Below are 57671 nucleotides of genomic sequence, written 5' to 3'. Positions count from 1 at the left end.
GGTGTCCATACTGGGTTACCACACCAACCTGCGATTTTACATGCGTAGATATGGCCAATATTGGTTACCTCATCTCCCACTTGATAGCTCACGCCATCTTGGTACTGAGCAACGTCACCGCAACTACCACTCACATCAGTAACCGTAATCGTCAGATTTTTTTGTGTTACATGCCGTTCATCATCTTGCGCTTCAACACGTAATGCAGCGCTTCCGGCCGTTTGAGGGGTCCAGTCACAAGAGAACACTTGCTCTGTTTTGGCATCGATACTGCAAACTTCGGTGTCATTAGCAAAAAATTTAACGGTAGCCAGATCATTATCAGCATCGGTCACTTCAGCAGAGATCGTCAAACTTGTGCCTTGTGGGTGGGATGATCCCGCTTCTGGGGAAATGAACTCAACGACCGGAGGATTAGGCGCCGTCGATTCTGACTCGACAGAAACAGGCACGCTTTGCTCAGAGAGCTTATCGCCTTCCTCATTGAACGCGATAACTGAAATGGAAGCGGCTCCTATTTCTTTCGGTTGCCACACTTGCTGATACTCGGTGACACCTTGCTTCAATGGTTGTTGAGCAATTTTGTCTTGGTTAGCCCAAAACTCAAGCTTACCGGCACTCTCACCATCAATACGAGCCATAATGCTAACGTCTGTGCCCGTGTATACCACTGAATTTGGCGCTGGAGAGAGAATATCTAGCGAAAAATCGGGCGGTGGTGTGATGCCCCCTTCCATTTTCACAATAACAGAATCTTCAAAAGCACTCAGGTTTTCCAATGAACCAGCAAAAGCTATCGTCAAGGAGAGTGATTCTGAGGAATTCAGAACACTGTCAACCCAAGCACCTTCAGGGAATTTGAGCGCCACTGAATGGAGAATACCGCCCGCTTGAGCGGTATGAGATAGATTCCACGTAGGATGAGATAGCGCCGATGATTGCCAACCTATATCGTTAATCGCAACGGGTAATACAAATTCGATTACCGCATCGCGCATATCCGCTGACTCTGCTCCTGTATTTTTAATCGCTAAGGTGTAAGTGCTCCACCACTGCCCCTCTGACTCAGCTACCGCATCCGCCCTAAACTCAACAGCAATAGCCTGAGATATTGGGTTTAGCAATAGACCCGAAAAAAGCATGGTTAGGCCTAAGACCCGGTAATAGTTTTTGTCGGCCATTGAGACTGACGTGTTTTTTTGATTAAACATTATTTTATACCCTCATATTAAATTTATAATATTCAGTATATTTATTAGCACCACCGTTAATAATTAACATCAACAATTTTCGCTTAAAATAATTTTTGGAATGACAATCAATGTTTATTTAAAATCCAAATAATTAAGATGAATGCATAAAATCATATTAATAACATTTTAAAATAAATTAAATCCATGATAAATTTTGAGTTTTTATTCTAATAAAACGAAATCGTGAACATTATATTACCTATATTTAAATAAGTAACATTAAGCCAAAAAATATAAAAAATGATGATCTTCATCATAAAAATAACGCCCCCAATAGGGGGCTGATTTTATTTTGAGATTGCAGAAGTAGTGCTGGGTAATATCTTAACGCTCAGTCGTTTGTCTGCTTGTAAATATTGATTAGCAACATGACGCAGATCATTCGTACTCACCTGATTGATGGCGTGACGAACCTCCTGCCAACGACTATAGCGATGCGGATAAGTTTGAGTTAGCGATGCGACATCAAGCCAAAATACATTCTTTTCTGGCAGGCTATCTAACCATTGTAGAAGCGGTTGTTTCGCTCGTTGCAACATATCAACATCGATGCCATGATCAGCTTTCACTCGAGACAATACCGCATCAAAACTCTCTTCCACTAATTTAAGTTGCGTTGTGTCTGTCACACTGAACAGCCCCAAATAACCAAATCCTGTGGGAAGAAAATCATTGCTGCTAAATGGGTAAGGTGAGTAACTCGCGCCAGCCTTTTCTCTCACTTCTTCCGTCAACAAAATACGGAGAACCTCTTCAAGCAGCATCAGTTTTGCGTAGTGTTCGGCATTCACCTTATCGGTCGTTGGCCACAGCCAAGCCAGTGCCGCGGCATTGGCTGAACCTTGATGCTCAACAATATGTGATGCAGGCACTGGTGGAAACTCAACGCGCTCAACTTGCAGCTCTTTTTCTGGATGACGCGGCAAAGCGCCCAGTGTTTTAGCAACCGATTGAATCGTTTTCTCTTCGTCAAGATCACCCACAATGGCAATTTCTAAAAGGCCTTTATCTACCGCCGAGGCAAACACTGGAACTAATTCTGAAAAATGACGCTTTAACAGTTCCTCGTCATGGCTACGAAATCGTGGGTCGTCAGGGTGCAATAATTCAGGTAACACCGTCCAAAATGCCTCTTCTGGCGTCGTGTTCTGGCTGTTACTCGCTGCCTGTACTCGTTGACGAAATTGGTTCATCCCCTCTTCTCGCCAGCCCGGGCTCGTTAAAAATGCCGTTTGCAGTGCTAACTGTTGGTCAAGCGATGCTTGATTGGTGAAATCCTGACTCGCAAAACCAAGCGTTCCCACACTAAACCCCGTCGTCACATTGACAGCAGAAAAGAGATGAATTAGCTGCTGCAACGAATGTTGCTCTAACCCACCCGCAACAAAGCCATCATTAAACAGTGCCTGAATGCCCTCTTTTCTAGGTAACGGATATTCGCCAAAACCTAATGAAAGATTGAGGTAGATGATGTTTTTCTCTAACTCGGTTGGCTTGATGTTGAGCTTAACGCCATTGGCAAATTTCAACATCCGAATCCCCGTTTCGGGATCTCGCTTGTCGTGAACGAGCGTGCCCGCCTCACCAAATTCACGGTAGGCAAATGCCTCGACCGATGATATTTGATAAGGCTCTACTGGCTGCTTTTGGCTTTGTTCATATACATCGAGTAGCGTTTGATTGATTTTCTCAACCTTGTATGGCCCAGAAAGATAAATCCACGGCTTACCTTGCCAACGTTCTGTAAGCAGGTCGTGTAATCGAGCTGCGGTGATTTGAGGTTGATAAGCTTCAAAAAGAGCAAGCTCAAACGTCGGTTCAGTTGGGACAAATTGCTGAGTGTCACTTGCCACTAGGCGTTGCGCAATCGAAAAACTATGCAAGGTATCGCTACTTGCTGCTCTTTGCTGATAATCAGCATGCATTGCCTTGATCGCTTGATCAATTTCGCTCTGATTAAAGCCATATCGAATCGCTTGTCGCACTGTCTGTTCAAGTAATGTTAGCCCATGCCGCCACTGCTCGGGCAAGGTTACCAGTGACAATTCCATCCGTGATGCGATACCGAAATCTTGTTCAATATTCACAAAAGCATTCGTTATCCCCTCTTGGTCTATCAGATGGGGAAGTAACCGTTGGTAGAGTAAGTTCGACAATATTGATTCAAGGATCATTTCATGGCGACTTTCAACGCTATCTGCTTGTCGCTCTTGTGGTGCAATCACACCAAGCGAAATTTGGGTCGGCAAACGAGCATCAAAGAAAACATCGGCTTGCAAGTGTGTCCTTACTGCAGGCAACATCAAATGGTCAGCCCGTAGCGGTACCGCATCCCGGTGAGGTACCCAGTTAGAAAAAAGTCGTTTGATCTGCTCTTCGGCCTGAGCAACATCAAGGTCTCCCACCACAATGATCGTGGTACGTTCTGGCGTATAAAAGCGTTGATAGAGTGAACGTAACTGCTCTGAGCTAGCATGTTTTACTACATCGAGATCACCAATTGGCAAACGTTTTGACAAAGGACTCCTCGGATATAAGAAGCTCAGCTGTTGACGGTAATTCTCAACATCAGCGGAATTTCTCTCTTTCCATTCCGCCACAACAACCGGTTTTTCTTGCTCCAACGCCTTTGGTTCAAGCTTAAGGCGATCCGCAATCTCTCTCATAAGCCACAAACCAGTTGCTACTTTTTGTGAGTCTCCTTGAGCAATATTGAACTCATACACGGTTTGATTGAATTGAGTCACCGCATTGGTATCGGATCCAAAACTTAATCCTAAGCGTTCAAGTTGGCGAATCATCTCCCCTTCGGCTACAGAGTCCGAACCTTTAAACGCCATGTGTTCTAAAAGATGCATCAAGCCTTGTTCTTGATCTGACTCGACTAAAGAACCACCCGCAATGCGCATACGCATAATGACAGTATGAGCAGGTGTCGTGTTATGGACTAATTGGTACCTTAAGCCGTTTTCAAGCTGACCTTCGTGAATGCGATGACTTTTAGGTAACTCCGTCGATAGCGAACTGGCCGATATGACAAGCAGCAATAATAAGCTCAATGGGTGAAAAAATAGAATATTACGCAAATTAAGATTCTCAGTATGTATGGAACGACACTCATTCGAATTGAGCGCTTATTATCACCCATTTATTGAATTTATAAATACATCAAGACAATTCCATACAAAACAGTACAATATTTTCAACATCATGCCATGGTGATCAAATGCGTACCACACCCCCTTGAATATCAGCTTGACTGGCTTATATTGCTCTACAAAAACTTTGTGCAATTACGTAGCCAAATCACAAGAAAACACAGTATTATCACCCCTTATTCCACATACTTCGTGGAGATCATAAACGGAATAATTATGGAAAATATCGTCGAAAAACTACTCTATTCAGCACGCTGGATTATGGCCCCTATCTATTTGGGGTTAAGTTTAGTGCTGCTGGCATTAGGCATTAAATTTTTCCAAGAAGTGTTTCATCTGTTACCTAACATCTTGAGCACCGATGAAGTCAGCCTGATTTTAGTGACACTTTCTTTGATTGATATTTCATTGGTTGGTGGATTGATTGTGATGGTGATGTTTTCAGGCTATGAGAATTTTGTCTCTAAAATTGATATCGCCGAAGAGGATGATAAGCTCGGCTGGCTCGGAAAATTAGACACAGGATCGTTGAAAAATAAGGTTTCGGCATCGATTGTCGCCATCTCCTCAATTCATTTGCTGAAAGTCTTCATGAACACTGAAAATATCGACAGTGAAAAAATTAAGTGGTACTTACTGCTGCACATTACCTTTGTCTTATCGGCCTTTGCGATGGGTTATTTAGATAAAATCACCAAAAAATAGCCGCAAGCCCTGTATACACAGGGCTATTCGTTAACACTATCGATCATGTGGGTTAAATATCGTTGCTATGCCAAGGCACTACCATCATTTTATTAATAAGAAAAACGACTTATCTGGCACAGTGAGCAGCTTTGTTACGATGCTAAAATACCATCAGTAAATAGACTGGGCTTATTTTGAACGGTTGACCAACAGTAACAGCAAGAAATAGCTCCCACCGAGAATCGCCACTAGCGTGCCAGCCGCAATTTGCATCGGATAAACGATCACCTGTCCGAGCCAATCCGCCCACAACATTAATGATGCACCGACTAAACTTGCCACCAACAGTTGGGTTTTACTTTGCTGCGCGCCTAGCATCATCGCCATGTGTGGCGCAATCAAACCCACAAACGACACTGGCCCCATCGTCGCCGTCACCAACGCACATAACAGCGCCACAATGGTCAATAAAATCAAACTGGTGCTTTGCGCATTAACGCCACGCGCACTGGCAAAACGACGACCAATGGAGATTAAAGTCAGCCAACGCGACAGTGCGATGGTGGCCGCGGCCAGCAACAGCACCAAAACGGCCAGCAACAGCGCTTGGTCAGGCGTAACGCGATAGGTTGAGCCTGCTAACCACTGTAAAATTCGATAACTGTCTTCTGACCCTTTAGCCAAACAAAATTGCACTAAGGATTCAAGCAGTGCGGTGATGGCTATCCCGGTTAAAATCAAACTCGACGCGGCGTATTGGTGGCGCTTACCCAGCACAACTAATGCCGCCAACACCAGCAAACTACCCAACAACGCTGTCACCCAATGAGCGGCTAACAAGCTTTGACCTAAAAAGAGATTGGCAAACACCAACGCAAACGTCGCCCCTGACGAGACCCCTAAAATATCTGGGCTGGCTAACGGGTTGTATATCAAGCGTTGCAAAATGCTACCAGCCAGGGCAAGACCAATACCGGCACACAATGCGGTGAGCATGCGCGGCCAGCGTAATGACCACTGATAGCTGCTTGGCAGCGCCAATTGCCAACTGAGTTCGTTCATTTGAAACAACGTATGCAACCCAAGTGCTGCCAGCATCATTAACAACACCCCCAATAGTGCGACACGGCTTAATGATGCGCGCGACTGAGGCAGTGAGATAGTCAATGTATCTTGCGCCTTGAGCTGACGGCGACTAAACCAGATCAATGCGGGCGCGCCAATCGCCGCGGCTGTGATACCGCTGGCGATGACTTGCGTAGTCCATAGGCTCAAGCACATTGCGAGCATATCGGTTAATAAAAGCAGTAACGCGCCAAGCAGTAAGCTCGAATAGAGCTCTTGTTTGGGCGTTCTTGCCCCCATAGCACGGGCGATGTTTGGCGTGAGTAGCCCGATAAAACTGATGACGCCCACCGCTGTAATCGAGGCTGAAACCAACCAAATCCCGAGCACCATTAAGATTAAAAATGCAGGAATGACAGGCAGACCACGAGCCGCAGCACCTTGATGACCTAAACGCAATAACGTCAGAACCCTTGGTGCAAACAGTAAAATCAATAAAGAGACCGATAACCGCGGCAGCAACCACTGCACCCAATCCCAGCCATTTTGCGCCAGATCGCCCGCGCCCCACATGAAGACGTTTTTGGCGTATTGTTCATTGAGTAGAATCAGTGCCGTCGCAATCGCGCCAAGTAGCAGGTTCACCACCATGCCTGCCACAATCAACGGCAAGCCCGTCATGTTACGCACGCCCGCAATCACCACGATCAACGCAAATGCGAGCAAAGCACCACTCATTGCCGCCAACGCGCTGTAACTGGCAACTAGGCTTGGAAAACCAATGTTGAGAATAATCAGCGCCAGCCAAGCTCCAGATGAGGTGCCCAGCGTCAATGGTGAAGTGAGGTTATTCTGCGTCAGTTGTTGCATCACACTGCCGACCAAACCTAACATCGCGCCCACCAGCAACGTCATCACCAAACGGGGCAATTGACCATATAGGAAATTGAACTCCGCAAAAGAGCTCGCTTCACGTTGCGCCCACAACAGTTGCCATTGCGTGACTAGATCAACGCCATTGCCAATTTGCACACTGAGCATTGCCACAAGCAGCAGCGCACTACTCAGTGCGAGAAACAGTTTTCCGTTCATGACTTAGGCGCAACCTCAAGCAAACTGCGTGTCAGCGCTTCTGCAATGTATTGTAGTGACATCGCGCCGCCGTAGTTCCAGACACTCTCAACCGAGTTCACTCGCGCTTGACGCACAAACGGCATCGCTTGCCAAAGCATTGATTTTTCTAGCTGTGCTTGCTGGGCAAATGGCAAGAAATAGAGCACATAACCTTGCTCAACATACTGCAAATCCGTTAACCGATGTTGCACAATCCCCCACTCTTTGGCGGGCTGAGGCAGCGCTTCATGCAAGCCCAATTGCTTTAACACATAATGAGTGGTGGAGTTTTCACCGTAAAGGAACACCGAGGTTGGATTAGCAAAACGCATCGCCACCACCGCGGGTGTTTGATGAGAAAATGCGATGCCAATTTGTGCTTTTAACTGCGCAAAACGTTCCGTCATTGTGGTCAGTTTTTGCTCGACGAGCGCTTGCTTGTCAAAGAGCTGCGCTAATTGGCGAAAATGGTCAATCGCGACTGCGCCACTGTCATCACTGGCTTGAAAATTAGAGAAATAGAGCACCGGAGCAATGCGCTCTAACGGTGTGATTAAATCTTGCTGCGGCGCAGCAGCGAGAATGAGATCTGGTTTTAGTGCAGCAATTTTTTCCAAATTGGGTTCAACGCGCGTGCCGATATCTTCTACCCCTTGCGGCACTTGCGGTTTGACAACCCAATCTTGATAACTGGCAAGCTCTGGCGCGCCAACGGGTGTGATACCCAGTTCAATCACTTGCTCAAGTAAATCCCAATTGAGCACCACCACACGTTGTGGCCGCTGCTGTAGAGTTTGCTCTCCGCGGCTGTCGTGTACGGTCAATGGCGCGCTAAAAGCGACACTCGAAAAAACAGAGAGTAAGCCAGCAACCAGCCAGCGCTTTACAAGGTTTAAGCACATACAATCGCGACCTTATACGTGTGAGAATCTGAATTGGACATTGGGTGATCCAGGAGTTGGATCGACGTTTGATAAAGCGCCGATAAACGTGCTTCATCGGCCAATAAAGAGGCATCGCCTTCAAAAGCAACCTTGCCCTGCTTGAGCGCGACAATGTGGGTCGCGTAACGTAGCGCAAGGTTCAGATCATGCAAAATGACGATAATTCCGCAGCTTTGTGTTTGGTTTAATTGCGCAAGCAGAGCCATTAACTGATATTGGTGCTGCACATCTAACGCCGAGGTTGGCTCATCTAAAATCAGCACTGGAGACTGCTGCGCCAACAGCATCGCCACCCAAGCGCGTTGCCTTTCACCGCCAGACAATTCATCTGCCAAGGTATAGGCAAATTCAGTGACGCCGGTTTGGGCGATCGCTTGATCGATGATCACTTCATCCTGATTTTGCCAGCGACCAAAAGGACCACGCCACGGAAAACGCCCAAGGCGCACTAACTCTCGTACCGTTAACCCCGCTGAAGTTGGCAATTTTTGTGGTAAAAACGCCACCGCTTTAGCCAGCGCTCTGGCGCTGAGCTCGGCAATCGGCTGCTGGTTAAGTAACACGTCGCCACGGTCAGGTGCTTGCTGACCAGAAATCAAACTCACCAGCGTGGATTTACCAGAGCCATTATGGCCGAGTACCACAGTTAACTCTGTGGTGGGAATATTCAGTGATTCAATCGATAAAATGCTTCGTCCACCGCGTACCACTTGAACATTTGATAAGGTAAACATCACTCTCCCCCAAAAATCGAACCACCTAAAACACACATCCCCGCCGGCGCGGGAATGTTCAAAAACCGTCAAACTCACCTTCAGCGAAGGTGAGTTCATGCTGACTTACCAGCGGTAATTCACGCTTGCCACCATACGGCGTGATTCGCCGTAATAGCAGGTTCCGAAATCACAACCAGCAAGGGACTCGTCATCCAAAATATTATTGAGGTTAACCTGCACATCCCACTGTGTATTGATGGCGTAGCTTGCCATTGCATCCCACAGCATATAAGCAGGCACCTTTTTATCGAGCGAGGCATCCACAGACGTTCCGGTATAACGCACGCCAGAGCCCAACGTCAGCCCCTCAATTCCAAGGCCTGCAAAATCATAGCTCGCCCAACCTGTCGCTAAGTGGCGCGGAATCATCGACTTGCGCTTCTGGCTCGTTCCTTCACCCGTATGAGCATCGAGATAGGTGTAGCTGGCATTCAGCATCAGATTCTCTGTCACAGCCATGCGAGCTTCCACTTCGAACCCTTGCGTATTGGTTTTTGTGCCCGATTGACTGGTGGTTAACGCGCCATTGCTGCCGACGGTAGAGGCGGTTGCGTTTTTCTGATCGATATCAAACCACGCCAGATTGACATAGCCATCGAGCCAGCTTGGCATGTATTTCACACCCACCTCGGTTTGGTTGCTCTCAACGGGTTTGTAGAGTTTGTTGGTGGTGAAATCTAAGCTGCTGATCACATAGAAAGATTCTGAGTAGCTCACATAAGGTGACAAACCGTTATCGGCTAAATAGATCAAACCGCTGTTTAATGACAGTTGGCCATCATCAAGCTCATCTTTATTCAAACCTTTGCTTTCAACATCAATTTTGTCGTAGCGGCCACCTAAATTCAGCACCCATTTCTGTTGCCACTTCGTTTGATATTGCGCGTACACACCCAGTTGCTGTTTGACAATCTCATTGTCATACAAGCTGCTTGAGAGATCAGGCACATTGCCGTAGGTCGGATTAAGGCTGTTGATCACGTCCACCTGTGAACCAGTGCCATTACCCAGCCATTTATTTTGGTGATACTGAATGTCAAACCCGGTCAGTAAGCGGTGCTCAAATTGGCTACTTTGCCACTGTGCTTGGGCGTTGTTATCTAAGGTTACGCTGTGTGCATCACCATCATTGATCAAGGTATAACGTGCCAATGTGTATGGGTCGCTGTCTTGCCAAGCATTTTGATAGGCCGAAGAGCTTCGTAGGTACAGATCAACATAGGCGTAGTTGAAGTTTTGCTTGAGGCTCCAAGTGTCGTTCAGTTGATGAGAGAGTTGGTAGCCGAACGACAGTTGTGTTTTATCGAAATCATCGTGATCCGGCTCGCCAAAGTTGCGGTTAGGCGCAATCGTCTCACCATTGGGCAGCGCCACTAATGTGCCATCGCTTGGGAAGAAACCGTTTTGTGGCACGCCGTTATCTTTCAAGAAAGTGGCCATCAGCGTTAGCGTGGTTTGATCTGATAAATCGATAGCGTAGCTTGGCGCAACATAAACGCGCTGGCTCTCAATGCCATCCAGTTCACCCTCTTTTTGATTAACCATCGCCACGAGGCGGTAGCGCTGGCTGCCATCTTGGTTGGCCCAATCGGCAATATCGACACCCAACTGCTGGTAATTTTTATTCCCCACCGACAGAGATACGGAATGCTGCGCGCCATCAGTCGGCTTTTTCTGCACCACGTTGGCAATACCGCCCGGCATGGACTCACCATACAGCACCGAAGACGGGCCTTTCACCAATTCAACTCGCTCTAAACCAAAGGGTTCAACCGTCCAAGCAAAGAAACCTTCTTTATAAAGACGGTTACCATCGAGATAGACACTCGGTTCAAAACCACGCACAAACATCCATTCGGCGTCGTTATCCGCGCCATAAGGTGAGGTGTATCCCGGCGTATAGCGCAATGCTTCATCCAGTTTTTGTACGTTATGCTGGTCGAGTTCATCACGTTCAATGACAGTGACCGACTTTGCAGTTTCTTGTGTCGGGGTATCAACTTTCAATGCCGATGCCGTTACCACGATCGTGTCTAAAACTGGTGGCGGTGTTTGCTCAGCTTGTGCCGTAGCCGAAACCATGAACAGACAAGGTAATGCGCTGATTTTTAATATGTTGTGAATTGCTGTCCCCAGCAAGCTTGGGCGAATGAGATCCATTAAAGGATACCTCCTGCTTTAATTAGTTTGAGAAACGTTTTTATTATCATTATTATTGCCCGTCATTTTACTGATAAATTCAATATTTAACAGATAAAAATAAGAATGAATCTCACTCGCACATCACCATAAGTTGATCACCTATGTTTCAATGGTTTGAAAATCTCACGACGGCGTTTCCTAAAGAAGAGCCGCAACAACCGCCTAACTCCTTATTAGCCTTCTGCCGTCATTACACGCGGGGTTTTGAAGTACCGTTATTGGTCATGTCACTGCTCAGTGCTTGTGTGGCGATTGCCGAAGTCACCCTCATTCGCTATATGGGTGAATTGGTTGATATGCTTGGCAGCCAACAACGTGCCACATTCTGGGCTGATCAAAGTGAACGCTTGTGGGTAATGGCCGCGCTGGTGGTGGTCATTATGCCGCTGCTGGCTTTCTTCCACTCCATGATCATGCACCAAACGCTACTGGGTAATTACCCGATGTCGATACGTTGGATGATCCACCGCTACTTACTCAAACAGAGCGTCAGTTTTTTCCAACGCGATTTCGCGGGGCGAATTGCCACCAAAGTGATGCAAAGCTCCCTCGCCGTGCGAGAAACAGTGATGAAACTGGTCGATGTACTGGTTTACATCGCGGTCTACTTCGTCTCGATGATTTGGATGATGGGCGAATCTGACCGCATCTTGATGATCCCGATTCTGATTTGGCTCGTGGCCTACATCATCATTCAATTGTATTTCATTCCCAAGATGAAAAAAGTAGCGACCGATCAAGCCGATGCTCGCTCAACTATGACGGGCAGCATAGTCGACAGTTACACCAACATTGCCACCGTGAAACTGTTTTCCCATTCACAGCGAGAAATGCAGTACGCCAAAAGCAGCATGAAACGGTTTTTGAACACCGTGTACCAACAGATGCGCATGGTGACGTGCCTGTTGTGGAGTGTTGACGCCATCAACTATTTACTGCTGTTTTCTATCGCCGCTTTATCAATCAATTTGTGGCTCGATGCCTCAGTGACTGTCGGTGTCATTGCGATTGCGATTAGCATTGCGCTGCGCGTACAAGGCATGTCGAAATGGATCATGTGGGAAGTGAGTGCACTATTTGAAAATATCGGTACTGTGGTGGATGGAATGAATACCTTGTCGCAACCAGTAACCATAACGGATGTAGCCAATGCGCCGCCACTGCAAGTAACGCAAGGGCAAATCAGCTTCCATAACGTTCACTTTCACTATGGACAAGAGAACACTGTGTTCGAAGCTCTTAACTTTGAGTTAAAAGCGGGCGAAAAAGTGGGGTTAGTGGGTCGTTCGGGCGCGGGTAAATCCACACTGGTTAACTTACTGCTGCGATTTTACGATTTGAATGGCGGCAAAATCTGCATTGATGGGCAAGATATTTCGCAGGTTAGCCAAGATTCATTGCGCCAACACATTGGTATGATCACGCAAGATACTTCTCTGTTGCACCGCTCAATCCGCGACAACATTCTCTATGGCAACCCAGATGCCGGGGAAGAGGCGCTGATAGAAGCAAGCCGTCAAGCGCATGCTCATGATTTTATCGCGCAGTTGCAGGATGAGAATGGCAACCTCGGCTACGATGTTCAAGTGGGAGAACGCGGTGTCAAACTCTCTGGCGGCCAACGCCAACGCATTGCGATTGCCAGAGTGCTATTAAAAAATGCACCGATTCTGATCATGGATGAAGCCACCTCGGCCCTAGATTCAGAAGTGGAAGCGGCTATTCAAGAAAATTTTGAAACGCTGATGGAAAACAAAACCGTGATCGCCATTGCGCACCGTTTATCAACCATTGCTGCCATGGATCGCTTAATTGTGCTGGATGAAGGACGAATCATTGAACAAGGCTCACACCAAGAGTTGCTGCAACAACAAGGCGTTTATGCTCAGCTATGGGCGCATCAAACGGGTGGTTTTATAGGCGAACTTGCGTAGTGGATGCTCTTTAGGCCAAATAAAAGGCCTTTAGATACATCCAACAGAGAAAGAAGATGTGCTAAAGGCCGCGCTATTTCACCCAATACCCTCACTTTCGAGTTTAGGTATTTTGCATACCATACATAGGGGGGGTGAGTTAGCTTAAATCGACATCTTTGCAGCCAAAAAAGTAGGTCGCGAGAAAACCAACAGTGTAGGAAATTAAAAGACCGCCAACAAATACCATCATCCCAGCAAAAATTCCTTGCTCGGAAGTCATCAATGGAATGGCGACAATGCCTGACGGGCCAAACACCGTATTTAATCCTACTGGCAAACCAAGGTAAGAAACTAAGCCGACAAAGAAACCGCCCGCCGCCCCACCAATGCAAGCGGTGACAAACGGTTTAACCCGCGGCAAGGTCACGCCATAAATCAGTGGTTCGCCAATCCCCAAAATACCGGGAATGATCGCCCCTTTCACTTGCGTGCGCAGCAACGCATCTTTATTCGCTTTGAAATAGAGTGCCAGTGACGCACCCACTTGGCCGCCGCCCGCCATCGCCAAAATAGGAAACAGAGAGTTAAACCCTTGTACATCCATCAGCGCAAAATAGACTGGCACAAACCCTTGGTGAATACCAAACACCACCGAAATTAAGAACAAACCCGACAGTAACGCCGCGCCCAACGGGTTATCATTGAGGTTCAAAAACAACCATGACATGCCTTTAAACAGCTCACCACCAATCGGCATGATCACCAAGAAAGTCACCGCGCCCATGATGAGTAACGTCACCACAGAGGTTAAGATCATATCCAAATCATCAGGCATGTATTGGCGCACTTTACGTTCTACTTGCGCGCCCAAAATAGAGGCTAAAAGTACCCCGATGATGTTGCCGCGCGGGTCAATGGCGAAGCCAAAGAATTCACTCATACCCGAGTAGATACCCGTTGTCGCCTCTGGGTTATACCCCAGCACAAACAGCGAAGCTAAAATGGCACCATTAACACCCGAGCCACCGAAAGCTTGCTGCGCGTTATAACCAATTAAAATACTCAAGAAAGCAAATAGCCCTTTACCAAACACTTTCATATAAGTAATGAGATCGAGCATAAACTGGCTAGGCGATTGATCGATAACGAACATTTGTTCCAGCAAAGTGGCAAAACCAAGCAACAAACCCGCAGCAATGAAACCGGGGATCAGCGGCGTAAAAATGGTCGCAAATTTGCTTAAAAAACGTTGTACGCCGCTGGTCTGTTTACTCTTCATCTGCTTTTTCTGCTCAGCAGCAATCGCGGATAGATCGGCAGTTACGGCCATATCCGTCTCAGTACCGTCACCGTTGGCGATCATCTCATTCATCATATCGGCCGCCGTTTGCGCTTTGCCTGGGCCTAAAATGATCTGCAGTTGTTGGTCACTCTCCACCACGCCCATTACGCCGGGAAGGGTTTTCAGCAGAGCCTGATCGGCCAATGCCGTATTATTTAATGTTAAACGTAAGCGCGTCATGCAGTTGCCACACTTACCGATATTGCCACTACCACCGACTGCACTAAGCAGCTTGGCGATCATATTTGAGGTTATTTTTGCCATTGGGACATCCTTGGATAGATCCAGTCGGGTTATTGATCATTCAGTGCCGCGCGAATAAAACCATTATGCTTGGCCAGTTTTTGCGTCGCTTGCTCGGCGCTTAGCCCCGCAAGAATCATTACAATGGCGGTTTTACAGTGACGATGGCAGGCGCTCAGTGCTTGTTCTGCTTCCTCTTTACTGCAACCAGTCGCTTCGACCACAATGTTATTTTGGCGCTGAATCAACTTAGCGTTGGTCGCCTCGACATCGACCATGAGGTTGCCAAACACTTTACCGCAACGAATCATCGCGCCGCTGGTTAACATGTTAAGCACCAGTTTTTGCGCCGTGCCCGCTTTCATACGTGAAGAGCCCGTGACCACTTCCGCGCCCACCACAGGCACAATGGCAATGTCAGCCGCGTGCTGCATCGCGCAATCTGGGTTGCACACTACTGCCACAACCGTTGCACCCAGTGATTTAGCGTAAGCCATGCCGCCTAGCGCATAGGGTGTGCGACCACTGGCGGCGATACCCACCACCACATCGTTGCGGGTCAAATTAATATTTTTCAGATCGCTTTGCCCAAGCTCAACATTGTCTTCGGCATTTTCAACCGCTTTAAGAATTGCTGGGTGTCCGCCCGCAATAAGCCCAACCACTTGTTTAGGATCAGAGCCGTAGGTGGGTGGGCACTCGCTAGCATCTAAAATCCCCAAGCGACCGGAGGTTCCCGCTCCCATGTAGATCAAACGTCCACCCGCTTGAAATGCCAAGGTAATGGCATCCACCGCTTGCGCTATCTGCGGTAAGGTTTTTTCAACCGCCAACGCGACCAGTTGATCTTCATGGTTAATGACTTGCAGCATCTCTAAGGTGGAAAGGGTGTCAATGTCAGCACTGGCAGGGTTGCGGCTTTCGGTAACCAACTGGGTTAGGTCTAGGTTCATCGTCTATTTCTCGGTTTGAATTCGGAACTGAGGGCGATTCTATGGAATAAAATATTCCATTTTAGTGACAAAAATCACAACAAAGGTTATTCTTTGACCAGCCATTACATGGAATAATGGCCTACAATGCACCGAAATCTTTTAAAGATAATAGAAAAACTCCAGCCAATACAAGACACTATACTAAAGTGTTGTTATTTAAAATTTGGAATAATTTATTCAAAATAATACAAGGATCGCGCATGTCTGTGATGCATAAAATCGTCAGCCGCCGCACTCAACTCTCTCGCAGTGAATTACAAATCGCCGATTGGATCATCGCTCATCCAGAAAAAGCCGCGCTCGCCACCAGCCAAGCACTGGCCGAACACGCAAAAGTCAGCCAATCGAGCATTATCAAATTTACCCAGAAAATTGGCTTTAGGGGCTACAGTGAGTTTAAGTTAGCGCTGGCCGAAGAGCTTGGCCGTAAATTGGCGTTTCAGACCACGCCACTGCACAGCAATATTCTGGCTGACGACCCACTGGCGGTGATCGCACAAAAATTGGTGCAAGCGAAAACAGAGGCGATGTTTCACACCACCAACGCGCTTTCATTTCCCCACTTCAACCAAGCGGTACAGTGGATAAACCTCGCCAGCCGCGTGCAAATTATCGGCATCGGCGGCTCGGCGCTCACCGCAAAAGATTTGGCTTTTAAGCTCCTGAAATTAGGCATCACAGCGCTCACAGAACAAGATAGCCACGTACAAATCGCCACCGCACGCACGCTAGGTGCGCAAGATGTTCAAATTGTGATTTCATTTTCAGGAGAGAGAAAAGAGATTTTGATTGCCGCCGAAGCGGCCAAGCAGCAAGGAGCAAGCGTTATCGCGCTCACCTCTCCGAAGAAAAATCGATTACGTGAATTAGCCGATCTCTCTTTTGATACGATTGCCGATGAAAGTGAACATCGCAGCTCATCCATCGCCTCTCGCACCGCGCAGAACGTTCTAACCGACCTGTTGTTTATTACTCTTGTACAGCAAAGAGACGAGTCGGCGCGTCAATTGATCCAAGACATTTCATCTGATATTCGTCAAATCTTTTAACGGAACTAATCGCTCTCTTCAATGCAGTGCATGCGATGAAAAACGCGATGAATGATCGGTGCAAATAGGGTAGCCAATGAAACGAAAAAGACCGTTTCGATAAATAAGCTGTAAAAGGCTAAAAAGAGATGCAAGCTCGGCGCAAGATACAGATTGATTATCGGGTAGGGAAGCTCGAGACCACTGACCATCGAAAGCGCATTCAACCACGCTTGCGCCGCTGGGAGATCAGCTAGGTAGACAAAACCCACCACTCCGGGAATGAGGCCAGTCAACAGCAGTAACGCAGCGATCGCCGCATAGCGTAAGCAGCGCCATGTAAAACGCTCAACGGAGATAACTTCTTGATGAATCGACTCAAATTTCACGCCAGCCTCCTTGATGTTTGCCTCATCATAAGCAATGGCGGCTTAATAATGAAGGACCAAAAGGCGGATATGCAGAGTTGATCTACACGCTTAGAAACCTCGCGCTAATAATTGCGCGAGAAACGCCAGCTCTTCTTGGCTCTCTTTGATGGCAAGTGCTTCAAGCCAAACCGACTCGCTGTAATGCTCGGCTTTGAGAAAAAGTAAGCAACCTTCAAAATCAATCAACCATGAGTGAATGTCCGCATCCCACTGTTTTTCTATCACTGTAGCCGAAAGCTGCTTGACCAAACGCTCGCCTAGTGCAGGAAAAGTATCGACGTCAAAACGCGGTGTACTCAGGACGAGTCGCCCTTCATCTTGTAAATTGTGTGCTAAACCGAACTCAGCCATGGTGGGTTAAGTGCTCCTGAATCAAGTCTAAGAATGGGTCGGCGTATTTTTCAAGCTTGCGTTGCCCAACGCCGTTAACGGCCAACATTTCTCCGTACGAAGTGGGCAATATTTCCGCCATATCAATTAAGGTCGCATCGCTAAAGACCACGTAAGGCGGCAGGCCATCTTCATCAGCAATCGATTTACGCAATTTACGCAATTTGGCAAACAGTGGTTTGTCGTAGTTTTTGTTGGATAACTTATCTGATTTCGCCGCACGAGCGGCAGTATCTAAGCGTGGAATAGCTAACTCTAATGGCATTTCTCCACGCAGCAGCGGCCGCGCCTCTTCCGTCAACTGCAAGGTCGAATTGCGAGTAATGTTTTGCTGCAACAACCCTTTATGGATCAACTGACGGAAAATACTCACCCAATAATCATGGCTATGATCGCGACCAATGCCGTAAGTCGTGAGCTTGTCGTGGCCATTTTCACGAATACGGATATTTTGCATACCGCGCATCACTTCCACCACATAACCAATACCGAAACTTTGGTTGACGCGATAAACGCACGATAATGCTTTTTGCGCCTCTTGCGTGGCATCGAAATGCTTGGGGGGATCAAGGCAGATATCGCAGTTGCCGCAAGGTTTGTCTCGATATTCACCAAAATAATTGAGCAACACTTGGCGGCGACAAGTTTGTGCTTCAGCAAAAGCGCTCATCGCGCCCAACTTATGGCTTTCCACCTGCTTTTGTGGCCCTTCCGGCTTCTCATCTAACATCCGACGCAGCCAACTGATGTCGGCCGGGTCATAGAGCATCATAGCTTCGGCTGGCAAACCGTCTCGCCCGGCGCGCCCCGTCTCTTGATAGTAAGATTCAATATTGCGCGGAATATCAAAATGCACCACAAAACGCACGTTGGGTTTATTAATCCCCATTCCAAATGCGACGGTAGCAACCACTATCTGAATGTCATCACGCTGAAATGCTTCTTGCACATAAGCGCGCTCATCGGCGTCCATACCCGCATGGTAACTGGCCGCTCGTAAATGGTTGTTGCACAGTTTCTCTGTCAGCATTTCTACTTTTTTGCGACTGCCACAATAAATGATGCCGCAATGTCCTCTTTGCGTATCAAGATAGCGGATCACCTGTGAAACCGGTTTGTGCTTTTCGACCAAGGTATAGCGGATATTAGGACGATCAAAGCTGCCCAGATAGACGTGCGGTTCTTGCAACTGCAAACGGTGCAAAATATCCACGCGCGTGGCGTCATCGGCCGTTGCCGTCAGTGCCATAAAAGGCACGTGTGAAAAATGCTGTTTAAGTTGGCCTAACGCCGCATACTCAGGGCGAAAATCGTGCCCCCATTGAGAAATACAGTGTGCTTCATCCACGGCAATCATCGCCAATGGCAACTGCTGCAAGCGTTCGATGAAATCGGGCATCAAAACGCGCTCAGGCGACGCGTAAATCAGCTTCAGTTGCCCCGCGTTCATTCGGTTATACACCGACATCAGCATCTCACGTGACATACTTGAATTAATACACTCAGCCGCGACACCGTTGGCTTTGAGCTGATCCACTTGGTCTTTCATCAACGAAATGAGCGGCGAGATGACTAAAGTGATGCCCTCTTTGACTAACGCAGGGATCTGATAACAGAGCGATTTCCCCCCACCCGTTGGCATGATAACTAAGCTATCTTGCCCCGCTAACGAAGCGTCAATCACCTCTTGCTGGCCGACACGAAACGACTGATAACCGAACACAGTCTGTAAAATACTGTGCTGTGTCTCAGGTTGAGGATCGGTTTGTTGAGCCATTAACGTTGCGGTCATGAAATTTCCAAGGGTGAACAAAAGGGGTAGAGCAACCGCTATACCGCAAAGCGTCTTATTGTAGTGGGGTTCGATGGTGAATAAAACCGCAAAATGTAGCGGTAAAGCGAATCACTTGATTCTCGGCCATTATTCGCCACTCAAACTCCCGAGTAGGCGGTCGATTAACAAAGCTGCAACTTACTTGAGGAACAGTATATACTGTCGAATCGTTTCGCTGGCTCAGCACTTCACTCCTTTGAGAATTCATCATGACCGCAGAAGAACAACAACGCTCCAGACAAGGCGTTTTACTCGCTATTGGTGCTTACACTATGTGGGGCATCGCACCGATCTATTTTAAAGCAATCAATAATGTTCCTGCACTTGAGATCCTCACTCACCGCGTAGTGTGGTCGTTTTTCTTGTTAGCAGCACTACTTCATTTTGGCCGCAACTGGCGTAGTGTACGCAGTGTGATTACTCATAAATCAAAGATGATCTATCTAATGACCACCGCTTGTCTGGTTGCGGTGAACTGGTTAATTTTCATCTGGGCGATCAATGCTAATCATATGTTAGATGCCAGTTTAGGCTATTACATTAACCCACTGCTCAATGTGGTGCTCGGCATGCTTTTTCTTGGTGAGCGATTACGCAAACTGCAGTGGGTCGCGGTAGCGCTAGCCACCATTGGTGTGGCCATTCAGTTAATTGTGTTTGGTTCGATTCCTGTGGTCGCCATCGCTTTGGCTACCACTTTTGGCTTGTATGGCTTACTGCGTAAAAAAGTGGCGGTTGATGCCCAAACAGGTTTGTTTATCGAAACCTTGGTAATGTTGCCCGCGGCGTTGATTTATCTGTTGTTTATCGCCAGCTCGCCAACTTCAGATATGGCGCTCAATCCGCTTAACCTCAACCTACTGCTGATCGCAGCTGGCGTCATCACGACCTTGCCTTTGCTTTGTTTCACAGGAGCAGCAACGCGTTTAAAACTTTCAACGCTGGGTTTCTTCCAATACATCGGCCCAAGCTTGATGTTTTTGCTCGCTGTCTTGGTTTACGGTGAAGCCTTCTCTAGTGATAAAGCCATTACTTTTGCCTTTATTTGGGCTGCATTGTTGCTGTTCAGTTTTGATGGTTTAAAAACAGGCCGAACCGCGCGACGCGCTCAACGGGCATAAATCGATTAGATACAGTGGGTCTCATTATCCAATCCTGAGACATCGTGGCATAAATCGAACATTCCAAGCACAACTGACTGGCGAATAACAATTGTAAAACGATAAAATAACATCTTCATCACAACCCAATGGAGATGGGCATGCTCTTGACTCACACACGATTGACTCTTCCAGTCTTAATTTTTGCTGTTTCTGCGCAAGCTGCCTCTGATCAGGCAGCCGATGCTTTTGCACCTGAACAAAGTAGTGGTTTTGAACAAAAACAGCTGGTTAAAGCCAAACACTGGATGGTGACAGCCGCCAATCCTTTAGCCACCGAAGCGGGCGCTAATATTTTGCGCCAAGGGGGCAATGCGATCGATGCCATGGTAACGACACAATTGATGCTCGGGCTAGTTGAGCCTCAATCTTCAGGTATCGGCGGCGGCTCATTTTTGGTCTACTGGGATGCCAAGAAAAAAGCACTCACTACCTTCGATGGCCGAGAAACCGCGCCACTCAATGCCACACCAGCTCTCTTTTTAGATAGCGCAGGAAAACCACTGCAATTTTACGATGCTGTTGTGGGAGGCCGCTCGGTCGGCACACCCGGCACCGTCAAGCTGCTTTGGGAAACCCATCGCCAATACGGCAAGCTGGAATGGACTCGCCTGATTGAGCCGGTAGCAAAACTCGCCGAACAAGGATTTGAGGTAAGTCCGCGCCTCGCAACGTTGATCGCTGAGGATAAAGAACGCTTAAGCCGCTTCCCCGCTACCAAAGCGTATTTCTTCGATGCGCAAGGTGAACCACTCAAAACGGGCACCTTACTGAAAAACCCTGAGTATGCCGCCACGCTGAATGCTATCGCGAAACATGGAGCAAAAGCCTTCTACCAAGGTGATATAGCCAAAGACATCATCGCCACAGTGCAAAATGCGCTGGGCAATCCCGGTGTACTTGCCCAACAAGATTTTGATACTTACCAAGTCAAGCAGCGTGAGCCGATTTGTGCACCTTACCAAAGCTATCAAGTATGTGGTATGGGCCTACCCAGTTCAGGCGCACTCACTGTGGGTCAAATTTTGTCGATCACCGAGCAATATGACTTAAAAGGCTGGGGAGCCAAAGACGTGAACTCTTGGCAGGTGTTGGGAGATGCCTCTCGATTAGCGTTTGCCGATCGTGGCTTGCATATGGCGGATCAAGATTATGTTCCCGTCCCAACCCAAGGTTTATTAGATAAAAGCTATCTCGCTGAACGTGCTCAACTGATCCAACCTGGCAAAGCGCTGACCCGTGCAGAAGCCGGTAACCCACCTTGGCACCATGCACAACTACGTAGCTCAGATCAATCGATTGAATTACCGTCCACCAGCCACTTTAATATTGTCGATCGTGAAGGCAATGTCGTGTCGTACACGACCTCAATCGAAAACGCGTTTGGCTCTCGCCTCTTTGTGCGCGGCTTTTTACTCAATAATGAGCTGACCGATTTTTCCTTTGCTACCCACAGTGATGGTCGTCCAATCGCTAATCGCCTTGAGCCAGGTAAGCGCCCTCGCTCTTCAATGGCTCCGACCATAGTACTGCACAACAACCAGCCTTATCTGGCTATTGGTTCTCCGGGCGGCAGCCGCATTATTGGTTATGTAGCACAAGCGTTAATCGCTCACTTCCAGTGGGATATGGATATTCAGGCCGCAATCAACCAACCGCATGTGCTAAATCGTTTTGGTGAAATGGAATTAGAAAAAGGGACTCAAGCAGAACAATTCAAACCGGCGCTAGAAAGTATGGGAGCGAAAGTGGCGATCCGAGATCTCAATTCTGGGCTACACGCCATTCGTATTACAGAGCAAGGTCTTGAAGGAGCGGCTGATCCACGCCGTGAAGGGGCTGCCATCGGAGAATAACACTCAGTAATTTAGTTTCGGTTGGCGAGATAAACACGCGCCAACCGTTTTCTACGCTTCGTTTATGCCAAACCGCTCAAAACCGGCCAGAGTTCTGTGATCATTTTTTACAAGACAGTGGCGACATGGCTGGCTAAGCTTGCATTATTCAACCCTAAATTTTGGTCTCTATGGATAAAGTGAGCTACAGCCAAACGGCCTATCCTGCGATCGGTCTGATTGATGCAGACTATCGTCAGTTTGCGTTTGATCGCCACTACCATCTTGATATTCATATTGGCCTTATCACTCAAGGAACACAGCGCTTCTACCACCAAGGCGCTTGGCATCAGGTACAACGGGGCGGCGTAGTTCTGATGTCGCCAGATGAACTGCACGATGGGGAAGCGCACAATGACTCTGGCTACCAAGTGCAAGTGTTTGCTATTGAGCCCACTTGGCTACAGCAAACCTTAGAAGCCAAGCAGATTGAACAAGTGCTGGGTTTTGAGCAGTTAATAGTCGATGACGCGCCACTTTTTTGCTCACTGCTGCAACTTCATCACACCATGAAGCAGGATAAGCTCAGTCAACTCGCTAAAGATTGCTTACCCTACCAAGGGTTCACACCTTTACTTGAACGCTATAGCCACTTAAAACTACCGGAGGTTAAACCGCTTGGCCAGCGCAACCTCGCCACGCTGAAAGAGTGGGTACTCAGTCAACTCGACCAACCGATCCGCCTTGAACAACTCGCTCAGCTTTGCCAGCTTTCACCCACTCAGTTTCAGCGCCATTTCAAGGCGCAAACGGGCATCACACCTTATGCGTGGTTATTGCGTTTACGTTTAGAGCAAGCGATGAAATTGTTGAAAACCGGCACCTCTAGCACCGAAGTCGCCTATCAAGTCGGTTTTTATGATCAAGCCCATTTCAGTAAGGCGTTCAAAGCAACCTTTGGCCTGCCCCCCTCCGCCATCAATCGCACACTTTACTAACCAAACTGTCAGAAATTTACAAGGCAAGTGCGTTTTCTCCACGCATACTCACCGTAAAACATGAGGAGAATACATGAACGAACTTTCCATATTGGCCACATTGGCTGGCGTGCATTTTATGGCATTATTAAGCCCCGGCCCAGATGTGGCACTGGTGGTACAAAATGCCACCCGTTACGGTCGCAGAACCGGAGTTTTTATTGCGCTAGGGTTATCATGTGGCATTGTCATTCACTCATTGCTTAGCCTCACAGGGATAAGCTATTTGGTGCATCAACAACCCGCACTGTTTGCGATGGTGCAACTGGCCGGCGGGGGGTATTTATTCTATTTAGGCTTGGGCGCACTCAAATCCATCTACACCACCTGGCGATCGCCACAAGCTGTCGGAGTCAACAATGAGCGCTACAAGCTGATCGAAAATCAACGCCAAGCCTTTTCCCGCGGTTTTATCACCAATATTTTTAATCCAAAAGCTTTGGTCTTTTTTATCAGCTTAATGTCGAGTTTAGTGCCTGTGGGGATGTCCTTTTCAGGTAAAGGTATCGCCTTGCTGATTCTTTGGGGGCTCTCTTTTATGTGGTTCTCAACCTTGGCGTGGATGCTCTCCACCGCCCGCCTACAAAAACGTTTGCAATCACTCACTGTGTATATTGATGCGGTATGTGGCATCATTTTTACGCTCATCGGTGGACTTATTTTATTGCAAGCGCTGCTTAGCCTTAGCCATTGATGCAGCGATTCGCGCCCATTTTTGTGCGAGATCTCTTACAAACGAGTGAGCAAATATCGCTTTTTGAGTAGGAAAATCAACACCAAAAAACCTAAACACTTGATTTTAAATAAAATAATAACCAGCTAGAGAAACCCTTTGCGGAAAAAGCGTTTCTCTAGCATTGCCGATAAATTAGAGATGGGTAATATGAACCTTGTCGGAAGGATTCTGACACGGAACAGGAAAGCACCACGGATTGGTCATCTTCAGGATGAAGAGACGACTGCTCAGGATGAATGGTCGGCACGGAAAGCAAATTGGACATTGAATGGACGCAATAGTAGCTAGGATGGTTACTACTAAGGAAAGACAATGGACACCTCTGGACGAGGCAAGGACTGAACATCAGGATGATGTAAAGGACACCGCTCAAGGAACAAGTGAAGCGCGCTAACGTGGATGGTTAGCAGACTAGAAAGTCACCAAGGACACCGCTAGGAAGGCGAAGAACGGATTAAGCTGACGGAATTCAGCCACTATCATGGATTTGATGCATGGAGCACTTTCGTAGCTGGATTGCTGCAAGTAAGACTATAACCCCGCAGGGCGCAAGCCCTCGGGGTTTTTCTTTTGGATCGGATAAGCATATGAGTTATCCAGCTTTCATATCTTGAACGGCTAGGTTAGGTATTTGGTTTAAACAACGCCATAAACACCCCCTCCCTGCCTCCCCCTCAAAGGGGGAGGAGAACAATCCAACCATCTCAGCAAAGAAAAGTACCCTTTCTTTGTACAAGGAAGATCATAGTTTCTCTAGCTTGGCATAAGCAGTCACTAGCCATTTAATGCCTTCACCGTTAAAAGCGACTTGCACTCGACTTTGCGGGCCACTACCTTCGAAATTAATGATGGTGCCTTCACCAAAAATAGGGTGTTTCACGCGTGCGCCCAAACTAAAGCCCGTCTCGTTAAAGTTCTCTTTGACCGCTGTTTGACTAAAACGCCCAGCACTGCTTGGTCGGCTCACTTGCGCTTTCATGCGCACTTCATCAAGGCAGTTTTCTGGCAGCTCACGGATAAAGCGTGACGGCTTATGGTATTTATCCTGACCGTATAAACGGCGAATTTCAGCGTAAGTAATGTAGAGCTTTTGCATGGCGCGCGTCATTCCGACGTAACACAAACGGCGCTCCTCTTCCAATCGCCCCGCTTCTTCGGCCGACATTTGGCTGGGGAACATGCCCTCTTCAACGCCAACCATAAACACCAACGGGAACTCTAACCCTTTCGCGCTGTGCAGTGTCATTAACTGTACGGCATCATCAAACTCGTCAGCCTGCCCTTCGCCCGCTTCCAGCGCTGCGTGGGTTAAAAAGGCCGTCAACATGCTCATCTCATCCGCTTCTTCTGGCTTTTCAAATTGGCGTGTTGCGGTGACTAGCTCTTCCAAGTTTTCAATTCTGGCTTTAGACTTTTCACCCTTTTCAAGCTGATACATCTCAAACAAACCTGATGTTTTGATTACATGGTCGGTTTGACTGTGTAACGGCATCTCAGCGCTATCATCTTCAAGGGCATTGACCAGCTCAATAAACCGGCTTAATGCGCTTGCCGCACGTCCTGTGAGCACTTTTTCTTCCAACAGCACAAGGCTCGCTTGCCACAAGGTACAACCGCGATCTCGCGCCGCAAAACGAATGGTTTCCAGCGTTTTATCACCCAAGCCACGCGGTGGCGTATTTACGACTCGCTCAAAGGCCGAATCATCATTGCGGTTAGACATCAAACGCAAGTAACTTAACGCATCTTTGATCTCTTGGCGCTCGAAGAAGCGCATGCCGCCGTAGATGCGATAGGGCAAGCCTGCTTGAATCAAGGCTTCTTCCAAAACACGAGATTGGGCGTTGTTGCGATAAAGCATCGCACAATCCTCTAATGCGCCACCTTTATCTCGCCACTCTTTGATTTTATTGACGGTAAAACGCGCCTCATCAAGATCGTTGTAGGCCGAATAGATAGAAATTGGCTCGCCTTCGCTGCCATCTGTCCAGAGCTCTTTACCCATTCGCTCGGTGTTGTTCGCGATCAGTGCGTTCGAGGCTTGCAAAATGGTTTTGGTTGAACGGTAGTTTTGCTCTAAACGAATGGTATTAACGCTCGGAAATTCCTGCGTGAATTTTTCGAGGTTTTCAATTTTGGCACCACGCCAGCCATAAATGGACTGATCATCATCACCGACGATCATCACGTGGCAATCGCACCCAGCCATCATGCGCAGCCACGCGTATTGGATGTTATTGGTGTCTTGAAATTCGTCGACCAAGATGTGTTTAAAGCGCGCTTGATAATGTTCACGAATGTGCTGCTTATCACGCAACATCTCGTGGCAACGCAGCAAAATTTCGGCAAAATCAACCAAACCTGCGCGATCGCACGCCTCTTGGTACGCGGAATAAAGCTGCAAATAGGTTTGAGTCACGGGATCGCGGTACGCATCGATGTGCTTCGGACGAAGACCTTCATCTTTTTTACCGTTAATCCACCAGCACACCTGGCGCGTAGGCCACTGCTTCTCATCTAGGTTTTGTGCTTTGATTAAACGACGCAGCAAACGCAGTTGATCTTCAGAATCGAGGATCTGAAAATCCTCAGGCAGGCGAGCGTCAAGATAGTGAGCGCGTAAAATACGGTGGCAAATACCGTGGAAGGTACCATTCCACATGCCCGATGCACTGCCCATCATCAACTCTTCAATTCGGCCACGCATTTCCGCCGCCGCTTTGTTGGTAAAAGTCACCGACATGATTGAAAAAGGCGAGGCGTTTTCAACCGAGATAAGCCAAGCAATGCGATGCACCAATACTCGGGTTTTACCACTCCCCGCTCCGGCAAGCACCAGCAAGTTTTCTAAAGGCGCGGCAACCGCTTCGCGCTGTTTATCGTTGAGACCGTCGAGTAAGAGAGAAGGATCCATCATGGCTAAGCTACTGGTTATTTATACATAATTGCCCAGATTATAACCTCAAATCGCGGCAAGATGCTCGTCTCTATCACATTTTTCTGGGCATTCAAAAATGAAAAGCCCACCGCAAAGGTGGGCTAATTCGAGCTTCATCGCATTTTAAGCGCATGACTACGCGGCGATCCCCGCATGACGCAGCAACGCATCAATTTGCGGCTCGCGGCCTCTAAAGCGTTTAAATAGCTCCATCGGCTCTTCACTACCACCCATTTCAAGGATGTTGTTCAAGAAACTTTGCCCAGTCTGCGGGTTAAAAATCCCCTCTTCCTCAAAGCGAGAAAACGCATCCGCCGAAAGCACTTCTGCCCATAAGTAGCTGTAGTAACCTGCGCTGTAACCGCCAGCAAAGATGTGGCTAAAGCTGTGTGAGAAGCGGTTCCATTCAAGGCTTGGTAACACGGCCACTTTCTTTTTCACTTGGGCGAGAGTTTCCAACACTTGCGGGCCTACTTCGGGATCGTAAGTGGTGTGCAAGGTGAAATCGAACAAACCAAATTCAAGTTGACGCAAAATAAACATCGCTGACTGGAAGTTTTTCGCCGCGAGCATTTTATCGAGCATTTCTTTCGGTAGCGGTTCACCCGTTTCGTAATGACCTGAAATAAACGCTAACGCCTCTTCTTCCCAGCACCAGTTTTCAAGGAACTGACTTGGCAGTTCAACCGCATCCCACGGCACACCGTTGATGCCAGATACCGCACCCACTTCAACTTGAGTCAACATGTGGTGGATCCCGTGTCCAAACTCATGGAACAAAGTGACCACTTCATCATGAGTAAATAACGCAGGTTTATCACCGATTGGGCGATTAAAGTTACAGGTCAAATAAGCCACTGGTGTTTGTAGCTCGCCATTTTGAGTGATACGGCGGCCACGGCAATCATCCATCCACGCGCCACCACGCTTATGTTCGCGCGCATACAGGTCGAGATAGAAGCTGCCACGCAGTGATCCTTTCGCATCAAAAATATCGAAAAAACGCACCGATGGATGCCAAATATCAACCCCAGAGCGCTCTTTGACGCTCATGCCAAATACGCGGTTGAGCACTTCAAATAGGCCGCTCACCACTTTCGACTCTGGGAAATAAGGGCGCAGCTCTTCATCTGAAATATCAAACAAGTGCTGTTTCTGTTTTTCGCTGTAGTAAGCGATATCCCACAACTCTAGCGTGGTCACGCCAAACTCTTGCTGCGCAAATTGACGCAACTCTTCGACTTCACGCTCACCTTGCGGTTTCACTTTGGTGGCTAAATCATTTAAAAACCCTAACACTTGATCGGGCGTTTGCGCCATTTTGGTCGCCAGTGATTTTTCACTGTAGGTATTAAAACCGAGCATACGGGCTATTTCATGACGCAGTTTGAGCTTTTCAGCGATGATTTCGCTGTTATCCCACTTGCCCGCATTTGGCCCGCGATCCGAGGCACGCGTGACATACGCTTCATAAAGCTCTTTGCGCAGAGCTTGGTTATCACAATAAGTCATCACTGGCAGATAAGAAGGAATGTCGAGCGTTAATAAATAACCATCGAGCTCTTTGGCTTGCGCCGCCGCTTGTGCAGCTGCTAACGCCGATTCTGGCATGCCCGCTAATTGATTGGCGTCGGTAATGTGCTTGGTCCAGCCCATCGTGGCATCCAGTACGTTATTAGAGAACTTAGAACCCAACTCAGATTGACGTTTACTGATCTCGCCGTACCGTTTTTGCTCTGCCAATGGCAAGCCGATACCCGATAGCTCAAAATCACGCAGTGCATCATTGATGGTTTTTTGCTGCGCTTGAGAGAGCGAGGAAAAAGTATCGCTGGCTTTCATGCTCTTATAGGCTTCAAACAGGCCTTTATGTTGCCCAACCCAAGTGCCGTATTCAGACAGCAGCGGCAAACAGCTTTCGTACGCATCACGCAGTTCATCGCTATTGAGCACGGAATTAAGGTGGCTCACTGGCGACCAAATGCGGCTTAAGCGATCATCCACCTCTTCAATGGGTGCAATCAAGTTTTCCCACGTTGGGGTGCTATTGCCAGCAAGGCGTTTTTCAATTTCGGTGCGGCAATCTTCTATCGCTTTCTCAACCGCAGGCTTCACATGCTCTGGCTTAATGGCGGAAAACGGCGGTAAATCCGTGAAAGTGAGAAGTGGATTAGACATAAAACATTCCTTTTAAGTTAAGACGCGCCTGCACGTTGATGCATTTCTCTGCAACAGTCACTGATTGTTTCACGGCAACCGTCGATTTTGTTTATCTGAAATAGTAAATATAGGTAGGTTCAGCAATTTTCAATAGTGGCGTATAATCAGCCAATACGTTTGATTGATGAAACACACTCCATTTGGGGTGTTTTGAGAGCCTATTTTGCTAAGTTATCGCCACAGTTTTCACGCGGGCAACCACGCGGATGTATTAAAGCATATCGTACAAAGCCTTATCCTCAATGCATTACAGCAAAAAGAGAAGCCTTTTGTTTATCATGACACCCACTCTGGCGTGGGCCGTTATGACTTGACCCATGAATGGTCAGAAAAAACCGGTGAATATAAACAAGGGATTGCTCGTATTTGGCAACAAAATGTAACGCCACCAGCCATTCAAAGCTACCTTGAGGCAGTAAAAGCGCTCAATGAAAGCGAAGAGTTACGCTACTACCCCGGCTCACCGCGCGTGGCGCGTGCTCATCTACGCGCGCAGGATCGTATGGTGCTCACTGAATTGCATCCGAGCGATTACCCTTTGCTCGAGCAAGAGTTCCACCGAGATCGTCAGGTATCGATTTACAAAGAAGATGGTTTCCAACGCTTAATCGGTAGCCTGCCACCGAAAGAGCGTCGCGGCTTAGTGTTGATCGATCCCCCTTACGAATTGGCCAAAGAGTACAGCGATGTCGTAAGAGCCATTGCCCAAAGTTATAAGCGCTGGGCGACGGGTATCTACGCCATTTGGTATCCCGTAGTGAATCGCGACACCATTGATGACTTGCTTGAAGGGCTGGCAAGCCTCGGTATTCGCAAAATCTTACAAATTGAATTGGGCGTGTCGCCAGACACCCATGAACGTGGCATGACCGCTTCAGGCATGATAGTGATTAACCCACCGTGGACACTGGAAGGGCAAATGCAGGAAATTTTACCGTTTCTTCAGCAAGCGATTGCCCCGGTAACCGGTCATTTTAAAGTCGAATGGGTTGTACCAGAATAAACTGACCCAATCTATCAAAGAAGTAGAGAACCTTTTTCGCCTTGCTATGGTTGCCAACACCGTACAAAACCAAGGTCAAACAGGATGAAAAAAGAATAATGGAGAAAGTAATGACAACGCATTTTGATTATATCTGTATCGGTGGTGGCTCTGGTGGTATCGCTTCAGCGAACCGCGCGGCAATGTATGGTGCGAAAGTCGCACTGATTGAAGCCAAAGACCTTGGCGGCACTTGTGTCAACGTCGGTTGTGTTCCGAAAAAAGTGATGTGGCATGGCGCGCAAATTGCTGAAGCAATGCACCTTTATGCCAAAGATTACGGCTTCGATGTCGATGTCAAAGGATTGGATTGGTCAAAACTGATTGAGAGCCGCCAAGCGTATATTGGCCGTATTCATCAATCATACGACCGCGTATTGGGCAATAATAAAGTGGAAGTGATCCGCGGTTTTGCACGCTTCGTTGATGCAAAAACCGTAGAAGTAAACGGTGAACACTACACAGCAGACCATATCCTGATTGCCGTTGGCGGACGCCCAACGATTCCGGCGATCCCAGGGTCACAATACGGCATTGATTCCAATGGTTTCTTTGACTTGACCGAACAGCCTAAACGCGTCGCGGTTGTGGGCGCAGGTTATATTGCGGTTGAAATCGCGGGCGTACTCAACGCACTCGGCACTGAAACGCACCTTTACGTGCGCAAAGAATCACCACTGCGCAGCTTTGATCCCATGATCATCGAAACACTCACTGAAGTCATGGCGGCGGAAGGCCCAACATTACATACTCATTCAGTGCCAAAAGAAGTGATCAAAGAAGCCGATGGCAGCCTGACTCTACACCTTGAAAATGGCCAAAGCCAAAACGTTGATACGCTCATTTGGGCAATCGGCCGCCACCCAGCAACCGATGCGATAAACCTAGCAGCAACGGGTGTGGCAACTAATGCACAAGGCTATATTAAGGTTGATGAGTACCAGCAAACCAACGTCGCGGGTATCTACTGTGTCGGTGATATCATGGAAGGCGGTATCGAGCTCACACCAGTAGCCGTCAAAGCAGGCCGTCAACTTTCAGAGCGCCTGTTTAATGGCAAAACCGATGCGAAGATGGATTACAAACTAGTCCCGACCGTGGTCTTTAGCCATCCGCCAATCGGCACAATTGGCCTCACCACACAAGAAGCCCAAGCGCAATATGGCGAAGAGAATGTCAAAGTATATACCTCTAGCTTCACGGCCATGTACACTGCCGTAACCTCTCACCGTCAACCATGCAAAATGAAACTAGTATGCGCTGGCCCTGAAGAAACCGTTGTTGGCCTACACGGCATCGGTTTTGCGGTTGATGAAATGATTCAAGGCTTTGGCGTAGCCATGAAAATGGGCGCAACCAAAGCCGATTTTGATTCAGTTGTGGCAATACACCCAACGGGTAGTGAAGAGTTTGTTACCATGTAGATCGGTGTCTGGAAAATCCACCCTGTAGATTTGTAAACTCTGGAAAACATACTAGCCTCTATGTATATCAAATACATTGGAGGCTGGTATGGTTACTGTCGTAAATTCGAACAATTTTGACGTTCCCCGAATCTATCCGCCTTCAAGTAAATCAACATCTATTCATCTAACTGGGTTTCCTACCTTTTACTCCAAAGACCACGAATATCTACTACCAGTAAACCTTTGGCTCAATTATTTAGTGAACATTCGAAAAGCAGCCGATATAACAGCAAGTGTTCGTGCCCTTAAGAGATATTGGCAGTTCTTAGAATCGAATAATTATTCCTGGGACAACTTCCCTGCGAACGACTACTTAAAACCGACCTATCGATTCCGAAATGATGATCTGTTAAAAGCGGCCAGATGTGGTGAGATTGCCTTTTCTACAGCGTCTATGTACATTCTTCATGTTATCAAATTCTATGAATGGGCAGCTCATGAGAGATTCATAACCTTCACTGAAGAGAACAAACCATTTAATTATCAGATAGTCCATATAGCTAACTCTGGGATGATGAGCCACAACAACCCTAGGTTTGCAGTACGTTCAACTGACCTCAGAATCAGAAAACCAGCAAGAAACGAACAACAAAAACTCAATCCATTATCTCAACAAGAACTACTTTTTTTCGCTGACTGCCTTAGAGAATGTTCCGACGAATTTATCATTCATCAATTACTCCAAATACAGTCTGGATTGCGCGTTGAAGAAGCTTGTACATTTCCATTTTCTATTGTTGAGATGCCTAACCCTCATATTCATAGATATGAAGTAGAAATTGGTATTCACAATGGTGTACACACAAAATTCAACAAAACACGTAAAGTCGAAATACCCAACCAGCTAATGCGAAAAATGTATGATTACTCGGTTAGTGAACGTCGACTAAAGCGAGAAAAGAAAACAGATGGTGTAAATAAAACACTACTTCTGAATAATCTTGGAAACCCTCTTTGCAGCAATAACATCCAACAACATTTTCGTCGATTAAGACATCATATTCAAAATAAACATAATATTGTTTTTAGTCATCGGACTCACGATTTAAGGGCTACTTATGGTACCTATCGCTTGGATTCATTGTTGGATCACCTTCCAGTTAGTGATGCTTTAGCTTTAATTATGGGATGGATGGGGCACAAAGATGATAAAACCACATGGAAATACCTTCGATATTTAAGAAAAGAAAAAGCAAATCAAAATGCAATTGTAATGCTTGACCAAATATTGGAGGAAGCAATGTTATGACTTACACGCCTCCTAAGCTAACAATCAAACTTCGCACAGGAATCAAACAAACGTTCACTTATGACTTCACTCGTTTTTTCTACAAAGGAGTTGCTTTTAAAAAAGACTTACAGCGAGCAGAATCTGCACATCGAGATGCTGATGTTCTGAGATGGTACAGAATATTTACTGAGACAAACGAATACTCTGATCTGACAAAACAAAGCTACCTAAGAGATTTTGCGAAATACGTTCGCTTTTGTGATACGAAAAGACTTAATCCGGAAAGCTCTGCCGCAGTTGAATCATGGGAGAGACACTTAATAGAGCAAGTTCGTATATCTTCAATGAACGTCAATTCTGCGCGGAAAATGATTTCTTGTTCAAAAAAATGCTTGGAAATGCTTGGTAACCCAAGCTCAGAATGGTTCTCTCCTTATGGATTATTTCGCTCTGAACCTAATCCTACTCAAGGTTATTCAGATCGAGAGCTGTCTTCCTTAATCAAAATTATCAACTCATTTTTCAGACAGATATACAAACAAATCATGACGAACCCAAGCATACATTTGAATGCCTCAACCAATAAAAGAACTGCGACCTTTACCTACAACAACCATACACATGGAATCGCCTCACCAATAACAAAATGCTTTAGTGCCGCCTACTTCATGTTGTCCTATTACACTTGGGGCAATACAACCGTCCTCCTCAACATGACAAAGCCGAAAGAAAAAATATTTGAAGGTGGTAAGTGGTTTGAGCAAAGTGTTTTAAAGCCTAGAGCAAATAAGTATGTATCTATATCGATTGGGGATAACGGTACATTTCATGTTCCCAAAATAGCACTTGGATTTTTTGAGCAGCTATTGCAACTTAGTAGCCTTATTTCTTCGGATCCTCATTTGCTCTGGCAAACCAAAAGAGGCCATATTGCACCTTTGGAACAAGGACATATACAAACCTTCTCTAAATGGCTGTATGAGACGTTTGATCTAAAATCTGATGATGGTGAGCCACTACGGCCAATGGCTTCGAAATTTCGTGCAAGTGGAAGTTACCGCTATTTAGCAAAAACGGGAAATGCAACTGAAACAGCATTGCTCTTAGGCAACACCCCATACACGTTATCAAAGCACTATTCTTCTGGCAATCAGGTTGAGAACCAAAAACAATTGCTTGCTGCAACTCACACAATTGAAGGCGCAGCTCGATGTTCAGATATTAATGCTGCAAAAGAATTTGCAAAAAAAGAGTTGGGGGTAGAAGTTCTTCCGTACGAGGAGTTCCTTGCAAAATATGCAGATAAGCACGGCGAAAAAACGATTATAGGAACAGGCTGTAAAAATGTCTATTCCAGTCAGGCTGACAAATATCGAAGGAGGAATCACTTCAGCCCGAAAGACTTTAACGTTGACCACCTGGCTTGTTCTGACATTCATAATTGCTTCAATTGTGAAAATCAGGTCATCATTGAAAGTATTGAGGATATCTGGTGTTTACTGAGTTATCGAGAATCGATCATTGATTCAAAAGTTCACCACCTCAGTGAGCAGCATTTTAATAAAAACTATTCAGACCTTTTAAACTCGATCAATCGAATTGTCTTCACCATCCATCCCAAAGTAAAAAGATTAGCAGAAAAGAAACTGCAGAATGAAGGAAGACACCCTCTATGGCCAGAAGGAATCAACATCGATTTTTAAGGACTACCTATGACACCATTGTTTGAACTACCTAAAAACATACTCAAAGAAAACATTTCCGAATATAAAAAGGTAATAGAGTTGTATGTAAATAAAAATTTTAGAGAATTAGATAATGTAGTCGTAACTAAAAAATATGATGGAAGCCCTCAAAGCTACTTTGGCGATGAAGAATGGAACTTTTCCGCTTACTTAGATGCCAGAATAGTCCATAAAAAACATACTGTATTTTCATCATTCTCAGATGAGAACTTGGCTAGAGAGATGAAACTTATCTGTTTCTCATGGCTTTACATATCCGGTCATCATAGAAAAGGGGCAGTAATTAAACCAACAACACTTCTCGCACGCTTTTCAAAACTATCTCAAGTATATAAATTTATTGAAAAAAATGGCTTTTCTTCTATTAACGATCTTTCATCAAATATTGTTTTTCTAGAATTTCGTAACCACCTTCAATCCCAAAATTATCAGCATGCTCAAGTAGCAGCAATCTATAATACATTGACAAGTATACAAAGAGTTAGTAGATACCTTCCTATAACATTCACCATACCACCAGATCAAAATTCGACTAAGTTCTCCTTTGAATTAACAGGAAAAAATAAAGAGGAAGGATCTAATCAATTTTATGCTATGCCAACTAGAATAATGGAAAGGATATACGGCTATTGTTTTAACATCATTGATGAATACTACCCATATAGAGAAGCACTTCACGAACTATTACATGACTTAAGAGAGAACTACGTCGAAGGAAAAAGGCGAGTTGATGAAAAAGTTGAAAGTGGAATTTGGAAATGGATGAGCAAAGATTCTTATGACTACAGAGTAGAAGTCAACAAACACATGCCTTCAAAATATAAATCCATAATAGATGCTCATTTAGAAAATACGCCTCTCGGCAATAAGCTTCCTAGAGATGCACGCAACCTCCAAAGTGCAATTATTGAATTACAAACGGTCTGCTTTATCACCTGTGGGGCTCTGACAGGAATGCGTCGTTCAGAATTATATTGCCTAAACTCGAATAGCTTTAGAGAAAAAGAAATATATGGTCGAAAATATTACGTTCTTCGCTCTGAGCATCATAAATTTACCCAAGGAAGAGGAAAACCTGCTGAGTGGGTAACAACTAAACTAGCTGGAAAAGCCATTGATATTGCAGAAGCTCTTTCTAGATACATGCGAATTCAGTTGTTAGAAGATGAAGATCCCATGAGTGAGTATAACTCTTCATGCTTGTGGTTGGGACAAGGACGAAAATCACAGAAACCAGTAATCACACAAGACAATAATATGAGGAAACATTTTCGTCGCATATGTCAAAAAGCAAATGCCATAATCACTGAAGATGATCTTGAAGAGTTTCGTCTCATCAATCCCAATAGAGAGCCACAAAGGGCCGCTGAGAATTTAAAAGTTGGTAATATCTGGCCATTAACTACTCATCAACTACGCAGAACTTTTGCTGTATTTTCAAAACGTCATAACCTTTGTCACGATATTGCGATAAAAGAACAGTTCAAACACCTAGATCTACCCACAACAGAATGGTATGGAGAAGGTGGTCTTGCCAGCAAAATAAAAGCACTACAGATCGATACAGAGCTTCAATCATTCCTCAATGACGTAATCCAAGAGTCTACGACACAAAAAATTCATGAATGGTATAAAGGCTGGGGTTCAGGTCAACTGATGGGTCATATGGCCGGCTCAATCAATAAAAACCGAATATCTCTTCACAAAAAATATAAATCATGGGATGCGATTAATGGGCATGTAAAAGCTGGTCGATTAACCCTTGTAGGCACGCTACACTCTTACTGTATGGCTGGCTACGAATGCCAGATGCATAAGGTTAGTTCCCCAGCCAACTGTATGAGCTGTGAAAATCAGCTCATAGATAAAGAAAAAGCTGAAAACTGGAACAAACGCTATCAATGGGTATGCAAACAAGTTCTTGATATGGAAGCAATCGGTTCGTTAACCGCTTCCATGTATTCACATTTTATTACCCAAATCAGAGCCGCTGAAAAAGTTCTCCACAAATTTCAGATTCCATTCACAAGGTTTGAGATAGGCAACGGTAAATATGAGCAAATCCCAAATTACGAAGGTTGAACTAGAGCAAGCACTAAAAAGAATCCTATCGGGAAAAACTCACCGCGTTGATCCTGCGCGGAAGATTTCAGTTAAAGCGGTAGAAGAAGAAGCAGGGCTAGGCGATGGCTCTGCCTATTACTACAAAGATATTGTTCAAAAAATCAAAAAGGCTGTTGTTCTTAACTCACCGAAAATCAAAGCTAAAAATGTGTATGAAGATAAAATCTCTAGCTTAAGAGAGCGATTAAATAAAGAAATTAAGCTGAAAGAAAAGTACCGAGATCAAGTTGAAGATTATAAAGAGCAGCTAGTAAACATGGCGAGTCAGCATAATCAACTGGCCTTAATGATCCAACAGTATCAGTACAAGATTGCAGAATTAGAATCTATAGATAAAGTTCATAAATTAGAAAAACTGACGATTAGCGAACTAAAAACCTAAAAATCAACGTGTCGGAGAACATTAAAGTTTGATCATTTTTGAGGTTCGTTAGTACTACGAAGATTGATGAAGTGACAATAAAGATGCTTAATTTTTAGCCAGTTTAGGGGCAGTTGTGAGTTACGACCCATAGAGCATCTGACTTTTTCGGATTCTAGTATTGCAACCATACAACCACCCTACATATGACTGTTCAAATTCCCTTACCCACGACAAATAGTCTTATGTAAGGTGCAGCGACGTTGGGAGTGCCAACTATTGAGGTAACACATCCTCTTCTCAAGATCTATAGAGGTTCACCTTTATCTCTTTAAATACATCACTAATTTTCCAAGAGGAAATTATTCCTCTTGAGTCAAGCCAAGTGACCAATACCTGATTCTCGGGTGTGTCTTTTAGTCTTGGCGTATGGTATCCACTAGTTATTTCGGAATATGGCTTAGGTAGACTCGCCAATACATCACGTACCTCATCATTACTCAAACAAGTGTGATATTTATTGAAGAGTGCAATTTGTATCGATATCGGCGAAGAATGCTTGATAAGTATACTAGCTATATCTCCATCAATGTTTGGTAGATTTGTATCTGAATTGACGATGATTGAACCAACAAGTGCAGAACGCTCTGGAAGATCAACTAACGAATGTAAATCCATCAGTTCGACGACTTTTATCTTGTTTTTCTGAGAAATATCCGACTCAAGCAGCTCTTCCAAGAAATCATCTTCTAATGAAAAGTCTTCTGGCCCAGCCAGAAATGTATCGATATTATTTGCCGCAAACAATACTTGCAACTCTCTTTCGTTGAGCGCGTTTAGACTATCAGTACAAAATTCGATTTTCGCTTCCTGAATTAATATTATAAGCTTTGTTGGTTCAACCCCTTCTGGAAAATGTGTAAATGACTTGGGTAAAGCTCGCACATACTCTTTGTAGCTAATATCAGAAAGAGAATTCGCGTTAAGAAGAAAAGAACGTATAGACTTCGAATCACTATCACTCGGGACCGCTTGTTTCAGGATAGCCAATCTAACAACGTCTCGATCGAGATACTCAACCAAGCTTTGTGCTTCAAAACATTCACTTGCCATAAATAAAAGGCAATTTTCCCAGTTTGGCACAATCATAGTTAAACTGAAGAGCATAGAATGTAATCTATCGGGCACATCTTCTAACGTCGGTAATTGTTGCGTCTGTTGCTCAAGAAACTCTTGGATCGTATTGAGGTCAATCTCTTCACGGCGAACTACGTCCAAAATAGCGGATGTTTCTTCTTCAGTATTAGTTTGGATAGCCAAAAGAATATTGCGTAAGTAATTGCCAAAATTACTCTCAATTCGCTCTATCAAGACAGTACTGTTCGTCGCACGTATTGCCGTGAAGTTCCTTGTATGCAATGGGGTGATATCTTCCTCTCCCAATATCGCTTGATAAGCGAACTCTATGTTCGCTAAGGTAAGGTCAAAAAGCCCCTCTTCAAACATTGAGTTCACAATGTCAAAGTGGTCTTTGATTGCTTCGAAGTCTTTAACGTCAAAATTGAGGCAAACGAGCCGCTCTGGATCGAGCTCAGGCGAACTAATCAGAATATCGGAGAGATTCTCTGATACAAAAACGGGGAATTCTTCAAAATCTCTTGAAATGGATTTAAGTGAACGTTCAGTTAATCCCCCAATCAGCTGAACAACGTGTACAAGGCTATTTGGGCTAGAAAGTACAGTCAGTACAAAATCACTCCAGACATTAGCTAACTGTTGGAGAAATTTTGGTACATAACTCCCGCTGCTGTAATAAGCCATAAAGAAGTCTTCACAGTTGGAAAACTCTTCCATAATGTACCCTAAAAGCCTCTCTAATTGACTTTGGTAACGGTGTTGATCACTCAACAGAGTGTCAACAAGCGAGATGTTTAAAGCGTAACTTTGTCCAAAGTCCTCATCTCTCATTGCCGCAATAACTTCGTTTGGATTATCAATAGGAAAATCTGGCTCTGGCGTAATAAATGCACGTATTTTAATGAGAAATTTATTGTCATTAGGAGACAATCGACCAGAATGAAAAAGTGAGGTGTATTGGTAATAGGTATCGTCCAGATAACCTTCTAACAGCAGAAACCGAGCAAGCTCTCCATTCTGACCAAACTCCTCGAAAAACTCCTGTAGATGGTCGCCATTCAATCGTAATTGTTCATGGAATTTCGCAGTTCTAAGCCCTGCAACCTTTGGTCTTAGATCTCGTATTGCTCGTAGAGTTTTGGTTTTATTTTCCTCTGCCTTATGCTCTATCTCCTCTTTGCGTTGAAGATAAGTTTTGTGCTGGTCTACATTATCTTGGAGTGCAGAAACATCCAAGCGACTATTTGGACCATGAATGTTTCGAGAATAGATGTATCGAGCCTCGATCAGCTCTTCAAACTTTCCAAAGCCTGTCAACTGGGCAGTAGTCACTTGATTATTTTGCTCGATACCCACACTAATGGTGTGTGGTGGCAGCATCTCAATTAGAGCCATCGCATATATTTGACGCAACTCTTTTAAGTCAGCAGGAGTTTGACGTTCAGCGATATCAAGTTGCTTTTCGAGTGAAGTAATTTCAGCTCTAAATTTTTTTTCTCCGTGACTTATTAACTCATCTTGGAAATTCAATATTGTGGCGAGGGTCCCTTCGCCTCGGTGTAATTTTTCGAAATCCCGTGGATAAACATTTTTGTAGATCAAAACGGCAAGGAGTTTATTGGCGTCGAGCAAATATTCTCCATCTGTTTTCAAATTATCAACATAAATGCTGTATTCATTAAAGATGTTTTGAATCAACCGTAGATCGTTTAAATAACGTGATACCTCTCTAAGAAACTGACGATCAAGGCCTTCGTTAAGCGCAAGTCTCGCTCCTACCTTCAAGACCATGTCAATTGAGTTCGATGAGTTGATGATCGGAATAACTGGAATGATAAACTCGAAAAACTTGGTTCGCTCTGTGTTCGCAAATATGTCATCGCGTAGTGCATATAGGAATCGAATATGACGTTTTACGCCTGAATTTGCGTTAACAAGACCGTTAATTTCACGCAACGTAACGAAAATATCAGTATTGTCGAATCGGTCTAGATCCTCGATGATTACAAGATCGTAACTAGTTTCCTGGAAAAAGTAGATTATCTCGTCTAAATGACGATTCAGTATTGAGGATTCATCATCACATGCGGGCTTAATTTCGACATTTTTTAGCGAAATACCCTTGAGTGACAAACCAAAGCTCGCGACATAGAAGTGATGTAGTATCCACCAGAGGAATGCTGTAGCAAACACAAAAAAACCTAAATTGACTGAGTTTTCGAACGCAATAGGTTTGAAATAAGTACCACTGATGACTCCTTCCCGCTGCTGAAACACATACCAAAGCGCGAACATCCCCAACAAAATGTACAGTGACTTAAAGATCGACCCAACACCAGGCGACTGAATTCTCTTAAAGCGAGATAACGGGAGTTTGTTTGCATCAGCCCCGTAAAGCATCTGCTGTAAAATACTCCTCTCGATCTCCTGACGATCCACAGTTTCTGCCTTCGTTTCAGCTTCGGTAATGAAAGTCGCGAGAGAAATATGAAGAACTGGCCGTCGATACGTCTTCAAAAAGGATTGAATAATGCTGCTCTTTCCTGAGCCATAAGGGCCCGTCAGGGCTATATTTGAGATTTTAGAATTGTTCGTTGCAAATCGTAACGCTTCTGAGTAGGTGCCTGCTTTATCCGCGTCATCAGTTGGAGCCAGATCTACAAACTTCGATTGCATATCTTTAGCGTTCTCTTTTCGTTCCAGCCAAGATACTGTCTTATCAAGCCCTTTAATGAGCCAACGTACAAATGAGGTGATAATCTTATTCATATATCTGTGATTATTGGATTTTAAAAAAAATAGGGAAAATAATGACGGTAGGTATTCTTGGCTCTCAATATTTTGGAATTTAAGCACAAAAGGTATTTGAACCATCTCTATATAACATGACATTAATGATGTTTAACTGCATCCGAAGCTAACTCATCATTCATCTGTCATGCACATCCTATCTACCACGTATAACACTAGCACTGATTTTCTTTATTAAACATACATATAACAAAAATAACTATAGGTGTGACAGGTTTTATCTGGGACTGCGGTCTCTATCAAATATAAGTGATGTTTCATTACAGCTTTCTTGATCCTATAGTCACCAGACCATTAGAAAAAATAGGCCAAATGATGATTCAGTGACTTAGGCTTCAGCAGTAGCTAGCTCAGTGTTAGACAACAACTTCTAAGCCACCATGAAACCTCCCTCAATGAACCTTTCTCAACAGTCATTAATTAGCATGCCACACCATAAATTCACATAAAATGCAGGTCAAATTTTTTTAATTTTGTTCTATCACAGTGGTGACGCGCTATTTATTTTGATAGATTATCTAATTAGCATTGATTGAGGATGATTTATGGCTAAGAAAATAGAATATTTTAAAGATCCTCAGACGGGGATTATGGCTCTAAAAGAAGTAACGGTGAAGGGATTGGGTAATCACATAGTATATGATCACTCGACTCATTATTCTTATATAGAGTTTACTGATAAAGATAACATCACTTACAAAGCAACTAATGTTTATGTACCTGATATCATGCATGTTGAACTAGAAACTACAGGGGATTTTTATTTCAATTACGGTATCGATAAGCATGCGGTCAATTATTTGTTAGCCCTTAATTCTAAGGGTGAAAAGCGCGCTAGCCCACATTATTATTTTTTCTGTAGAGGGCTATTAATCCTCATGTTGATTCTTACAGTATTTGGTATTCCCTTGATTTTATTGGATTGGTTGATGTCTTATTCCAGGTACAAACAGCAGAAAGATAACCTCGCTAGGTTAGGGTTTGATGAAGAAAGTTGTGTAGTGTATGGCGAATCATAAATTAAAGAATAAGCTGCTACGCCTTTATTATCAATCATCATTTTACTCTTAAAGAAAAAAGGCATAAAAAAGAAAAGCTTGATGATTATGAGATAAATTAAACATAAAGCTCGTTGTGCGTATAAGCAACAAGTAAACATTCGGAGTAATCAAGATAATTGGAGTACATTCGTTCTTGCGTTAATCTGTTCACATAACCCCTGCCAAGTGAACTGGCAGAGGTTATGTGACAAACTTTATTGGAATCAATCACGCTATATTGTCTGCCGACAGTTGTTTTATAAAATAACAGAGTGATTATTCAAAATGATGCTTCTACACGATGATGCCGTGAGTTACAAAGCAGATGGTAATAACGTTGATTGACATCTAGAAAATTTTTAGCAGCATCATATATCAATGTAATTGAAAATACTCTGCAAGTGAATTTATTTTAATCTAACCGGAAAAGGAGAATAGATGTCGAAAGGATGTCTATGAAACACACGCAAGGAAGATTAACTTTGCTCGCATTCTCTTTTCAAGCAAAGAAACGCCAAAGAACCCATATTACAGATGCTAAAACAGAGATGACGTTAATCACCTTGAGCATACCTATTGCACTTTCCGCGTTTGTAATCTTCTTATCGAGAACCTCTATATAATCTTCTATCGCTCTGTGTGCGTCAGCACTTTTATCTCGCAAACGACCCATCAAACTTTTGTACTCAACTTTGATAGAAGATAGTGAGCTACTTTCATTGCAGAGTATCCACCAATAAATCATACATATCGCGATAGCTGCTATGCCAATTCCCACATTTACAATTCCTGCTTCAGTCGCGTTTGCTAAAGATTTACTCGACTGAATCGCCAGAGTGCGAGTCGCTGTAAGGTATAGTGCACCTGGAATCATTAAAGCCTTAATTAATGACGAAGATACAATATCATTAATCTTCACCATATATTCTCGGTAGCGTTCTTCATGTTCTTTACGAAGATCATCAAACGAAAAACCGACTACATAAGCATGGTAAGCATCATCAAATCGACTAGTAAATTTAGTGAAGTTCAGTAAAAGATATTCGAATCTTTCTTTCTCAGGAATATGCCCTAAAAGACCGACTAGACTATTCTGCAAAATATGAGTTTTACCATCTTTATGAGAATCACTATCCAAATCCTTCAAAATTCTGGTAAACCTGTCTAGTCCATCAAACTCCTGCTTAAGTACTTTTGGATTATAAATACTTCTCAGCGTTAACTTCTTACGATATAGAAACGTAATTTCAGCAATACTTCCTGAGTGGTCACAGCACCCTTTTAATGTTTTCCAAATCTCAGAGATCTCAAGGTAATGCTTGATTTCACCAGAAGGATTACATTCATCATCCATTGAATCATAAAAGCTGTTGCTGTCAGCTGACTGGTAAATAATAAAGCTTTTGGGTGGTGTTACTGGGTTAGCTTGCACTAATTTTTCAATTGAAGAAAAAACAGGAGCGACTTCACCACGGAAATTGAATTCAAAAGAAATATCCTTCCCGTATTGAGCTTCATTAACAGTTTCAAGTTTACGAACCCTAAGATTCCCATTGATCGTAACCATCTCATGAATAAAATTATCTTCGACACCTTGAGTAAGGGCTCTCAATAGAGCTTCATCCAATACAGCAGTAGCTTGAAGTTTGGACCCATCCGCACTCCATTTTGGTTGCAACTGTTGAATTAACTGGTGAAGCTCTTTGGGGCTCATTACTATTGTTCTCCGGGAAATCTTCGTTTCATTTTATGGACAATGTCTTTAGGCAAATTGCTCAATTTAATACTTTCTTCTTCTGGATCCCAAACTACAGACTGATTGATTATCGCTGAATCTTTAAATGTCACTCGGTAATCATCTGTTTTGACGATTATATCGTCGAATTTATTGATTTCAGCTTTATCCAAACCAATACATTCACTTAACTGATAAACATCCTGAGCTACCTGGACAAATAACTTCTTTTGTTCCTCATCTTCAAAAACAAATCCGGCAAGGTTAGCAATTTCAGCTTGTGCTCCACTATGAAGAATTGCTGCATTACAATAAGACTGAAGCTTATCAGTAGCCGCTTTTGTCTCTTCAGAGGTGAAACCTAAACGTTCACATACATCTTCTAATGCAACGATCAAGTTAGCACTATCAGTTTTTGAGTCACTTGGCTCTGTACAACCAATAAATTCTTGGAAGAATTTTCGAACGTCACTGCCTCGACCAATTTTAAACGAAATCGGTCTTTCAGTCCCATCTCGTTCTGCATTAATAAAGCTGCTGATATTGATTCGAGCACCTAAGTTGAGAGAATCCAAATTAATTTGATCAATCTCTTTCAAATCAAGCTCTTCATCAATGTCAACACCGTTAATTCGGTGCAAAAAAACTAGCCCAAGATAACGTTGGGCATCAGGTTCTTCCTCATCATCGCCATTAAGTTCAACCGAGTAATAGTAAGTCAATAGGAATCCGTCTTTAGCGTTTTGTGCCTGACCTCTACTCAGTTCACTTGCTAGAGCAGTACCTAGACTAGCGCCAAAGTTTCGGAAATTAGCAATATCAAAGGTTTCTTTATCAAGGTGATCGTCTAATGTTCTTGCGAAAAAAGGACGTTCGGGTTCAGTATCAAAGCGACCAACACGCATTCCTGTGGTGTTAAATAAAGATGTCAGCTTATCTTTCGTTGTTTGAGTTAAACCTTCTATGCGGTTTTCGTTCTCTCGCGTTGTTGATAATGCTTGATTGCGTTCACCTCTTCGAATAGAAGAGATAACAAGGTTATGAAGTGCACTAGCCATTACGTTCCCAATTTCTTATAAGCAAATGTGTGCATTATATTTAAAATATTTTTCAACCACTAAAACTAAACTCACACTAACGGTGAATTATTTGTGTATGTGTCACGCTATCGAACATTGTAATACATATTAAAACATCTTGCTGTTTATATACACAGCACTGTTGGCAAGGCTATTATGTTTTTCGGTAACCTAAAAGCTGGCTCAAAGAAGCCTTGGCTATGTGAGTGTTACCCAAACGGTCGCACAGATAAGCGCGTTGGTAAGAAGATTGCGACTAAAGGAGAAGCTGCTACTTTTGAACGCTTCACGATGAACTAAGTCGATGATAAACTATGGACAGGTAATAAACCGGATCTCCACAGGCTATCTCAACTCATTGAAATTTTTTTCATTTACTATGTCCCAACCCTTGTCAATTGTCGCGTCATTCATAGTAAATTTCTAAAGATGGCGGAGAAATGAATGTGAAAAACTAATAAGCTGAGTAGTTACTGGTTGGAGAACACCTATTGTAGGTTGCAGTACGGTGCTTCTCATATTAGTTTTTTATAGTAGAAAACAATAATCGAAACATATAAAGGGGCAGAGGTGATTTACGAAACAACTTGTTTAGCTATTGTACAAGACCCTCTTGAAAAATTGGATACTAGAGTTTGCGCCAGAGCCGATTGGCCTGACACAACTGTGGACAATTCCAAGTTACGATGAGCGGGATCCAGTCAAACTTTCAGATAACTTAGTCTATACCAAACACACCAATTAATTGCCAAGTAGTGGCCAGTTTTGCTAAACCACCACAATCATTACTGACCGTCTCGTGTATAAACATCAATGTCAGAACGCCATGGTGCTGAAGCCGAAATAGTTTTTTCCAATGTATACCCATTAGTTACTAAGTGTTCGGTCATTAGCGGCTTTAGGAAAATACCCATAGCTAAAGAAAGTGAAACAGCAATGATAGGCATGTATATGCCTATCGCCTTTCTCATGGACCGTGAAAGCTTCATTCTTGTCTTAAAAAATAATGAATACGTGCCTACGATAACAATACTTAGAATCCAAAATAGGATGGGGGAAATAGCAAAAAAATAGCTTAACTCTATGGTTTTACTACTAAGTTTATAAACATTAAAAATGTCTTCTAAACTCAAGTAAAGTGCAAAGGGCAAACCAATTAAACTCACTAATGCACCGTATGAATATATAAGCTTATTAGCTATTTGTGGCATTTTTCAATCCTTCAACGATAGCATCTTCAATTTTAAATGATTCCCAAATTTCATTTATTGCCCAATCAACACCAACCCACAGGACAACACCTGCTAATATCGGTAGAGCAATACCCAAACCTACAGTTAAGCTAACCACATAAGCACTAGTAGAAAGAACGGTCATAGCTTTGAAAAAATCACTGCCAACATGCCCAAACCAATCAACTAAATGATAATCATCATTAAATACTAATTCGTTTGTGTTTATTCCGGCGGAGATAATCATGCTTAACACCGCTCCTTTTTTAAAGCCATTCACAGTATCTTTTGCCAAAACACCTAATTGCTTTACCGTTGGATTAGATATTGGATATGGATGGTTTTTCTTTATATTTAAACCATTAACAACTGCATAGTGCATTTTTTTATCATTCCAAAGGCTGGATATGATGATTTTTTCCTTGCCTTTAGCATCTAAGTATTGTTTGACGGTCACCCCTAAACCACCAAGAGCTTTTGTTACTTTTGTAGCAGCAACAAGGCCAACACCGATATCAAATTTAGAATGAATCTCTTCTAACAATTTCAATGTTTCAGTGCCAATAGTTTCACCATCTATATTTTTTTGCTGCCAAATGTTTATCGCGCATTTAGCTGCATCATCGACAGTGAAAATGCAAACCTGTGTATGTCGTTTCTCTAAATAGGCTTTTAAATCTTCCTTTAGATCTTTATTCCATTCTTTCTCTGTAAGATCATAAGCAGCTTGAGCTTGTCGAGCTAATTGGTCCGCTCGTTGCGCGGCGTAACGCTCTTTATTGGCTTGTACATATTTCCAATTCTTTTCACGCTGTGCAAGGTTTTGCCTACTTTGTGCTTCTAGCCTTTCTTTCATCGTCATTTTAGGCAGTTCAGGTTCAAGCATTGGTTTCATACTTGGAATTGCAGCTCCCGATGAACTGAAATTGTTAGCTTCAGCGACATTAAGTGCGGCACTGCTTCTATCCCATTCTCTTTGGTTATAGCAGGATGCGCAATTGCAGGTTTCAGGGTCTTTCCAAAATGGACAACAATAAGAACGCTGTTTGTCAAACATAGGGATGATGTACCGTCATTATTTAGGATTGCCTATGATACCCCAAAAAAATCACAGGCAAAAACTTGCCCAGCATCTTGTTGCACAATTAAAATGTAAGTTTTAGTTCAGTAACCGACTGATATATAATACTTTTATACATCATTAATTGCAGACCAAACAAAGTAGAAACTCCACCCCCATTATTGGTCAAAAACTACACAAATGCAGCTATAACTCGCTGCTTAAAGCGCCCTAAATGTAATTCATCAAAGGGCTCATTTGAGCCATCAACTGACGTTCCATTTTTAATTGAAGAGTTCCAATCCAGAGTGGGGACGAGTATGTCACTCTGTTCAGAAGTGGCCGATTGCAGTGGGCGGATATTCGAACCGTCGATATGGAAAGCTTCATTTTGGCCCATTTTAGCAAACAGGCAGGTTTCAGGAATATCTTGCTCAATGCGTTCGGAATATTCGATAAGGCTTTGCTCTGCAAAAGTGAACAGCCAAGCTTCTTGGTTCGGCTCATCGTTCACTCTCAAAATACGGCCAAGTACTTGCCTAAAGTACAATTCGGTTTTCACTGAGCTGATATGGCAACAAACTTGTAATCTTGGGATATCTGTCCCCTCACTAATCATACCTACACTGACAATCCACTCGGTATTACCATGACGGTAAGCATTGATTTCAGACAGCGGCTCATCATGACGATAGGTAACAATCGCAGCCGATTGATGAAACTGAGTCACTAATATTTTTTGGATTTTCTTTGCATGTTGTACCGACGCCGCCACAACTAACCCTCCGGCATTGGGCGATTCCAGACGAATACTCGCCAGCTTGTTACAGCCCAAACCAAGGAGATATTCCATCGCTTCATCATTATGGATGATGCTCTGGTATGACGTTTTTGTCTGTTTCAGTAACTCTAATATAGAAGAAAACGATTGAACCTCTTTGCTACCGGTAATGGTGAGATGTTCGTTATCCACCAAAACAATCTTTGGTGAACGGCACACTCTGTCTTCAATCGCCTGTTTCAAGCTGTATTGATAATCGACAAGCAGTTGGCCATCAGGGTCACTGTATTCCGCCATCACAATCGCTAAGGAATCCGAGCGCCATGGCGTTCCAGATAGCGCTAACGTATAAGTGGCGAGCCCTTGAACTTTGGAGAGTATTTGCTGCCCCCATGCATTCGCACCTTCCATTTCAGATCCTGAACAATGATGGATTTCATCAAAAACGACAAACACTCGGTATTTAGTCAGGATCCGCCAAAATTCATCATTTAAAAATTGAATGGATTGATAGGTCAGTGATTGCCCAATGGAGCCTAAGCCTCCATTGAACGTACAATGTAATGTCTTGGAAAAGGTTCCTTTTATACTGTCAGCCACACTGAGCGTTGGGGAGAAGCACAACACCAAGTCAATTAAGTTGCCCGCCAATAAGCGTTTAGCAATTTCGGCGGCTAGGATAGTTTTACCGGCCCCCGGGGTTGCTTGACAGAAAAAATGAGACTGTTCGCCTTGATACTTTGTTAACGCTCTCATCGCACAGTCTCTTTGCCAATCTCTTAACATCGAGCGCATCCTTCTGATAACGACGTTAGTACATTGGTTAATACATTGATTTTACCCAGTAATAATGCGGAACGTTCTCTCGCTATCTTAAGCAGTGGTGTGATTTGAGTACTCAATTCAGGAAAACGTTGACTCAACGACTGATATTCTTCTATTTCACCGAGAATAATTTCCAACTCACCCTGATGTTCACCACGCTCTGTCATCAAGACCGAATATCCATCCATGGCTGAAGTTGACGGTTGGGAAATCCGAACTTTAGGCGATGAGCTCTCTCGGCAGATTATATCGAGTCCTCGAAAGAGTTCCGTTTGGAAATACTTTTTTTGCCTTCCGATCCCTTCACAACTCAGCCAACCTTTTTTCTCAAGTACTAAAATTTGACGATAAATGAACTTCCGGGCTTCTTCAGGATCGGGATCAACACCTTCAAGCAACAGCAATGCATCTCGAATTTCCACAACCGAAAAATTATCCATCTGTTTTTCAATCAACAGTTGATGCATAAACGCATTCATTTTTTGAGAACGATTCATTGACTATTCTAAAACCACAAAACTAAGGATTGCTTAGTATACATAAATCAGTAAAACTAAGAAAATCTTAGTTACATTGAGCCTAGAGATATGAATCCTAAGTGTCGTTCGACAACCCAATCCCAATACGCCTCAAAGAAGCGCGTAAAAAAGCCAAGCTCTCACAAAAAATGTTGGGAGTTCGCATAGGTATGGATGAAAGTTCAGCTAGTCCTAGGATGAATCAATACGAAAAGGGAAAACACACACCTGACGTCCACACGCTTAAGCTGATTGCTGATGAGCTTGGGGTGCCTTTGAATTACTTCTTTTGTGAAGATGATGTTTCTGCTGAATTAGCGATACTAATAAACCAACTTTCAAAAAAAGAAAGAAAAGCTCTCTTGGAATCTATCCAAAAATTAAGTCCTTCATAAGTCAAACACATAATTCCTGAAAAACTAAAAAGTATTTTTAATAGAACTCTCAAATATTAGCTTTCTAACATGCAAAAATGAAAATAACCTAGTAGCATATTCTAAATGGTTAATATTGATAGTATTGAATAATGGTATCTAAAAAAATGGAAGAAAACACATTACGCGATCATCTAAGCGGTAGTTATTCCGACTCAGAAGTAATAATAGGTTTAGTTGGTGCAGTAGGAACAGAGCTAAGTGCAATAAAACAAATAATTAAAGAACGTTTAGAAATGTTTAATTACACCTCTGAAGAAGTTAGGATATCTCAAGACATCATAAGTCTTTTTGAAGATATACCTAACAGCCAAAGTCATTTTGATAAAGCAAATGCACTCATGAGCGCTGGCAATACAATTAGAAAAAAAAGTGGCGATAACTCCATTCTAGCTTTAGCAACTGCCGCAAAAATTAATCTATTAAGAGAACAAAAATCAAAAAGTGATGATCTTGAACCACTCAAACGACATGCTTTTATTGTCAGTTCTTTAAAACACCCAGAGGAAGTACAGAAACTTCGTACAATCTATTCAAAAGGCTTCTTTTTGATTGGTATACATTCTAATGAAAAACGACGGAAAGAATTCTTAGAAAACAACAAAAGCATGTCAAATAGTGAAGCAACATTGCTGATTCAGCGTGATGCAGATGAGTCAGACAAGCATGGACAGCATACTAGGGATACTTATCATTTATCCGATTTTTTTATTGATTTTGGAGCAAACCGAGATAAAGCTCAACATGACATATGGAGGACTCTGGATTTAATGTTTGGTAAACCCTACGTCACACCGACGTTCGATGAATTTGCTATGTTTATGGCATTCTCCTCATCACTTCGCTCGGCCGACTTATCTCGTCAAGTTGGTGCAGTAATGACGAAAAATAAGAATATAATTGCAACTGGCGCGAATGACATCCCTCAATTTGGCGGAGGGTTATACTGGCCAGAATATGATTCTAGCGGTGTAAAAATTATAGATAAAGATAATGGAAGAGATTGGAAGAGAGGATTTGATTCCAATGCTCGAGAAAAGAAATTAATAATTAACAATATTATAGATTCCTTACCTGATGAAAAGGCTAAAGATACTTTAAGAGAACTTCTTCACTCATCTAAGATAAAGGATATTACTGAGTATGGTCGCGTTGTTCACGCTGAAATGGAAGCCATTCTGGCATGTGCAAGAAGTGACATCAGTACTAAAGATGCTGAGCTTTATTGTACAACCTTCCCATGTCACAACTGTGCCAAACACATCGTTGCTTCTGGTATCAAAAGAGTTGTTTATGTTGAGCCATATCCAAAAAGTAAAGCTCTAGACTTTCATTCTGACTCTATAACACTAGAATTAGATGGTGAAGAAGGTGTAAAGTTTGAGCCTTTTGTCGGCGTAGGACCTAGATCATTTTATGACCTTTTTTCTACTAACTTGGGTGCAGGCTATCCTATTAAGCGTAAAGACCCTAGTGGAAACACTGTAAGTTGGAATGAGAACAGTGCTATTTTGCGAATGCAAATGCTATCAACCTCTTACATAGAAAGAGAAACAGCTGCCGCCTCAGCAATAAGCGATTATCGGAGTAAATATAATGACTCAAAATAACACATTAGTTGTACATTTAAACAAGTCTAAGAATCGAGTAGAATCTTGGCCTCTTTGGAAACAAGAACAATCTGGTACTAATGTAAAAATGTCAGACTCCCCGACCATACGTCAACGAGAGAAAGAAATCAAAGAATCCGCCCCTTCCTACTAGCTTTCTTAATTTACACATTTGAAAAACAAAGTCTGGAAAGTTCATTTTCCAGACTTTGTTTTTCTCAAATTTTATTCGATTTTTTGACTTTTCTGGAAAAGAGCAGTCAATAATTATGCTACAAAGGTTTCCAGATTTTTTCCAGAATTATAAATAAAGAGTATATGCATACTATGTAGATCTTTTTATGGAAAACTAAACTGTAGATTTTCATAGTCTGGAAAAGTGAACTACCCTCATTAAAGGCTTATTTTTTGAGGGTATTTTTATGGTTTACGTAGTTGACTCATCACCAGTTAATGTTCCCAGAATATACCCGCAAGCATCACCAGATATTCCTCCCATTTCACTAAAGGGGTTTCCAACGGCTTTGTTGCAGAAATCGAATGAACTAAATCAGAATCTTACGATCAGATCAGGGACGTGCATTCACTTACTTTGATTTCATGCCAAAACCTCGCTATAAAACCACTAACTGGCGCAAGTACAATAACTCTTTAGTCAATCGAGGTTCACTAACGTTTTGGATTGACGAAGAGTCGATAACTGAGTGGAAACAACCTAAACAGGATAGACGTGGAAGACCGCGATTGTTTAGTGATCTAGCTATCACAATTGCCCTCATGGTAAAGCGCATCTTTTCCTTACATTTAAAGGCGCTAGAAGCGCTTTATCGAGTCTGGCGTAAACTCCATCTTGCTGTTGATACCGATACTCATGAAATTATCGCAGCTGAGCTGACACTATCAGGCGTAACCGATGCTGAAGTACTCCCCAATCGACTCAAACAAACACGCCGAGCCATCAAGGAGATCTCGGGAGATGGCGCATACGATACAAGGGAGTGCCACAGGGTGATTAGAGTTAAGAAAGCGATCCCTCTAATCCCTCCACGTGAGGGAGGCGCCTTCTGGGAAAAGGGGCATCCTCGCAATCTAGCGGTTGGCTACCAGAAGCTTTATGGCTCGAACAAGAAGTGAAAAAAGCGGTATGGCTATCATAAGCGCTCGCTATCTGAGACAGCAATGTATCGCGTGAAACAGCTACTTGGAGCCTCACTCACTCTTCGTTATTACAATGCACAAGTTGGGAAGGCTTACACTATGATCAAAGTACTCAACAAGTTGACTGGGATAGGTATGCCCAAAACTCAATATATCGTTTAAAGGCGAACGATTTAGCTAGCGTTCGCTCTTTAGCTGAATTCAGCAACAAAGCCTATTTTACCTACTATCTGCTTTTTTCCCCATAGAACACCTGACATCGATATTTCGGTACGAAGACTATGGGACATTTACAGTTCGCTTAAGTTATTCGATGGCTTTACGTCGGTTCAACATGAATCAGCACCTCGGCATTCGGCAGCACTGCCATGATGGCTGCTTCGATTTCATCGCACTTCTGGTGTGCACGCTCAACGCACATCTGTTTCGGGACGGTAAGATGGAAATCAATGTGGCGGCTGCGCCCAGCATAGCGGGTACGCAGTCGATAGAAATCTATGCCAGGTCCGCACACGCTGCGTATGGTTTCAATAGTCAAAGTCAGCTCTTGTTCAGAAATACTGTGATCAAGCAAAGGCCGAAACGCATTACGCAACATGTCAAAGCCTTCACGGGTGATGAATAGTGCAACACCAATAGCAACAATTGAATCAATAAAGTACCAGTTATAACCAAAGTAACTAGCGATCAGCATAAGCCCCAGCCCCGCCGCCACACCCACAGAAGTAACAACGTCGACTTTCAGATGCAACGCATCTGCCTCCAAAGCGACAGACTCTTCTTCTCGTGCTACCCGGTACAAGTGTTGTGATACCAAAACGTTGATCAACGCGGAAATCAGCATTACTACAACCCCTAATCCTATTGCACTGACAGGTTGCGGATCAAGCAACCTTTCTACCGCCTCGAAAACTATCCATCCCGCCGCTCCCAGAATTAGCAAGGCTTCTAAAACTCCTGAAATATTCTCAATTTTGCTATGTCCGTAAGGGTGATTAGCATCCGGAGGTAAATCCGATCGTCTTACAGCAAACAAGGCAATCAGCGCAGCAATCAAATCCATAGCTGAGTGTATCGCTTCAGAAATAATACTCACCGAACCACCGAAGATACCGGCAACAACTTTCATCACAATAAGTCCACAGTTTGAACAGACAGAAAGAAGTGCTGCACCAGTTTTACGATTCATGACATAACTCCACAAAAGTGAACTTTCTCACTTTTACGAATCTTATCACGAACTATTCGCTCCTTATGTCTATAATTTTTGTCAAATTTACGGCTTTGTTGCTAAAGAGCGAACGCTAGCTAAATCGTTCGCCTTTAAACGATATATTGAGTTTTGGGCATACCTATCCCAGTCAACTTATTGAGTACTTTGATCATAGCGTAAGTCTTCCCAACTTGTGCATTGTAATAACGAAGAGTGAGTGAGGCTCCAAGTAGCTGTTTCACGCGATACATTGCTGTCTCAGATAGCGAGCGCTTATGATAGCCATACCGCTTTTTCCACTTCTTGTTCGAGCCATAAAGCTTCTGGTAGCCAACCGCTAGATTGCGTGGATGCCCCTTTTCCCAGAAGGCGCCTAGTGAAAAGCTTTTAGAGCAAACCTCGACATCCTTAGCTCGGCGACTTATGCAGGTATAATGGGGACAAACCAATGGGACATTCGCCAATCTAAAAACAGAGTCGATAAAGCCTTCTAGCGTCTTTAAATGTAAGGAAAAGATGCGTTTTACCATGAGGGCAGTTGTAATAGCTAGATCACTAAACAATCGCGGTCTTTCACGTCTATCTTGTTTAGGTTGTTTCCACTCAGTTATCGCCTCTTCGTCAATCCAAAACGTGAATGAAGCTCGATTGACTAAGGAGTTATTATACTTGCGCCAGTTAGTGGTTTTATAGCGAGGTTTTGGCATGAAATCAAAGTAAGTAAGTGAATGCACGTCTCTGATCTGATCGTAAAATTCTGATTTAGTTCATTCGATTTCTGCAACAAAGTCATGAGAAACTAAACATTCTTTATCGTAAAATAGCAGCGAGTCATAAACCGCCTCGCTGCTGTTTAAATTACGAATAGATATATCGCAATGAAATATAAAAATAAAATGTAATATTCCTCAATCTACTCTTTCTGAATTGGGGCTTCTAAGTTATAAGATTCGTATATCCTAGTAATCTCTCCGGAACGACGCATTTCAGCTAAAATACTCTCTAGCTGATCGATATACTGATAGTTCGCCGATCGTTTAGGCACACTAAAAAAACGACCATTTAGGTAAATGTTTTTATAACTTATTTTCTTTAATTTAGGGTCATTTTCAAAAAGATTAAGCCCATGCTGTTCAGAGGTGATAGCAAGATCGATGCGACTAGCCTCTAGCATATTAATAATTTGTTCTACGCTAGTGACAAAACTGATTTTTAATTTGTCTGTATTTTGGTTAAATTGGTCACTATAAAAACTGCCATTGAGTGCACCAATAACAAAACCTCGGCTGACAATTTCATCAAAACTATTTGCATCAATATCCGAGTTCGTCCGAGTAAAATAAAACACCTCTCTTTCACCATACCCCATTAATAATGGGTGAAGAAACTGTTCTCTCTCTTCATCCATAGAGTGCAGAGGAATAAGATCAACTCCACCCTGTGGAGCGACACCAATGGTTCTTGCCCAAGGAACTTTTGTCCAATGGACTTTATGCCCCAACTTAAGAATAACCTGATTAATCACATCGCCACCAGGGCCTTTACACTCACCATTTTCAAAATAAAGATAGGGCTTTCTATCTCGGCAATGCCCCTCCCACGTAACATTCGCTAAAAGTGGGGCTGACATAAATAGGCTTAAGCAACCAATGATGAATATCCGTATAAACTTTATCATATCGCTTCCTTTAATTAATCAATTAATCCTAATGTTAAATACTTTTAGGAATAACTTCAGTATAGTCACTAAGTGGCAATTTTGCTTATATCTCATGAATAACGGCTCATCAATATCATCTAAGAATATACTCAATAGCAAAAATCATCCTGTCATAAAGATAACCTCAGAATATGCTCTTAAAGATGATTAAAATCCCACCAAAGTAATTTTCCCTTGGGCTAACGCCCCCATTTGGCAGGAAAAATCGACCCGTTTATCCGCTTCTTTGGCAAATAGGGTTTCGAGCTTTTCAAACGATTGAGGGATAAAACTGATATTTTTTAACTTCAAGCTTTTGCGGGTTTGATTATCAAGAAACGCTAATGCGGAAGCACTTAATACTTTCTGGCAAGTATCGAGAATATCTTTACTGACCATTTTGCTGTGTACCGCTTGTCGTAGTTGCTCTTTGGTAATGCTGGGGTTGCCTTTAGCAAAGACACAAACGGCGTAGATATCAAGCAGTGCCACCGCGCGCGGCTTTTGCGTTTCGCCATCTTCATAGACTGCCATCAAACAAGGAATTTTACTCTCATCAAACAATTGGCGACGAATATTATTCAGCACGATATCAGCACCTACCGCTCTTTTTAGCAGCTTCTCTAACTGCGAAAGCTTTGGTAAAGCCAACTCATCTTGCAGCTCAACCATTTCATCTAATTCAATGCAGCTCTCTTCCGCTCCTTGCACTAAAGGAAGCAACTTTTGGTGTAGTTCACCATCGTCAAACGGTTTCGATAACACAAACGACGCTCCAGCTTCAAGCGCCTGTTTGATTTGTTGCTCATCGGCCACCGTGGTGAGCATCGCCACTTTTATCCCGAGCTTACGTTTGGTTATCGCTTGTGTCAGCTCCAGCCCCGTCATGCCGGGCATGTGCCAATCTGTTAAGACAATATCCGGTTGCCAACTGCCAATCAGCTTGAGTGCGGCCTTACCATTGTCTGCCTTTTGAATGGACAAACGTCGGTAGCCAAACGCCTCTAAGGCTCGTCTGACTATTTCAAGTGTCGCTTTACTGTCATCAACAATGAGAATCTTCACAGCATATTTTTCTATGACCTAACTTGTTCAAAGTATAGGCACATTTTTTTACAACAACTAAACTTACCTGAAAATACAACAACAAAAGTGGGTTTATGTGATGCCAATACAAGAGTTCCTCACCGAAAAGGTTTTATCGCTCTTAGCGATCGATCTCGGGCTTATTATCTTGTTGGCTTGGTTTTTTATCCTACTGCTGATCCTGCGTGAATTTAGGAAATTTGCGCATGGTTTTACTCGTAATAAAAGTGATAGCGATGAAGACACGCTTCATTTATGCCAACAAGCAGTTGAAAATGCGTTGAACTACACCGCAGAGCATAGCTCGACTCTGAATGATTTAATCATCATTCAAAAAGCGCTCGAGCAACAGGTTTCTCTCATCAAAAATTCCTCTTCTCAGGGTATTAGTGCAGAAGATCAGGCTTCAATTGATGAGCTCAATGAGAAATTGAGTAAATCGCATAAGTTGATCCGCAAACTGAAAGGCGATCTCGATAAAAGTGTGAAAGGGCTACGAGTGACTCGTAAAAAACTCTTTGCTCAAACTGATACCGTTGACAGTTTGAAAGAAGAAAAAGCCACCATCGAAAAAGAGTTTGAACAGTTAGAAGCGGAATACATCAAGATCAGTAAAGCGGGTGATTTCTACGAAATGGCAAAAAATTATCAAGCCGAGAAAAAAGAACTACTAGAGACCATTGAGAAATACAAAGAGCAAGCCAAACAAGGTGGCACTTCTGTCGATGTCGAAACGATGAAAAAACAGTTGTATCACATCAGTAAAGAGAAAGATTTTATCGAACAACGCTATCTACAATTACTCGAAGAAGGAAAGAAAGAGTAGCGCTGCCGCCATTTCTGACGGCAAACTGGACCCTGTAAATAATTCTGTGTAACTGTCAGGGTTACATGTATTGAGTGAGTCGGTCTTCGAACATAATCATAAAGCGGTTTAGAGCTTGTCGCCAGTTTCTGATCGGCATCGTCCATTTCTTGGAA

42 protein-coding genes and 2 pseudogenes (1 of these 44 running past the window's edge) are annotated in these 57671 nt (G+C 43.9%); 20 read left to right on the top strand and 24 right to left on the bottom strand.

Annotation, left to right across the window (positions count from 1 at the left end):
* Positions 1-1211, bottom strand: the start of a protein-coding gene (locus AACV32_RS16175) for an Ig-like domain-containing protein (RefSeq protein ID WP_170895482.1). 1678 nt of this gene lie to the left of the window's left edge; 1211 of the gene's 2889 nt are visible here — the first part of the coding sequence; the start codon lies at positions 1209-1211; its stop codon lies beyond the left edge, outside the window.
* 329 nt (positions 1212-1540) lie between these two features.
* Entirely contained in the window at positions 1541-4339 is a 2799-nt protein-coding gene (locus AACV32_RS16170; protein ID WP_170895483.1) for a M16 family metallopeptidase, read from the bottom strand.
* Between the two features lie 288 nt (positions 4340-4627).
* On the opposite strand from AACV32_RS16170, the gene AACV32_RS16165 reads away from it, so the two are divergent.
* On the top strand, positions 4628-5116 hold the full coding sequence (locus tag AACV32_RS16165; protein WP_017045929.1) for a TIGR00645 family protein: 489 nt from the start codon (positions 4628-4630) through the stop codon (positions 5114-5116).
* Positions 5117-5287: 171 nt separating this feature from the next.
* On the opposite strand, the gene fhuB is transcribed toward AACV32_RS16165, so the two are convergent.
* The 4 genes from fhuB to AACV32_RS16145 all read right to left on the bottom strand — a co-directional run bounded on the left by fhuB (position 5288) and on the right by AACV32_RS16145 (position 11156).
* Positions 5288-7255 carry a Fe(3+)-hydroxamate ABC transporter permease FhuB gene (gene fhuB / locus AACV32_RS16160; protein WP_017050615.1) on the bottom strand — a complete coding sequence of 656 codons (1968 nt, stop codon included), beginning with the start codon at positions 7253-7255 and terminating at the stop codon, positions 5288-5290.
* A complete protein-coding gene (locus AACV32_RS16155) occupies positions 7252-8178 on the bottom strand; it encodes an iron-siderophore ABC transporter substrate-binding protein (protein WP_170895484.1) in 927 nt (308 codons plus the stop codon). Before AACV32_RS16155 ends, fhuB begins: the two co-directional genes overlap by 4 nt.
* On the bottom strand, positions 8169-8954 hold the full coding sequence (locus tag AACV32_RS16150; RefSeq protein ID WP_170895485.1) for an ABC transporter ATP-binding protein: 786 nt from the start codon (positions 8952-8954) through the stop codon (positions 8169-8171). The genes AACV32_RS16155 and AACV32_RS16150 overlap by 10 nt, the downstream gene beginning before the upstream one ends.
* Positions 8955-9059: 105 nt before the next feature.
* A complete protein-coding gene (locus AACV32_RS16145; RefSeq protein WP_170895486.1) occupies positions 9060-11156 on the bottom strand; it encodes a TonB-dependent siderophore receptor in 2097 nt (698 codons plus the stop codon).
* A gap of 143 nt (positions 11157-11299) precedes the next feature.
* On the opposite strand from AACV32_RS16145, the gene AACV32_RS16140 reads away from it, so the two are divergent.
* Entirely contained in the window at positions 11300-13132 is a 1833-nt protein-coding gene (locus tag AACV32_RS16140) for an ABC transporter ATP-binding protein (RefSeq protein WP_017050611.1), read from the top strand.
* 139 nt (positions 13133-13271) lie between these two features.
* On the opposite strand, the gene murP is transcribed toward AACV32_RS16140, so the two are convergent.
* Both murP and murQ read right to left on the bottom strand, forming a co-directional pair.
* Positions 13272-14720 (bottom strand): PTS N-acetylmuramic acid transporter subunit IIBC, encoded by a 1449-nt coding sequence (murP, locus tag AACV32_RS16135; RefSeq protein WP_017045935.1) that lies wholly within the window; start codon positions 14718-14720, stop codon positions 13272-13274.
* Between the two features lie 29 nt (positions 14721-14749).
* Positions 14750-15652: an N-acetylmuramic acid 6-phosphate etherase gene (gene murQ / locus AACV32_RS16130; protein ID WP_047688473.1), complete on the bottom strand. Its 903-nt coding sequence runs from the start codon at positions 15650-15652 to the stop codon at positions 14750-14752.
* A 242-nt stretch (positions 15653-15894) separates the two neighbouring features.
* Between murQ and AACV32_RS16125 the strand changes: the two genes are divergently transcribed.
* Positions 15895-16743 (top strand): MurR/RpiR family transcriptional regulator, encoded by an 849-nt coding sequence (locus AACV32_RS16125; RefSeq protein ID WP_170895487.1) that lies wholly within the window; start codon positions 15895-15897, stop codon positions 16741-16743.
* Between the two features lie 5 nt (positions 16744-16748).
* Here the strand turns inward: AACV32_RS16125 and AACV32_RS16120 are convergent, their stop codons facing one another.
* The 3 genes from AACV32_RS16120 to recQ all read right to left on the bottom strand — a co-directional run bounded on the left by AACV32_RS16120 (position 16749) and on the right by recQ (position 19335).
* Entirely contained in the window at positions 16749-17111 is a 363-nt protein-coding gene (locus AACV32_RS16120) for a hypothetical protein (protein WP_019282795.1), read from the bottom strand.
* Positions 17112-17201: 90 nt separating this feature from the next.
* Positions 17202-17504 carry a DUF3630 family protein gene (locus AACV32_RS16115; RefSeq protein WP_013855693.1) on the bottom strand — a complete coding sequence of 101 codons (303 nt, stop codon included), beginning with the start codon at positions 17502-17504 and terminating at the stop codon, positions 17202-17204.
* On the bottom strand, positions 17497-19335 hold the full coding sequence (recQ, locus tag AACV32_RS16110; protein ID WP_029388346.1) for an ATP-dependent DNA helicase RecQ: 1839 nt from the start codon (positions 19333-19335) through the stop codon (positions 17497-17499). The genes AACV32_RS16115 and recQ overlap by 8 nt, the downstream gene beginning before the upstream one ends.
* Positions 19336-19586: 251 nt before the next feature.
* On the opposite strand from recQ, the gene rarD reads away from it, so the two are divergent.
* The 4 genes from rarD to AACV32_RS16090 all read left to right on the top strand — a co-directional run bounded on the left by rarD (position 19587) and on the right by AACV32_RS16090 (position 24103).
* A complete protein-coding gene (rarD, locus tag AACV32_RS16105) occupies positions 19587-20498 on the top strand; it encodes an EamA family transporter RarD (RefSeq protein WP_017043036.1) in 912 nt (303 codons plus the stop codon).
* 140 nt (positions 20499-20638) lie between these two features.
* A complete protein-coding gene (gene ggt / locus AACV32_RS16100; RefSeq protein WP_170895488.1) occupies positions 20639-22393 on the top strand; it encodes a gamma-glutamyltransferase in 1755 nt (584 codons plus the stop codon).
* Between the two features lie 170 nt (positions 22394-22563).
* Complete coding sequence (locus AACV32_RS16095) at positions 22564-23370, top strand: AraC family transcriptional regulator (protein WP_170895489.1); 807 nt, start codon at positions 22564-22566, stop codon at positions 23368-23370.
* A 73-nt stretch (positions 23371-23443) separates the two neighbouring features.
* Positions 23444-24103: a LysE family translocator gene (locus tag AACV32_RS16090; RefSeq protein WP_069212055.1), complete on the top strand. Its 660-nt coding sequence runs from the start codon at positions 23444-23446 to the stop codon at positions 24101-24103.
* A gap of 784 nt (positions 24104-24887) precedes the next feature.
* On the opposite strand, the gene uvrD is transcribed toward AACV32_RS16090, so the two are convergent.
* Together uvrD and prlC are read right to left on the bottom strand one after the other, a co-directional pair.
* A complete protein-coding gene (gene uvrD / locus AACV32_RS16085) occupies positions 24888-27062 on the bottom strand; it encodes a DNA helicase II (protein ID WP_094147206.1) in 2175 nt (724 codons plus the stop codon).
* Between the two features lie 156 nt (positions 27063-27218).
* Positions 27219-29261 (bottom strand): oligopeptidase A, encoded by a 2043-nt coding sequence (gene prlC / locus AACV32_RS16080; RefSeq protein WP_094125857.1) that lies wholly within the window; start codon positions 29259-29261, stop codon positions 27219-27221.
* A 205-nt stretch (positions 29262-29466) separates the two neighbouring features.
* Here prlC and AACV32_RS16075 point away from each other — a divergent pair, with 205 nt between their 5' ends.
* From AACV32_RS16075 to AACV32_RS16050, 6 genes are all read left to right on the top strand, one after another.
* A complete protein-coding gene (locus tag AACV32_RS16075; protein WP_013855685.1) occupies positions 29467-30306 on the top strand; it encodes a 23S rRNA (adenine(2030)-N(6))-methyltransferase RlmJ in 840 nt (279 codons plus the stop codon).
* Positions 30307-30416: 110 nt separating this feature from the next.
* A complete protein-coding gene (gorA, locus tag AACV32_RS16070) occupies positions 30417-31769 on the top strand; it encodes a glutathione-disulfide reductase (protein WP_170895490.1) in 1353 nt (450 codons plus the stop codon).
* An 88-nt stretch (positions 31770-31857) separates the two neighbouring features.
* Complete coding sequence (locus tag AACV32_RS16065) at positions 31858-33060, top strand: site-specific integrase (RefSeq protein ID WP_029189983.1); 1203 nt, start codon at positions 31858-31860, stop codon at positions 33058-33060.
* A complete protein-coding gene (locus AACV32_RS16060) occupies positions 33057-34745 on the top strand; it encodes a hypothetical protein (protein ID WP_029189982.1) in 1689 nt (562 codons plus the stop codon). The genes AACV32_RS16065 and AACV32_RS16060 overlap by 4 nt, the downstream gene beginning before the upstream one ends.
* A 9-nt stretch (positions 34746-34754) precedes the next feature.
* Positions 34755-36869: a hypothetical protein gene (locus AACV32_RS16055; RefSeq protein ID WP_019281271.1), complete on the top strand. Its 2115-nt coding sequence runs from the start codon at positions 34755-34757 to the stop codon at positions 36867-36869.
* Positions 36841-37293, top strand: a complete 453-nt coding sequence (locus tag AACV32_RS16050) for a hypothetical protein (protein WP_013855678.1) — start codon at positions 36841-36843, stop codon at positions 37291-37293. Before AACV32_RS16055 ends, AACV32_RS16050 begins: the two co-directional genes overlap by 29 nt.
* 279 nt (positions 37294-37572) lie before the next feature.
* Here the strand turns inward: AACV32_RS16050 and AACV32_RS16045 are convergent, their stop codons facing one another.
* Positions 37573-41178 (bottom strand): YobI family P-loop NTPase, encoded by a 3606-nt coding sequence (locus tag AACV32_RS16045; RefSeq protein ID WP_013855677.1) that lies wholly within the window; start codon positions 41176-41178, stop codon positions 37573-37575.
* Between the two features lie 587 nt (positions 41179-41765).
* Here AACV32_RS16045 and AACV32_RS16040 point away from each other — a divergent pair.
* Positions 41766-42239: a hypothetical protein gene (locus tag AACV32_RS16040; protein WP_013855676.1), complete on the top strand. Its 474-nt coding sequence runs from the start codon at positions 41766-41768 to the stop codon at positions 42237-42239.
* A gap of 520 nt (positions 42240-42759) precedes the next feature.
* On the opposite strand, the gene AACV32_RS16035 is transcribed toward AACV32_RS16040, so the two are convergent.
* Together AACV32_RS16035 and AACV32_RS16030 are read right to left on the bottom strand one after the other, a co-directional pair.
* Positions 42760-43974, bottom strand: a complete 1215-nt coding sequence (locus AACV32_RS16035) for a hypothetical protein (protein ID WP_041947038.1) — start codon at positions 43972-43974, stop codon at positions 42760-42762.
* Positions 43975-43976: 2 nt separating this feature from the next.
* The gene (locus AACV32_RS16030) at positions 43977-45053 is read right to left on the bottom strand and encodes a nucleoid-associated protein (RefSeq protein WP_013855673.1); all 1077 of its coding nucleotides are present in this window, start codon (positions 45051-45053) and stop codon (positions 43977-43979) included.
* Between the two features lie 177 nt (positions 45054-45230).
* Between AACV32_RS16030 and AACV32_RS16025 the strand changes: the two are divergent.
* Together AACV32_RS16025 and AACV32_RS16020 are read left to right on the top strand one after the other, a co-directional pair.
* A pseudogene (locus AACV32_RS16025) lies at positions 45231-45509 on the top strand (site-specific integrase); the annotation flags it as partial.
* 178 nt (positions 45510-45687) lie between these two features.
* Complete coding sequence (locus tag AACV32_RS16020; RefSeq protein ID WP_256359489.1) at positions 45688-45819, top strand: hypothetical protein; 132 nt, start codon at positions 45688-45690, stop codon at positions 45817-45819.
* 40 nt (positions 45820-45859) lie between these two features.
* Here AACV32_RS16020 and AACV32_RS16015 read toward each other — a convergent pair whose 3' ends face one another.
* The 4 genes from AACV32_RS16015 to AACV32_RS16000 form a co-directional block, all read right to left on the bottom strand.
* Positions 45860-46285, bottom strand: a complete 426-nt coding sequence (locus tag AACV32_RS16015; RefSeq protein ID WP_013855671.1) for a hypothetical protein — start codon at positions 46283-46285, stop codon at positions 45860-45862.
* Entirely contained in the window at positions 46269-47363 is a 1095-nt protein-coding gene (locus tag AACV32_RS16010) for a hypothetical protein (protein ID WP_013855670.1), read from the bottom strand. The genes AACV32_RS16015 and AACV32_RS16010 overlap by 17 nt, the downstream gene beginning before the upstream one ends.
* A gap of 196 nt (positions 47364-47559) precedes the next feature.
* Positions 47560-48942 carry a DEAD/DEAH box helicase gene (locus tag AACV32_RS16005; protein WP_013855669.1) on the bottom strand — a complete coding sequence of 461 codons (1383 nt, stop codon included), beginning with the start codon at positions 48940-48942 and terminating at the stop codon, positions 47560-47562.
* Complete coding sequence (locus AACV32_RS16000) at positions 48927-49469, bottom strand: hypothetical protein (RefSeq protein WP_013855668.1); 543 nt, start codon at positions 49467-49469, stop codon at positions 48927-48929. Before AACV32_RS16000 ends, AACV32_RS16005 begins: the two co-directional genes overlap by 16 nt.
* Positions 49470-49570: 101 nt before the next feature.
* Here AACV32_RS16000 and AACV32_RS15995 point away from each other — a divergent pair, with 101 nt between their 5' ends.
* The 3 genes and pseudogenes from AACV32_RS15995 to AACV32_RS15985 all read left to right on the top strand — a co-directional run bounded on the left by AACV32_RS15995 (position 49571) and on the right by AACV32_RS15985 (position 52854).
* Positions 49571-49885 (top strand): helix-turn-helix domain-containing protein, encoded by a 315-nt coding sequence (locus AACV32_RS15995; RefSeq protein ID WP_013855667.1) that lies wholly within the window; start codon positions 49571-49573, stop codon positions 49883-49885.
* A gap of 146 nt (positions 49886-50031) precedes the next feature.
* Positions 50032-51534, top strand: coding sequence for an anti-phage dCTP deaminase (locus tag AACV32_RS15990; protein WP_228376493.1), 1503 nt, complete (start codon positions 50032-50034; stop codon positions 51532-51534).
* Positions 51535-52134: 600 nt separating this feature from the next.
* Positions 52135-52854 (top strand): annotated as a pseudogene (locus AACV32_RS15985) (IS5 family transposase).
* Between the two features lie 157 nt (positions 52855-53011).
* Here the strand turns inward: AACV32_RS15985 and AACV32_RS15980 are convergent.
* The 4 genes from AACV32_RS15980 to AACV32_RS15965 all read right to left on the bottom strand — a co-directional run bounded on the left by AACV32_RS15980 (position 53012) and on the right by AACV32_RS15965 (position 56669).
* Positions 53012-53881, bottom strand: a complete 870-nt coding sequence (locus AACV32_RS15980; RefSeq protein ID WP_017049539.1) for a cation diffusion facilitator family transporter — start codon at positions 53879-53881, stop codon at positions 53012-53014.
* Positions 53882-54015: 134 nt separating this feature from the next.
* Positions 54016-54612: a transposase gene (locus tag AACV32_RS15975; RefSeq protein WP_170895491.1), complete on the bottom strand. Its 597-nt coding sequence runs from the start codon at positions 54610-54612 to the stop codon at positions 54016-54018.
* 206 nt (positions 54613-54818) lie between these two features.
* Positions 54819-55583: a substrate-binding periplasmic protein gene (locus AACV32_RS15970; protein WP_017049808.1), complete on the bottom strand. Its 765-nt coding sequence runs from the start codon at positions 55581-55583 to the stop codon at positions 54819-54821.
* A gap of 189 nt (positions 55584-55772) precedes the next feature.
* A complete protein-coding gene (locus tag AACV32_RS15965) occupies positions 55773-56669 on the bottom strand; it encodes a response regulator (RefSeq protein ID WP_094147484.1) in 897 nt (298 codons plus the stop codon).
* 97 nt (positions 56670-56766) lie between these two features.
* Here AACV32_RS15965 and AACV32_RS15960 point away from each other — a divergent pair, with 97 nt between their 5' ends.
* A complete protein-coding gene (locus tag AACV32_RS15960) occupies positions 56767-57516 on the top strand; it encodes a chromosome partitioning protein ParA (protein ID WP_170895492.1) in 750 nt (249 codons plus the stop codon).
* Positions 57517-57671 lie beyond the last annotated feature (155 nt).

This window comes from Vibrio sp. B7, assembly GCF_963888765.1.
Lineage (GTDB): Bacteria > Pseudomonadota > Gammaproteobacteria > Enterobacterales > Vibrionaceae > Vibrio > Vibrio anguillarum.
The sequence above is the reverse complement of the archived record's forward strand: the minus strand, read 5'-3'. Positions and strand labels throughout refer to the sequence as shown.

What these genes read in the sequence shown, in the direction of transcription:
- AACV32_RS16165 (WP_017045929.1), top strand. Translation starts at nt 4,628, where the DNA reads ATGGAAAATATCGTCGAAAAACTACTCTATTCAGCACGCTGGATTATG.
- fhuB (WP_017050615.1), bottom strand. Translation starts at nt 7,255, where the DNA reads ATGAACGGAAAACTGTTTCTCGCACTGAGTAGTGCGCTGCTGCTTGTG.
- AACV32_RS16155 (WP_170895484.1), bottom strand. Translation starts at nt 8,178, where the DNA reads ATGTGCTTAAACCTTGTAAAGCGCTGGCTGGTTGCTGGCTTACTCTCT.
- AACV32_RS16150 (WP_170895485.1), bottom strand. Translation starts at nt 8,954, where the DNA reads ATGTTTACCTTATCAAATGTTCAAGTGGTACGCGGTGGACGAAGCATT.
- AACV32_RS16145 (WP_170895486.1), bottom strand. Translation starts at nt 11,156, where the DNA reads ATGGATCTCATTCGCCCAAGCTTGCTGGGGACAGCAATTCACAACATA.
- AACV32_RS16140 (WP_017050611.1), top strand. Translation starts at nt 11,300, where the DNA reads ATGTTTCAATGGTTTGAAAATCTCACGACGGCGTTTCCTAAAGAAGAG.
- murP (WP_017045935.1), bottom strand. Translation starts at nt 14,720, where the DNA reads ATGGCAAAAATAACCTCAAATATGATCGCCAAGCTGCTTAGTGCAGTC.
- murQ (WP_047688473.1), bottom strand. Translation starts at nt 15,652, where the DNA reads ATGAACCTAGACCTAACCCAGTTGGTTACCGAAAGCCGCAACCCTGCC.
- AACV32_RS16125 (WP_170895487.1), top strand. Translation starts at nt 15,895, where the DNA reads ATGTCTGTGATGCATAAAATCGTCAGCCGCCGCACTCAACTCTCTCGC.
- AACV32_RS16115 (WP_013855693.1), bottom strand. Translation starts at nt 17,504, where the DNA reads ATGGCTGAGTTCGGTTTAGCACACAATTTACAAGATGAAGGGCGACTC.
- recQ (WP_029388346.1), bottom strand. Translation starts at nt 19,335, where the DNA reads ATGACCGCAACGTTAATGGCTCAACAAACCGATCCTCAACCTGAGACA.
- rarD (WP_017043036.1), top strand. Translation starts at nt 19,587, where the DNA reads ATGACCGCAGAAGAACAACAACGCTCCAGACAAGGCGTTTTACTCGCT.
- ggt (WP_170895488.1), top strand. Translation starts at nt 20,639, where the DNA reads ATGCTCTTGACTCACACACGATTGACTCTTCCAGTCTTAATTTTTGCT.
- AACV32_RS16095 (WP_170895489.1), top strand. Translation starts at nt 22,564, where the DNA reads ATGGATAAAGTGAGCTACAGCCAAACGGCCTATCCTGCGATCGGTCTG.
- AACV32_RS16090 (WP_069212055.1), top strand. Translation starts at nt 23,444, where the DNA reads ATGAACGAACTTTCCATATTGGCCACATTGGCTGGCGTGCATTTTATG.
- uvrD (WP_094147206.1), bottom strand. Translation starts at nt 27,062, where the DNA reads ATGATGGATCCTTCTCTCTTACTCGACGGTCTCAACGATAAACAGCGC.
- prlC (WP_094125857.1), bottom strand. Translation starts at nt 29,261, where the DNA reads ATGTCTAATCCACTTCTCACTTTCACGGATTTACCGCCGTTTTCCGCC.
- gorA (WP_170895490.1), top strand. Translation starts at nt 30,417, where the DNA reads ATGACAACGCATTTTGATTATATCTGTATCGGTGGTGGCTCTGGTGGT.
- AACV32_RS16065 (WP_029189983.1), top strand. Translation starts at nt 31,858, where the DNA reads ATGGTTACTGTCGTAAATTCGAACAATTTTGACGTTCCCCGAATCTAT.
- AACV32_RS16060 (WP_029189982.1), top strand. Translation starts at nt 33,057, where the DNA reads ATGACTTACACGCCTCCTAAGCTAACAATCAAACTTCGCACAGGAATC.
- AACV32_RS16055 (WP_019281271.1), top strand. Translation starts at nt 34,755, where the DNA reads ATGACACCATTGTTTGAACTACCTAAAAACATACTCAAAGAAAACATT.
- AACV32_RS16050 (WP_013855678.1), top strand. Translation starts at nt 36,841, where the DNA reads ATGAGCAAATCCCAAATTACGAAGGTTGAACTAGAGCAAGCACTAAAA.
- AACV32_RS16045 (WP_013855677.1), bottom strand. Translation starts at nt 41,178, where the DNA reads ATGAATAAGATTATCACCTCATTTGTACGTTGGCTCATTAAAGGGCTT.
- AACV32_RS16040 (WP_013855676.1), top strand. Translation starts at nt 41,766, where the DNA reads ATGGCTAAGAAAATAGAATATTTTAAAGATCCTCAGACGGGGATTATG.
- AACV32_RS16035 (WP_041947038.1), bottom strand. Translation starts at nt 43,974, where the DNA reads ATGAGCCCCAAAGAGCTTCACCAGTTAATTCAACAGTTGCAACCAAAA.
- AACV32_RS16030 (WP_013855673.1), bottom strand. Translation starts at nt 45,053, where the DNA reads ATGGCTAGTGCACTTCATAACCTTGTTATCTCTTCTATTCGAAGAGGT.
- AACV32_RS16015 (WP_013855671.1), bottom strand. Translation starts at nt 46,285, where the DNA reads ATGCCACAAATAGCTAATAAGCTTATATATTCATACGGTGCATTAGTG.
- AACV32_RS16010 (WP_013855670.1), bottom strand. Translation starts at nt 47,363, where the DNA reads ATGTTTGACAAACAGCGTTCTTATTGTTGTCCATTTTGGAAAGACCCT.
- AACV32_RS16005 (WP_013855669.1), bottom strand. Translation starts at nt 48,942, where the DNA reads ATGCGCTCGATGTTAAGAGATTGGCAAAGAGACTGTGCGATGAGAGCG.
- AACV32_RS16000 (WP_013855668.1), bottom strand. Translation starts at nt 49,469, where the DNA reads ATGAATCGTTCTCAAAAAATGAATGCGTTTATGCATCAACTGTTGATT.
- AACV32_RS15990 (WP_228376493.1), top strand. Translation starts at nt 50,032, where the DNA reads ATGGAAGAAAACACATTACGCGATCATCTAAGCGGTAGTTATTCCGAC.
- AACV32_RS15980 (WP_017049539.1), bottom strand. Translation starts at nt 53,881, where the DNA reads ATGAATCGTAAAACTGGTGCAGCACTTCTTTCTGTCTGTTCAAACTGT.
- AACV32_RS15975 (WP_170895491.1), bottom strand. Translation starts at nt 54,612, where the DNA reads ATGCCAAAACCTCGCTATAAAACCACTAACTGGCGCAAGTATAATAAC.
- AACV32_RS15970 (WP_017049808.1), bottom strand. Translation starts at nt 55,583, where the DNA reads ATGATAAAGTTTATACGGATATTCATCATTGGTTGCTTAAGCCTATTT.